This is a genomic window from Brenneria sp. g21c3, from assembly GCF_040240345.1.
Classification (GTDB): domain Bacteria; phylum Pseudomonadota; class Gammaproteobacteria; order Enterobacterales; family Enterobacteriaceae; genus Brenneria.
The window spans coordinates 1-57,671 of sequence record NZ_JBEIAB010000025.1 but is presented as its reverse complement, the minus strand read 5'-3'; the positions used below and the strand labels follow the sequence as shown (position 1 = coordinate 57,671).

The following is a 57,671-nucleotide window of genomic DNA, read 5'->3' as shown; positions in this document are numbered from 1 at the left end:
ACAAGCCGCCGCTGCCGTTCACCAAAGGGCTGCGCCTGGGCAATATGCCGCAGATCCGTACCGTGGTGGACGAAGAGCTGGAAAGCGTGTGGACGGGTAAGAAAACCCCGCAGCAGGCGCTGGACAGCGCCGTTGCGCGCGGCAACGCCCTGCTGCGTCGCTTCGAGCAGTCAACGAAATAACCCTGTCGGCAATGCGCCGTATCGGGCCGCAGGGAAGCGGCCCGTCCCCTGGCGCAAGTATTAATGAGTTCGCGCATGACATCATCCCGTCCCGTTTTTAACCGTAGCTGGTTGCCCTATGTGCTGGTGCTGCCTCAGCTACTGATTACCGCGATTTTTTTCCTCTGGCCGGCAGGTCAGGCGCTGTGGTATTCGGTGCAAAGTCTCGATCCGTTCGGGCTATCCAGCGAATTCGTCGGTATGGAAAATTTCAGACAACTGCTGGATAACCCCTACTATCTCGACTCCTTTTACACCACGCTGACCTTCAGTTTTCTGGTGGCGGGATTCGGCCTGCTGATCTCCCTGTTTCTGGCGGCGCTGGTGGACTATGTTATTCGCGCCAGCCGTCTGTATCAGACGCTGATTATTCTGCCCTACGCCGTCGCGCCGGCGGTGGCGGCGGTGCTGTGGATGTTTCTATTCAACCCCGGTCTGGGGCTGATCACCCACTTTCTCGGCCTGCTGGGGTACTCATGGAACCACGCGCAAAACAGCGGCCAGGCGATGTTTCTGGTGGTGCTGGCGTCGGTCTGGAAACAGATTAGCTATAACTTCCTGTTTTTTCTGGCGGCGTTGCAGTCCATCCCCCGCTCGCTGATCGAAGCGGCGGCGATTGACGGCGCCGGCCCGGTGCGCCGCTTCTTCAATTTGGTGCTGCCGCTGATCTCGCCGGTAAGCTTTTTCCTGCTGGTCATCAATCTGGTGTACGCGTTCTTCGATACCTTCCCCATCATCGACGCCGCCACCGCCGGCGGCCCGGTTCAGTCCACCACCACGCTTATCTACAAAATTTACCGCGAAGGCTTTGCCGGGCTGGATCTCTCCAGCTCCGCCGCCCAGTCGGTGGTGCTGATGCTGCTGGTTATCGGGTTGACGGTGATTCAGTTCCGCTTTGTCGAACGGAGGGTGAACTACCAATGATTGAGAACCGACGCGGACTGGATATCTTCAGCCACCTGATGCTGATTGTCGGCATCGCCGCGGTGCTGTTCCCGCTGTACGTCGGGTTCGTCGCCGCCACGCTGGACGATCAACAGGTATTTCAGGCGCCGATGACGCTGATCCCCGGCGCGCACCTGTGGGAAAATCTGCGCCATATCTGGCTGCACGGCGCCGGCAACAGCGTCACGCCCTTCTGGCTGATGCTGCTGAACAGCTTTGTGATGGCGCTGGCGATTACCGTAGGCAAAATCACGGTGTCGATATTGTCCGCCTACGCCATCGTCTATTTCCGCTTTCCGCTGCGCGGCCTGTTTTTCTGGATGATCTTCCTGACGCTGATGCTGCCGGTGGAGGTGCGTATCTTCCCCACGGTGGAGGTGATCGCCCGGCTGGAGATGATGGACAGCTACGCCGGGCTGACGCTGCCGCTGATGGCGTCTGCCACGGCGACGTTTCTGTTCCGGCAGTTTTTTATGACGCTGCCGCATGAGCTGCTGGAGGCGGCGCGCATCGACGGCGCCGGTCCGCTGCGCTTCTTTTTCGATATCGTGCTGCCGCTGTCGAAAACCAATCTGGCGGCGCTGTTCGTCATCACCTTTATCTACGGCTGGAACCAGTATCTGTGGCCGCTGCTGATTATCACCGATGCCAATCTCGGCACCGCGGTGGCCGGGATCAAAAGCATGATCGCCTCCGGCGACGGGGCGACGCAGTGGAATCAGGTGATGGCGGCGATGCTGCTGACCATGCTGCCGCCCCTGCTGGTGGTGCTGCTGATGCAGCGCTGGTTCGTGCGCGGTCTGGTCGACAGTGAAAAATAGCGGCGTTGCAAAACCCACGGGACGTTTTTTATGGCATGTTTAAAACTTCAGGCCGTCAGTAAATCCTACGACGGCAAAACCCAGGTGATCCGCCCCATCGATCTCGATGTCGCCGACGGCGAGTTTGTGGTGATGGTCGGGCCGTCCGGCTGCGGCAAATCCACCCTGCTGCGCATGGTCGCCGGGCTGGAACAAGCCACCGGCGGCGATATTTATATCGATAACCAACGGGTGACCGATCTGGAGCCCAAAGATCGCGGCATTGCGATGGTGTTCCAGAACTACGCGCTGTATCCCCATATGAGCGTATATGACAATATGGCCTACGGGCTGAAAATCCGCGGCTTCGGTAAAACGCAAATTCGCCAGCGGGTGGACGAAGCGGCGCGCATCCTTGAGCTGGCGCCGCTGCTGGCGCGCAAACCGCGCGAGTTATCGGGCGGGCAGCGTCAGCGGGTGGCGATGGGACGCGCCATCGTACGCGAGCCCGCGGTCTTTCTCTTTGACGAACCGCTGTCAAACCTGGACGCCAAACTGCGGGTACAGATGCGGCTGGAATTGCAGCAGTTGCATCGGCGCCTGAACACCACCAGCCTTTACGTCACGCACGATCAGGTAGAGGCGATGACGCTGGCGCAGCGCGTCATCGTGATGAATAAAGGCGTGGCCGAACAGATTGGCGCGCCGGCGGAGATTTATCGTCGCCCGGCATCGCTGTTTGTCGCCAGTTTTATCGGCTCGCCCGCCATGAACCTGTGGTCGGGCAGGATCAGCGCCGACGGCTGTCGCTTTGAGCTAGACGGCGATGCGGCTCTGCCGCTGACGACCGCCAAACCGCAATGGCGCGGACGCGAGTTGACGCTGGGGGTCAGGCCGGAGCATATTCAACTGGCGGCAAGCGAGGCCGGCGGCATTCCGCTGCGGGTTTCGACGCTGGAGCTGCTGGGCGCGGACAATCTGGCGCACGGACAATGGGGGACGCAAAAGGTGATCGTTCGTCTCTCCTACGAGCATTGCCCGGCGGCGGGCTCAACGCTCCGACTGCATCTGCCGGAGTCATCATGGCATTGGTTTGATTCGCAAAGCGGATTACGGGTGGAATAATGGTAACGCAATGGCCTTATCCGTCAATCGTCGCCCATCGCGGCGGCGGTTCTCTGGCGCCGGAAAATACGCTGGCGGCGATTGATGTCGGCGCCGGGTTTGGTCACAGGATGATCGAGTTCGACGCCAAACTGTCGCAGGACGGGCAGATCTTTTTACTGCATGACGACACACTGGAACGCACCAGCAACGGCTGGGGGATCGCCGGCGACCAGCCATGGGATAAACTGGTCACGCTGGACGCCGGCAGTTGGTACGGCGACAAATTTGCCGGCGAACGGCTGCCGCTGTTGGCGGAAGTCGCCAAGCGCTGTAAACAGTACGGCATGGCGGCCAATATTGAAATTAAACCCACCACGGGCCGCGAGCAGGAAACCGGACGTCTGGTCGCCCTGGCGGCGCGCCGGTTATGGCAGGATCACCCCATTGCGCCGTTGCTGTCTTCCTTTTCGCCGACGTCGCTGGAAGCGGCCCGCCAAGCGGCGCCCGAACTGCCGCGCGGCCTGCTGCTGGATGAATGGAATGACGACTGGCAATCGCTGGCGCAGCGCTTAGGGTGCGTTTCCCTCCACCTTAACCATCAGTTGCTGACGGCGGAGCGGGCGGCGTTATTGCAGGCCGCCGGGCTGAAAATCCTGGTTTATACCGTCAATCAGCCGGCGCGGGCGAAAACGCTGCTCGATTGGGGCGTTGACTGCATCTGTACCGACCGGATAGATTTAATCGGACCAGATTTTGCTGCCGGCTGAAATCTGTCTGCTGTTATATGGATCTCAAGGTGCCGGTTGATTAAGGAAGTGGTGCGATGCTCGCATTTATTGTTTCCCTCTGGCACCAGATTTCCCTCTCTTTACCGCTGTTTGTTTTGATCGCCCTCGGTTACGCGCTGATCCGTTATGGAAAATGGCCGACCACCGTTACCGATGGCATGAGCCGCTTTGTCTTTTCGGTGGCGCTGCCCGCCATGTTATTCCGCCTGATGAGCGATTTTTCCAAACGTCCTGTCGTCGACGCCCGGCTATTGATCGCTTTTTTCGGCAGTTGTCTGGTGGTCTTCATTCTGGGCCGCATTGTGTCGCGCAAAATTTTTCATCTGGATGGCGTTTCCGGATCCATTTTTGCGCTGAGCGGTATCTTTTCCAATACCGTCCTGCTCGGCCTGCCGCTCGCCACGCTGATGCTGGGGGAAGAAGCGATACCTTCCGTCGCGCTGGTGGTGGTGTTTAACGGGCTGATCCTCTGGACGCTGGTGACGGTCTCGGTGGAGTGGGCGCGCAACGGCGCGCCTTCGCTCCGGGGTTTTACCAAAACCGCGCTGGGCGTGCTGAAAAATCCGCTGATCATCGGCATTCTTTCCGGCACGGCGTTCAGCCTGACCGGCCTGACTCTGCCGTCTTACGTCGACCAGCCGCTGAGCATGCTGGGACAGATTGCCATGCCGCTATCGCTGATCGCGCTGGGAATGGGGCTGGCGGAATACCAGATCCGCGACGGCTGGCGAATCAGCAGCGCCATTTGCGCCATCAAACTGCTGGTGCAGCCGTTGGTGATCTGGGGCATCGCGGCGGCGATCGGTCTGCCGGAAATGGAAACGCGGGCGGTGGTGTTGCTGGGGTCGATGGCGGTCGGCGTGAACGTGTATCTGATGTCGCGTCAGTTCAACGTACTGGGCGGCCCGGTCGCCTCCAGTCTGCTGATGTCGACGGTGCTGGCCGCATTGACCACTCCGCTGATCCTGACCCTGATGGGCGTACGCTTATAGCGGCGCGAACAGGGACGTCAGCACGCCCGTTACTGCGGCAGCGCCTTTTGCTGCGCGCGTTGTTTTTCCTGCTGTAACTGCTGTTTTTGCTGTTGCTGTAGCTGGCTATTGCGCTGCTGTAATTGCTGGTTCAGCTGTTGCTTCTGCAATTGTTGATTTTGCTGCATACGTTGTTGCAACTGCTTCTGACTATTGATGCCGTTTTCATACTGCTGCTGTTGCGCCGATGGCGCCTTCACGGCGTCGGCCAGCGTGACCAGCGGCAGCGATAATAAGGCAAGCGATAATCCCGTCAGTTTGATTGCGTGTTTCATTCGGTCCTCCACGGCGCGGAATGCGCCAAACCGTCTATCTATTCGGCGCCGCCTGCATTCCCGCGAATGTCATCGCCGCCGTTAAGAAGTGTAATCGCTGTCAGCGGAAACGTCGTGCAGAGTTATCTGCATTGCGTCTCCGTCAGGCTTTGGGTCACCCGCCGGGAATGTTATATACTGCGGCGGAATTTTTCTTTGCGATTGAAGTTACCTCATGTTTCATATTGCGCTCTATGAGCCACAAATAGCCCCGAACACCGGCAATATTATCCGTCTGGCCGCCAATAACGGCTGCACGCTGCATCTGATTGAACCGCTGGGCTTTGATTTTGAAGAGAAGAAGCTGCGCCGGGCCGGGCTGGATTATCACGATCTCGCCAACGTCAACCGCCATAAAAATTATCAGGATTTTCTGGCCGCGGTCGCCGGACAACGGATTTTCGCCTGTACCACCAAAGGCAGCCGCCCTTACGATCGGCCGGACTATCAGCCTGGCGATGTGCTGCTGTTCGGTTCGGAAACCGCGGGTCTGCCGAATGAAATCCGCGACGGCTTTGCGCCGGATTTCCGCATCCGTATTCCCATGCAGCCGGAGTGCCGCAGCCTCAACCTGTCCAACGCCGTCGCCATCATCAGCTATGAAGCCTGGCGGCAGAACGGCTTTGGGGGACGAACCTGATATTGCCGCCGGCGGCTAAGGTTTTTTCCGCAGGGGATTAACCAGAAAAACGACTTCGCCCCGATAGTAGGGGGAGGCCGCCAGACGCTGCTGCCAGACGCTGTCCCACTTGCCGTGCTGCACCAGTCCCAGCCGAAAAGGGATCGTCAGCTTTTTCAACGCCGGCAGATAGTCGGCGTAGTTGGTCACCGTGGCGCGCCCCTGATAGGTTTGGATCACCAGTTCATCAATGCTGCCGCGCAGCCGGTTCAGCTCGGCTACGTCTCCGGTTTTTGACCAGTCGAGCAATCCGGTAATGCTGAGACGGCAGTCATCCGGCAGCCTGGCGCGCAATTGCTGTAAAAAAACCGCATACTCCGCCAGTTGACGGCTTTCGGCGTCAAAATCCAGCTGAATTCCCCTGACCCGATTACCGTGCCGACGCCAGCTCTCCTGTAGCTTCAGCATGCGTCTGAGGTGCTCATCAGACAACGACAGCGTCGTCAGCCGGTAAGACAGCCACAGATGGGGAACGCGCAGTTTGCTGGCGGGGATCCCCTGACGTAGGAAGACCACCCGCCCCTGACGACGGGCGATCTCGCCCTGATGCAAATAGAGCGTCTGGGCGTGATGCAGCGCCGGCTGCGGCTTAACCGCCGCCCATAGCCAGAAAGCCTGATATTGCGCGGCATTGACGCTCTCGGCCTGCGCCGCGCCGCTCCATAACGGCCAGGCCAGAAGTATTATCCGGGTTACCAGTAATATTTGAGCTTGTTTGCCCACAGGCTGCCTTTAAACTCGGTTTTCAACTGGGTGAACCAGGCCTTGCGCGTGGCTTTACTGATATCCTGTTCGCCGCAGTCGTTAAAACCGCTGGGCGCATAGCAGTACACCGCACGATAAAGCGCATAGCTTTTATCTTCCGGCGGCGCGGCAGGGTCGGCGATAACCCGCAGATAGCCATCCAACCGGTTATATTCCGGCCCCTTGAACTGCGTCGGCGCGTTGATTAACTCATCCAGCATATTGCTCTCTCCCCAGTCAAAGCCGACGATATCGCCGGTTCGCAGGAAGAATTCGCCGAGGCAGTTAATGGCCCGCGCGTCGTTCGGCCGCTGATTCAGCGTGCTCACCACGCTTTGCAGCGCCGGACACTGGTAGCCGGCTTCGGTATCGCCGCCGTCCCAGTCGAAAACGGCCAGACTATCGAGGCTCCAGTCCATGTTTTCCGCATTCTCCAACGGCGGAATGTCTTTTCTGCGCACGCTATCTTGCAGATAAGCGGCATAGTCCGCATGCGTCAGCGATTTGGTCAGCAGCGTATGCAGGGCAATGGCCCGTTCTTCGTGAGTCTGCTGCGGGCCCGTTTGCTGACGAAGCAGATCGGCGTCGGCGCTGACTTTCAATACCGCGGAACGAAAGCGCAGGTTTTTAACCGGGCTATCGGCGGTGAATATTTTTTCCGGATGACCGGCTTTCGCCAGCGTTTCAGCCAATGCCAGTTGCAGGTACTGTTGCTGGGTATAGCCGGTTTCCAGGCTTAACAGGCGACGCCAGTGCATTTCCGCCTCATCCCAGCGCGCCAGATGTTCAAGCGCCTGACCGCGCAACACTTGCAGACTAAAACGCGTGGTATCGGTCAGATCCCGCTCGTGCGTCGGCTCAACGCCATTCACCACCGCCGCATAATCTTTCTGCCGATAAAACTGCCAGGCGGTCTGTAGATAGTGAAATTCGTTTTGCATTCCCGCCCGCTCAAACAAGGCTTGCTGAGTCGCCAGCTCTTCGGCGGACAATGCCGGGAAACGCCCCCCGCCGTCGCGCGTCGCGCGCAGCCGTTTAAGATCCTGCACCAGCGCCAACAGCGGACTATCCGGCGCGGCGGTAAAGGTTTCCCGCTCCAGCAGCTTGTCGTCGATTTCATCGCTTAATGCCTGTAGATCGCCGGCATTGTCGGTTCGATCCAGCACCTGTTGATAAATTTTGGGTAACGCGTTCAGATCGCCGAGGATCCAATATGCCCGTCGATAAAGGCCCTGCGCGGACTCGGCGTAGAGGCCCCGCGGATACTGTTTCAGATAGTCGTCAATACGCTGAATGGCGGACGAGGCCCAGTTTTTGTCGGCTTTGGCGGCATCGAACATATTGTATTCGTCCAGCGCGGATTGCATCGCGGCGTTAATCGCCACACGAATCAGCATGTAGCCTGATGTTTCGGCGACCCACGCTTGCCCGGCCTGCGTCAGCGCCTGAAAACCATTGTTCGCCAGCCTGAATTCCCCCTGATAAAAAGCCTGCGTATCGATCAGATAGCGCTTGAGCTCGCCGGCATGTCCTTCATCCGGCAGGCGGTCAAGCTCGCTCGATAACGAAGACGGCGAGTAATCCGGGGACAGAATAATTAAACGCGCCAGCGCAAGCGATGTGCGCTGAACATCGGTTAGCGTCTGGTCGGCCAGCAGCACATCAAAAAAATCCTCGACCGTCGAGAGGTCGTTGGAGATTTGCCGTCCTTCGCCATCGTTAGCAGTCAGCGTCGCGAATTTTTCCTGTACCGCCGGCGATAACTGCAAGCGCCGGGCTTTCTCCAAGAGCGTGCCGGCTACGGCTTGCGTCGAGCCATCGTCCGTCGACGGCTCCGGCCCCTCCGTCGCCGCCAGCCCCATGACGCGATAGGCGGTAAACGGATCGATGCGCGAGCGCGTCTGGTCGGGAAGCGGCTGCGGCACAGGCAGGGCAATGTGTTTGCGACTGCTCTGGAGCAGCATCAAATTGGTTCGGGTATCGTTATCAGGCAAAAGGTAAGGAAAGGCCGGCATTCCGCATTCAGCATCGGAAAAACCACAAATACCGTCGGTGGAACTGAAAGCGTGGCAGCTAAAGAAGGTGGTCAGCAGACCCGCCAGCAAAGTTAATCCTTTCATGTACATATTCCTGTAGGCATGAATTTCTAAGCCGTATTGATGTCGCCGATTGGCTATGGTTTCACTATCACCCTGAATATCACTCTGTTCCAACGCCAATACATGGGATCAGAAAGATGCAGCGGGGGCCGCTATGCCGCCCCCGGAGAGGATAAAGCCGAAAAGAATGACGTTAATGTCGTTTATCTTTGATGTAATGGTAACCAGATAACCAGGCGTAATCCACCCAGCGGGCTATCTTCCGCTTTCACCCAGCCTTTATGCTGCGAAATCGCCGTTTCCACGATGGCCAGCCCTAACCCGGTGCCGCCCGATGCCCGATCGCGGGCTTCATCCGTACGGTAAAACGGCCGGAAAATTTGCTCCCGGTCTTCCGGGCTAACGCCAGGGCCGTCATCATCCACTTTGATGGTAATGCCCTGATTATCAACGGAGAAAGCGACTTCAATGTGATGGTGGGAATAGCGCAGCGCGTTGCGGACGATATTTTCCAGCGCGCTATCAAGCGCGGAGGGGTTGCCATATAGCGTCCAAGGCCCCGGCGGATAAGGCACTTCCAGCGTTTTACCCATTTGCTCGGCTTCAAAACGAGCGTCATCCAATACGTCGTTCCACAGTTCATCGGCACGGATAAATTCACGGGTAAGCTCATTCTTATGCTGGGTGCGCGACAGAACCAACAGGTCGTTGATCATGCTGTCCAGCCGCTGCGTTTCAGTCTCAATGCGGTTTAGCTCATTGCCTTCGCCCTGACGCCTGCGCAGCAATGCGGTCGCCAGTTGCAGGCGGGTGAGCGGGGTTCGCAGCTCGTGGGAAATATCGGATAACAGCCGCTGTTGCGCCGTGACCATCCGCTCCAACGCGCTGACCATCTGGTTAAAACTGACCCCGGTCGCCAGAAACTCCTGCGGTCCGGCTTCCAGCTCAGGATGTTGACGCAGGCTGCCTCGCGCCACTTCGTCCGCCGCGTTTTTCAGCTTACGGGCCGGTTTAGCCAAACTCCAGGCCAGCCATAACAACAGCGGCGAACTGATCAACATCGTGAAGACCAACAGCAATAAAGGTCTATCAAACAGCAGGTTAATAAAATCCGACTGCAAACTGCTGGCCGGACGGATCAGGTAAAGCTGGTAATTATCTTCACCATCGCGGATAGAAAACGGCCCCAGCAATTCAACACGGCCGTATTTTTTCTTTTGCGGGTGGTCGGCATTATCGGACAGGCCGATAAAATTACGCACAATTTGCGTTTCATTTTTCTGCGCGCCGAGCACCCGCCCTTCGCTGGTCACCAACAGAAGACGCTGCCCCGGCGGCGCCCATTTTTCAATCACCCAGAATAACCGCAACCACCAGCGTAAATCATTGGCCGGGGTCGCCGCCAGATCGGCCTCAATATGTTGCTCCAGCATAATCCCTTGCCGCTGCTCGCTTTCCAGCAGCGCCGTCAACTGGCGGGAATCCAGCTTGGGCACCATCAGTACCAGCATGAGAACCAGCGCCAGCGTCAGCCAGAAAATCGCGAAAATACGCGCGGTCAAGCTATTGATCATGCAGCGGACACCATCAGGTAACCTCGCCCGCGCAGCGTTTTAAACCACGGCAAACCGTCTTTTCGCTCGGGTAATTTACGACGCAGGTTAGAGATATGCATATCAATGGCGCGGTCAAAAGGCGTCAGCCGTTTTCCCAGCACTTCCTGGCTCAGGTGCTCGCGCGACACAACCTGGCCCAGCCGCTGCGCCAGCAGATACAGCAGCGTAAATTCGGTGCCGGTCAGATCCAGCACGGTTTCATCGAAACTGGCCTCCTGCCGGCCGGGATTAAGCCGCAATCCGTCGACTTCCAGCGTCGGCGCGCCGTTATCACCGGACTGTTGCTGATCCGTCCAATTCGATCGCCGCAAAATGGCTCGAATGCGCGCCACCAGTTCACGGTCGTTAAACGGCTTCGGCAAATAATCATCCGCGCCCAATTCCAGACCGAGAACGCGATCCAGTTCGCTGCCGCGCGCCGTTAACATGATCACCGGGGTCTGATGCTGCTGGCGCAATTCCTTCAACGTATCAATGCCGTTTTTCTTCGGCATCATGACATCCAACAATAGCAGGTCAACGCTGCCGTCCAATATGCTTAACGCTTGTTCGCCATCGTAGGCGACAACGACGTTAAATCCTTCCATTTCGAGCAATTCTTTCAATAAAGACGTTAGCTCTCTATCGTCATCAACCAACAGGATCTTGTTCATGGTTTTTCTACCTCCAAGGGCAAAATACGTCATAGATTACCGCTATTCCATGACTTTACGTAGTTTTACATCCTCTGACGCATGTTTGCAGCAAGACGATTAGACTCATCTCCATTGATTCACAAAACAGCACACCAGACCAGGGAGTCATTGATGCCGCAAGTCACAACGTTATCTCTTGCTTCACTGCTGATGCTGGGTTCTTTCACTGCATTTGCAGCAGGGATTGAAGGTGTGTCTGTAAGTGGATGGCATCACAACGACTCTGCCACGAAACCCTTTTCCGGTCAGCATGGGATGTTCGACGGTGTGAAGTTAAGCGAGCAACAACGGCAGCAAATGCGCGATTTAATGTATCAGGGCCGTCAGGATGCGCCAGAGTTTAATGCTGAAGATGTTGAAGCCATGCATAAGTTGATTATCGCGAACCAGTTTGACGAAGCGGCCGTCCGCACGCAGATAACCAAGATGATGCAAGTGCAGATTGAGCGGCAGGTTCAAATGAGCCGGGTACGCAACCAGATGTATAACCTGCTGACGACTGAGCAGAAAAACATTTTGGCGCAAAAACATCAGCAGCGCATGAAAGAGATGCAGCAACAGATGTCAATGTTTAATCAGATGTCTGCGCCTAGCCGGACATCGCCGGGTAACCCTGAGTAGTGTGAGTAGTCCGAGTAATACCCTGTAGTAGATACACCCTGTTTTCCTTGCCATAGACACCATCCCTGTCTTTTGCCCTCCATGATGGAGGGCTTTTTTTTGGCGGTTTTTCAGATACCCCATTAAAAAACCGAGAGTAAGCGATGGCAAGCGGTCAAGAAACGGCCGTTTTAGGCCGGTGTGGATAGCCGCTTTTGGGATAGCGGCTCAAAGAGGATTAATAAGGTCGCGGGTTGAGAATCCTAACTCCTTGGAGATTGCCTCGGCCGTTGCTTTTAACGGTTTAAGCAGCGTCTCCTCACCAATCTGCTGCAATTTGACAGTAGAAAGAGAAATAGAAATGGAATAGCCGACACGCTGATGAATATCAAACACCGGAACCGCAATACAGGACACGCCCAGCTCGTTTTCTTCCCGGTCCATCGCCATGCCTGACGCACGAATCTGCTCAAGTTCCTTATACATCGCCTGAAGATCGGTAATCGTATTGCGCGTCAGCGGTTTGATTTCATCCTGATGACTTAGCCAATAGTCGGCAATGTAATCAGGCTGACCATAAGCCATAAAAATTTTGCCCATTGCCGAACAGTACAACGACATATGCTGACCAATATAAGCGCGGGTGCGCAGCATACCGGTGGTCGGTTCCAGTTTGTAAATCATGATGGCGTGATCGTTTTCCCGACTGGAAAAATTGACGGTTTCACCGGTGGTAAGATTCAATGCCTCCAGATGCGGCGCGGCGACATGAATAATATTGAGAGAGGAAAGCGCCTTTTGGCCAACGGCGATAAATTTGGTGGTTAAACGGTAGCTACCCGCTGCGGGCGCCGGCGTCACATAGCCGCAAGATTGCAGCCCCTGCAATAACCGATGCACGGTACTTTTATTTAACTGCGCCAGTTCTGAAAGGTGGGCCAACGGGCAGCCGTTCGGATAATTACTGAGGATCTCAATGAGCTGGAGTCCACGAAAAAGGCTTTGGCTTCCAGCAGGTTTCTCTTTGGCAAGTTCCGTATCTTTCATTATTTTATCCCCCCGTTATTGAACGGTCATCGCGAAAGGTTAACCTAAAGTGAGGTTCAGCGATAAGCAATACTCGCACGAACGTGATGCCTTGATTTTTCTCTGCTATCTCTTTTACGCCGTATCCATGAACCGCTCCAACCTGAGAAAAAATGCGCTCGGTAATATAGCAAAGACAGGTATATCTCGCCCCGCCCCCCGCTGTCATTCTCCTTTAAAACATCCGTGACTCGGCGTACATGGATTTGTGTCCTCTATCACACTAATGAAAGTATTTTAACAACACATTGATATTACTATTTTTTTTAAAACACAGTGTCTTTGACTTGTAAAAAAATGGCCTGTATTATTTTTTTTGAAATCAGATATCACATAGTGAAATATAGAGAACAAAAAAAATACAGCACAGGGAACGTGCTTCAGGAGAATCCGATGAAAGTCACCTTTGAACAGTTAAGACAAGAATTTGAACGCGTGTTGATAGCACGTGGTATCGCGGCAGAAACGGCATTCGCCTGCGCAACAATGTTTGCCCAGACGACGGAGTCCGGTGTTTATTCCCACGGCGTGAACCGCTTCCCGCGGTTTATCCAGCAGTTGGAAAATGGCGATATTATCCCGGACGCCAAAGCGACAAGGGTACAGGCGCTGGGAGCGATAGAACAGTGGGACGCCCATCGCGCCATCGGTAACTTGACGGCAAAACAAATGATGGACCGCGCCATTGAGCTCGCGGACCAACACGGCATCGGCTTGGTTGCGTTGCGTAACGCCAATCACTGGATGCGCGGCGGCAGCTACGGCTGGCAGGCGGCGGAAAAAGGCTACATCGGCATCTGCTGGACAAATTCCATCGCGGTGATGCCGCCGTGGGGAGCCAAAGAGTGCCGCATCGGTACCAACCCCTTAATCGTGGCGATTCCAGGCAACCCCATCACGATGGTGGACATGTCCATGTCGATGTTTTCTTACGGTATGCTGGAAGTGAATCGTCTGGCCGGGAGAGCGTTACCCGTCGACGGGGGTTTTGATGACGACGGCAACCTGACCAGAGAACCGGGCATCATAGAAAAAAACCGCCGCATTTTACCCATGGGTTACTGGAAAGGTTCCGGCTTATCCATTGTGCTGGACATGATCGCCACCCTGCTGTCTGACGGCGCTTCAGTCGCCGAAGTCACTGAGGACAACACGGATGAATACGGTATTTCTCAAATCTTCATTGCCATTGAAGTAGATAAGCTGATTGACGGCGATAGCCGGGATGCCAAATTGCAACGTATTGTCGATTATGTGAAAAGCGCCGAACGCGCCGATCCCGATGTCGCCATCCGACTGCCCGGCCATGAATTCACGCAACTGCTGGCAGATAATCGTCGCAACGGCATCACGGTTGACGACAGCGTTTGGCAAAGAATTCGCTCACTTTAACAGAGAGGAACGCTCTGATGATCAGCGGACACATTACTCATAGCAATCCATGCGCGCTACCGCAGGCGATCCAGCGCGGTATTGAATTCCTGCGGACCACCGATTTTAGCCTGCTACCGACCGGCGTAGTGGAAATTGATGGTCGTAAGATTTACGCGCAAATTCTGGATCTGGAAACACAGGCGAAAGAAAATAATCATCCTGAGGTTCATCGTCGTTATATTGACATTCAGTTTCTGGCCAGTGGTGAAGAGATTATTGGTTTTGCTTCCGATACAGGTAACAACATTATTGCTGAATCATTATTAGAGGAGCGGGATATTATTTTCTATCATGATATGGAAAATGAATCACCGTTAATCATGACCCCCGGTAGCTATGCAATATTTTTCCCACAGGATGTGCATCGACCGGCCTGTATTTATCATCAGGCATCAAAGATAAGAAAAATTGTAGTGAAAGTTGCATTAACGGAAATCAATTAATTTATCTGAATGCCCATTCCTGCCGGTCTGCTTAACCCAGACGGCTTAAAAAGGGAACAGGCTATAAATTCCATATCGGTAATAAGGTATTGCCGAAAGAAAAATGGAGTAAAACATGTCTGACAAAGAAATCGCCTTTATTGTCGGCGCCTATCCGTGTGCGCCCAGTTTCCACCAGAAAGATGAAGCGATGGAAATAGAGTTCTGGCGTAAATTATCCGATATGCCGCATATCCGCGGCATTGAACAACCCTGCCTGACCGATCTGCATCCCTATGGTGATGATTTTCTATTTAAACATGTGCCGCAAAAATGGGAGATAGTCGTAACCGGGGTGATGGAAACGATGCGCCGCCGCGGTCAAAACCCCGCATTTGGTCTGGCATCGGAAGATGAAGAGCAGCGTCAGGCCAGCCTGGCTTACTATCGCCATGTGCTGAATAAAATCAATCGCACCAACGATCGCTTCGGCAAGAAAAAAGTGATCGCCCTTGAGCTACAGGCGGCGCCGTTGGCGAAATCAACCGATGTCGTCGCAGCGGCAGCCAGCTTCCAGCGCTCACTACAGGAACTGCTGAGCTGGGACTGGCCTTGTGAAATCATCATCGAGCACTGCGATGCAATGAATGGCATCCAGCCGCGCAAAGGTTTTCTGCCGTTGCGCGAAGAAATACTGATTTTAACCAGCATTAATGCGCAGGCCAAAACCCGCGCGGGAATAGCCGTCAACTGGGCGCGCTCGGCGATAGAAACGCAGAATACCGCTACGCCGCTCGAACATGTACAACAAAGTCGGAAGGCGGGCTTGCTCAAAGCGCTGATGTTCTCCGGCACCACGCGCAACGGTCCTTATGGCGAATGGCAGGATCTACATGCGCCATTTGCGCCCTTTCCGCATGCAAAAGCCGCTTGTCCGGCGTCTTTAATGACCGTTGAGGCCGCCGGGGAATTATTCCGACAGGCGCCGTTATCCAGCTTAAGTTTCGCAGGCATAAAACTACTGGAGATCGATCCTGACGCCGATGTGCAACACCGTATCGCCATTATCGAAGACGGCATTAATGCATTATTAAAAAGCCAGCCTGATGAATAAGAACAAAAAAGACGACAATAATTAACAAACGCTATTTCTATAAAATTTTTTATTAATCTTCTGACATCAGTTTCACAGAGTGCCCTTTCTGTCTTGCAGAAAGAAAAATTCTTCACGTTATCGTGAAAGATATTTTAATAATAATGATTAAGGCATGACGTAAAATGAACATAAACTCAAGTACCCTACAAACGACTATTCCTAATCAGCGTTGGCTGAGAATTATCCCGCCAATCCTGATCACATGTATTATCTCTTATATGGACCGCGTTAATATCGCGTTCGCCATGCCGGGCGGTATGGATGCTGAACTGGGCATTACCGCATCCATGGCAGGTCTGGCGGGCGGTATTTTCTTCATTGGTTATTTATTCCTGCAAGTTCCCGGCGGGAAAATCGCCGTACACGGCAGCGGCAAGAAATTTATCGGCTGGTCGCTGGTGGCCTGGGCGGTTATTTCCATCCTGACCGGCCTGGTAACAAATCAATATCAGCTATTGGCGTTACGCTTTGCGCTTGGCGTGGCCGAAGGCGGGATGTTGCCTGTGGTGCTGACCATGATCAGCAACTGGTTTCCCGATGAGGAACGGGGACGGGCCAATGCCATCGTCATTATGTTCGTTCCAATCGCCGGGATGATAACGGCCCCGCTGTCCGGCTGGATTATCTCCGTGCTGGACTGGCGCTGGCTGTTTATCATTGAAGGGTTGTTATCGGCTTTTGTGCTGATTTTATGGATGTACGCCGTCAGCGATCGCCCTCAGGAAGCGCGTTGGATATCCGACGCGGAAAAAAACTGGCTGATCGCCACGCTGGAGAGAGAACAACTCGCTATTGCCGAAAAGGCCGTGAAAAACGCGTCGCTCTCCGCGGTCTTGTCCGATCGCACCATATGGCAACTCATCACGCTCAACTTTTTCTATCAAACCGGCATTTATGGCTACACCCTGTGGCTGCCCACCATTCTGAAAGAACTCACCAATACCGGCATGGAAAAGGTAGGGATGCTGGCCATCCTGCCTTTCGTCGGCGCCATGCTGGGCATGTACATCGTTTCGCTGCTATCTGACCGGACAGGCAAGCGCAAGCTGTTCGTTTTCCTGCCGTTATTCGGTTTTGCTCTTTGCATGTTCCTGTCCGTCACGCTGAAACAGCATATTTGGTGGTCTTATGCCGCCCTGGTGGGTTGCGGCGTCTTCCTGCAAGCCGCCGCCGGGGTATTCTGGACGATTCCCGCCAAACTGTTCAGCGCTGAAATGGCGGGCGGCGCCCGTGGCGTGATCAACGCGCTCGGTAATCTGGGCGGATTCTGCGGCCCTTACGCCGTCGGCCTGCTGATCACCCATTACAACAAAGATGCGGGCGTTTATTGCCTGTCTATTTCGCTGGCTATCGCCGCCATCCTGGCGCTGCTTCTGCCGGGGAAATGCGACCAACAGCCGGTATCCCGTCCTCAACTACAAACGAAACGAACCACATTCTAAGTGATTAATAGCGTGGCCGCGGCGTGTGCGGCCACCAGCGAAGGTGACAAAAATGGAATATTGGTTAGGTATCGACTGTGGCGGCACTTACCTAAAGGCCGGGCTCTATGACAGCCAGGGGCGGGAACAAGGCATTAGCCGCCAGCCACTGCCGGTTATCAGCGATCATCCCGGCTGGGCCGAACGCGATATGGGCCAGTTATGGACCGCCTGCGCGGAAACGATCGCCGCCGCGTTACAACGGTGTCGGGTCAAAGGCCGTCAAATCAAAGCGATCGGCATTTCCGCTCAGGGCAAAGGACTATTTTTGTTGGATAAACAGCACAGGCCATTAGGCCGTGGCATCTTATCCTCAGACCGCCGGGCGATGGATATCGTCCACCACTGGCAGCAAGACCGTATACCGCAACAGCTTTATCCTCTCACGCGGCAAACCTTGTGGACTGGGCATCCCGTCACGCTACTTCGCTGGATTAAACAGCATCAGCCAGAACGCTATCGGCAGATTGGCTCCGTCATGATGGCGCATGATTATTTACGCTTTTGCCTTACCGGCCAACGGGGCTGCGAAGAAACCAATATTTCCGAATCCAATCTTTATCACATGGATAAAGGCGCCTATGAACCGAAGCTGGCGGCTCTGCTTGGCATTAGCGATATCATTCCCGCCCTGCCGCCTATCGTCGGCTCCGCACAAATATGTGGGGAAGTCACCCCGCAGGTGGCCGCGCTCACCGGTCTGACGGCAGGAACGCCGGTCGTCGGCGGATTGTTTGACGTGGTTTCCACTGCGCTATGCGCCGGCTTACATGATGAATCAACATTAAACGCCGTGATGGGAACCTGGGCGGTGACCAGCGGCATTGCCACCGAAATACGCGCGCATGAACCCCATCCTTATGTTTACGGGCGCTATGCCGAAGCCGGGCGCTACATCGTTCACGAGGCCAGCCCGACCTCATCGGCCAATCTGGAATGGCTAACCCGCCAGTGGGGAATGACGGATTTCAACGAGATTAACCATGCCGTCGCCAGCCTGCCCAAAGCGGATAGCGAGGTGATGTTTCTACCGTTTCTTTACGGTAGTAACGCCGGTCTGGAGATGACCGCCGGGTTTTATGGCTTGCAGTCGCTCCACCGCCGGGAGCATTTGCTACAGGCCGTTTATGAAGGCGTTATTTTCAGCCATATGACGCACCTGAAACGCATGCGTGAACGTTTTCAACAGGTTGATACGCTGCGCGTCACGGGTGGCCCCGCCCATTCACGGGTATGGATGCAAATTCTGGCCGACGTCAGCGGGTTACCGGTTGAATTGCCCCAGGTAGAAGAAACCGGTTGTCTGGGCGCGGCGCTGGCGGCCCTGGTCGGCAGCGGCGTTTACGCCAGCTTTACCGAGGCGCAACGTCAGTTGCAACCCGCATCGCAAACCATTGCGCCGGATCCCGGCGCGCAGGCCGCTTACCAAAGAAAGTTATCTCATTATCAGTATCTCATTGAAGCGTTACAGGGGTATCACGCCCGGTGCGCCTCCCTTACCCCCGCAAGGAGTGATCAATCATGAGCCGACCATTGCTACAACTGGCACTGGATCATACGGATCTGGACGCCGCGTTATTGACCGTGGCAAAACTCAAAAAGCATGTCGATATTATCGAGGCGGGCACCATTCTCTGTGTCTCGGAGGGGCTGACTGCCGTTCGTAAGCTACGGGAACAGTGTCCGGAGCACATTATCGTCGCCGACTTAAAAGTCGCCGATGCGGGTGAAACGTTGGCAAAACAGGCATTTTCCGCCGGCGCAAACTGGATGACCGTGATATGCGCCGCCCCTATCGCCACCGTCGCCAGAGCGCAGGATGTCGCCTCACAATACGGCGGCGAGATCCAGATCGAGCTGTTCGGACGCTGGACGCTGGATGATGCGCAAGCATGGAGCAATCTGGGCGTAAAACAGGCGATTTATCACCGGGGACGCGATGCGCAGGCGAGTGGTCAGAACTGGAGTCAGGATGACCTGAAAACCATGGCCGCCCTGACGGAACTGGGGATCAAATTATCCATCACCGGCGGTATCACCCCTGCCGACCTGCCGTTATTTAAGGACATTTCCGTCCAGTCGTTTATTGCCGGGCGCGCGCTTGCCGACGCCGAAAATCCGGCCGCCGTCGCCAGCGCATTCCACCAGCAAATAGATGCTATCTGGGGTAAACGCGCATGAGACATCACCCGCTTGGTATTTATGAAAAAGCCCTGCCTAAATCACTAAGCTGGCCGGAACGACTGGCGCTGGCCAAAAGCTGTGGTTTCGACTTTGTTGAAATGTCTGTTGATGAAACGGATGAACGCCTCTCCCGGTTAGCCTGGAGCACGACGCAGCGGGCATCGTTGGTGGCGGCGATTCTGGAAAGCGGCGTCACCATTCCTTCCATGTGCCTGTCCGCCCATCGCCGATTCCCCTTTGGCAGCCATGACGAGGCTATCCGCGAGCGTGCGCGCGAGATCATGCTACAGGCGATTCAGTTGGCTCGCGATCTCGGCATCCGCACGATTCAACTGGCAGGTTACGACGTCTACTATGAAGAGCAGGATAGCGGCACACGTCAGCGCTTTGCCGATGGGCTGGCGTGGGCGGTCGACAAAGCCGCCGCCGCACAGGTTATGCTGGCGGTCGAAATCATGGATACGGCCTTCATGAATTCCATCACCAAATGGAAAGAATGGGATCGCCAGCTTTCCTCCCCCTGGTTTAGCGTCTATCCGGATATCGGCAATCTAAGCGCCTGGGGCAATGACATTCCGCAAGAATTAGCGCTGGGGATCGATCGAATTGCCGCCATCCATCTAAAAGACACATATCCGGTAACCGCCACATCCAAAGGCCAGTTTCGCGACGTACCCTTTGGGCAAGGCTGCGTTGACTTTGTCGGCCTCTTCCGGAATTTAAAAAATCTGAATTATCGCGGCGCATTCCTGATTGAAATGTGGACAGAGAAAGCCGGCGAACCCGTGCTGGAAATCATCAACGCCCGTAAATGGATTGAAGACCGTATGCGGGAAGGAGGATTGCTATGTTAGAACAACTGAAACAACAGGTATTAGACGCCAATCTGGCCTTGCCCAAACACCATCTGGTAACTTTCACCTGGGGCAATGTCAGCGCGATTGACCGTCAGCAGGGTCTGGTGGTGATCAAACCCTCCGGCGTCGAATATGATGACATGAATCTTGATGATATGGTTGTTGTCGAACTGACCAGCGGAGCGGTGATCGAAGGAAATAAAAAACCGTCTTCCGATACCGCAACTCACTTAGCGCTTTATCAACGTTTTGACGGCATTGGCGGCATCGTGCATACCCACTCGCGGCATGCCACCATCTGGTCGCAGGCCGGACTTGATCTTCCCGCCTGGGGAACAACGCACGCCGACTATTTTTACGGCTCGATTCCCTGCACACGGCTGATGACCGATCGGGAGATTGCCGGACGGTATGAACAGGCTACGGGCGAGGTCATTATCGAAACCTTTGTCAATCGCGATATCGATCCTCTTCAGGTGCCGGCGGTGCTGGTCAATTCCCATGGGCCTTTTGCCTGGGGTAAAAGCGCCGCCGACGCCGTACACAATGCGGTGGTGCTGGAAGAATGCGCCTATATGGGGATTTTCGCGCGCCAGCTTATGCCGGGGCTTCGTGACATGCAGACTTCGCTGCTGGATAAACACTACTTACGCAAACACGGCGCTCACGCCTATTACGGACAAAATTAATTAACCTGACGGTTTCTCCAATCCCCACACAGTGCAAGCAGCGGCCAAGTAGCCGCTGCTGTTTTCTATCAAACGCTTAGCGCGGCGTTTTTCCCGGCGATACGGCCGAAGACGATGCAGTCGGTCATGGCGACGCTGCCGAGCCTGACCGCGCCATGCACGCCGCCGACGGTTTCGCCGGCGGCATACAGATGGGGGATCGGTTTCAGATCGAAGCCGATGACCTGAGCATCCTTGTTGATCGCCAGACCGCCCATGGTGTGGTGTACCCGCGGCCACAAGCGCGCCGCGTAAAACGGCGGCGTGACGTTCGGCACCGCATCCTTGAAAATCATGCAGCCGAGATCGGGGTCGTTTTGCTGGCTGACGAATCCGTTCCAGCGGTTAACCTGCTCGACGAACGCCGCGACCGGCATATCGTACGCTTTCGCCACCTCTTCCAGCGTGTTGTACGCTTTTAACGATCCGTTCTTTAATGCGCCCGCCAGTTGTCCGGGATCAACCATATTGTCGGTATTGCGCTTATCCGCCACGATAACGGCAGGATGCCCCAGTTGAATAATCGCATCGGCGCGCTCTTTCCGGTTACCCGTTTCTTTAAAAAAGCGTTTCCCGTTGGCGGGATCAACCATCAGACCATAGCCGACGATGCGCTCGACAAACTGCGGGACATAGCCGAATCCCTGCTCATCGGGGCTGGTCCACGGCCCCAATTGGATCCAGTCCATCTGGGTATCCAGCGCGCCAATCATACAGGCCGCCATAATCGCCTCGCCGGTCGCGCCCGGATGGTTGGTCGAAGTGAACGCCTCGGTCAGTCTGGGATCGTACATCTGGCGCAACGCCACGCCCTGGGCAAAGCCGCCGGACGCCAGCACCACGCCCTTGGTGGCGCGAATGTAGGCGACATCGCCGGAGGCTTCATCCGGGAACCGGTAGCGCCGCCTGACCTCCGCGCCGACCACGCCGCCGTCCCGATCGACAATCAGCCGCAGAAGCTTGGTTCTCAGCTCGATAACCGCCCCCAGCTCCTTGGCTTTCTGCTGCTGTTTCATGATTAAACCGGAACCGGAGCGCTGCACCAGTTGATGCGCCCGCTTCACGGAGTGGCCGCCGTGATAGTTGACGACGTTAAACTCCGCGCCGATACTCTGCGCCCATTCCAGCGCTTCCACCGAATGGTCGGCCACCGTTCTGGCAAGCTCCGGGTAATTGAGCCAGCTACCCGCTTTCATCATGTCCTGATACATCAATTCGGGCGAATCCTGGATGCCCTGCTCTTTTTGCATTTTGGAGCCGGCAGCGGAAAGATCGCCGCCGTTCAGTACCGAATTCCCGCCCAATAGCGGCATTTTATCTATCACCAGCACGCTTGCCTGACCGTTGCGCGCCTCAATGGCGGCCGCCAGACCGGCGAATCCGGTACCGACAACCAGAACATCCACCGTGGTATCCCACTTCTCCGGTATAGGCGCAGGGACAGGCGCCGCCTGCGCTGACCGGGAAAGCGCCATTCCCCCCAGCGCACCGATAACGATGCCGGTTGATTGCAGAAAACGACGACGACTCTTCTGATCATGCGTTGGTTTGTTGCTCATTGGATTGTCTCCATGTCCAGAAACCATAAATCACAATAAAAAGCGGAAGGTACTCGGGGTAGTGCTAATAATGAGGCAGGTGATGAATGCAAGACTAAGCACCTGTTTGTATTCCAACACAAAATATAAGGGTTAAACGTGAATCCACTCGCACTGTGGTTATTACCCAGCGCGGCGCGAGAATGATCGGCGGCGAGGCTTGCGGAATGAAAGGCGGAAGGGGAGCGCCTTTACTGGATTCGGCGATGACTTAAACGCCACGTCAGCAGCAGGCCGCAAAGCCCTAGCAGCGCGGCCGCCAGATAGATGGAGGCGATGCCGGTATACGTCATCAGCACGCCGGCGGCCGGCCCGACCACCCCCAGCGACAGATCGAGGAAAATGGTATAGGTCGCCAGCGCGCTTCCCTGATTCTGCGGAGCGACCACCTTAACCGCCACCACGCCGAGCGCCGGGAAAACCAGCGAGAAACCGGCGCCGGCCAGCAGCGCGCCCAGCTCCGCCATCAGCGGTTGCGTCGCCCCCCACACCAGCAATAGCCCGGTGATTTCCACCACAAAACAGGCCAATGCCACGCGCAGGCCGCCAAACCGGTTAATGCTGTTTGGAAATAGCAGACGCGCGCCGACAAAGGCGCAGCTAAAAATCGTCAGCGTCAGCGCCGCGCCCTGCCAGTTTCTGTCGGCATAGAACAGCGTGATAAAGGTTGCGATCACGCCAAATCCCGCCGACGCAAGCGCGAGAATGACGCCATAGAGCCAGACTTTTCCCAGCACTTCTTTAAACGGAATTTTTTTGCCCGGCGTCACCTTCACAGCCGGGCGTCGCAAGGCGAAGGCGATAGCGATGGCCGCAACCAGGATGATGAAAACCGACAACAGTTCCAGACCGCCAATGTGGTTGATCCACACGCCCAGAGGCGCGCCGATCGCCATCGCGCCATAGGTGGCGATGCCGTTCCATGAGATGACCCGCCCGATATGACGCGATCCCACGATGCCCGCGCCCCACAGGGTTGAGCCGGTGCCGGCAAAACTTTGTCCGGCGCCAAGAATCAGGCGGCCGACGCACAACAACAGTAAGGCGAGAGCGGGAGAAGCCTCATTCCAGGCAGCCAGAAGATAAAACACACCGCTTAGCAACGTACCGGCCAGCCCCAGCAAGACCACGTTTTTGGGGCCTTTCTCATCCGCATAACGCCCGGCATGAGGCCGGCTCAGCAAAGTGGAAAAATATTGCAGGCTAATCACCAACCCCGCCCAGAAAGCGCTATAGCCCATCGAATCATGGACATAGCCGGGTAGCACCGCTATCGGCAAGCCAATGGTCAGATAACTGGCGAAGTTGAAGATAACCACGGACACAATACGCAAATTCAGACGTAATGCGCCAACGACGGGCTCGGGCGGGGGCGAAACAGGCATGAAAACGTTTACTCGCTTAATGGTCGCGTAAGGCAAAAACATCAGCCACAGCGCGGATTGCAGCCTTGAAGTATAAACAAGCGCCTGCCGGCTTTCACGCTCAAATAATGCTAAATCATAACGGGCGTCATTATTAACCCGTGTATTCAAAAAGATGCGGCTGAGTAATAAACCAGAGAAATCGTAACGATCTCATCTTGTTGGTTATAATTAAGTGAGCCACGCACCCTAACACCCAAGCACAGGAGAAGTTCAATGCCAGTACCGGCAGACAAAGAGCATCACTCTCGGCCGGCCCCCGCAGAAAAAACAGAGGGCAACGCATCGCCACAGTCCCGAACGCTTTTAACCCGCGGCAAAGGTTGGGCAAAACGCATTCAGGCCATTCCCAGCGTGGCGCATATGATCCGTGCGGGAGAGCGTTTTAACGATCGGATGGGCAATCAGTTTGGCGCCGCGATCACCTATTTTTCCTTTTTGTCGCTGATACCTATCTTAATGGTGTCCTTTGCCGCCGTCGGTTTTGTGTTGGCTTCAAACCCGGATCTGCTGACGGAATTGATTAACCGCATCGTCAACAGCATCAGCGATCCCAACCTGGCGAATACGTTGAAAAATACGGTGAATACCGCTATTCAGCAACGTACGACGGTCGGGATCACCGGGTTGCTCATCGCCCTGTATTCCGGCGTCAGCTGGATGGGAAATCTACGCGAGGCGATCCGCGCGCAGTCGCGCGATGTCTGGGAACGCAACCCGCAGGACGAAGAGAAAATTTACTTTAAATACACCCGCGATTTCCTGTCTCTGACCGGGCTGATGGTGGCGCTGGTGATTACGCTGTTCCTCACTTCCGTTGCCGGCACCGCGCAAAATATGATCGTCAGAGCATTGGGACTGGAAGGCATTGAATGGCTGCGCCCGGCGCTGACCCTGATCGCCTTGTCGATCTCAATTTTCGCCAACTACTTATTATTTCTCTGGATATTTTTCGTACTGCCGCGCCACAAACCGAAGCGTAAGGCGTTATTCCGCGGCACGCTGCTGGCCGCCATCGGTTTTGAAGCGATCAAATTCGCCATGACCTTCTCACTGCCTAAACTGGCGAGTTCCCCCTCCGGCGCCGCTTTCGGTTCCGTTATCGGACTGATGGCGTTTTTCTATTTTTTCGCTCGGCTGACGCTATTTTGCGCCGCCTGGATCGCCACGGCGAATTATAAAGGCGATACTTCAACAGACCGCAACGAACAGCAAGAGAGCGTGCGGCAATAAAGTTCAGACCTTGCCGACATCAATATCAGGAGCCGCTATGCCGTACGTAAACATTAAAATCACCCGTGAAGGCGCCACCGCCGAACAAAAGCAAGCTCTTATCGCCGGTGTAACGCAGTTGCTGGCCGATACGCTGGGGAAAAACCCCGCCACCACCGTTGTGGTGATCGAGGAAGTGGACACCGATAACTGGGGGATAGGCGGGAAAAGCGTCACACATCTCCGAGGCCAACAATAACCCTCCTCGTCCGCGTCATCACGGGCAAAAAGGATCGGAACGCTTTCATTTTCCGATCCTCATCATAAAAAATAAAACATCATTTCAATACTATTGACTCGTCGTCCCGATACGTTGAGACTGGACGTCATTCCGCATTGACAGACTTCTTACTTTTTCAAACAGGCCAGCGTTGATGACAACTAACAACATTGCCGTAATCGGCGAATGCATGATCGAACTGTCGCAAAAAGGTACGGATCTTAGCCGTGGATTCGGCGGCGATACCCTGAATACCGCCGTGTATATCGCGCGTCAGACGCAGCCCGACGCATTAGGCGTGCATTACGTCACCGCACTCGGCACCGATAGCTTTAGTGAAGAGATGATCGCCGCATGGCGGCAAGAAGGGGTACAAACCGATCTGATCCAGCGTCTGGAAGATAAGCTGCCCGGATTATATGTCATTGAAACCGACGACCGCGGCGAGCGCACATTCTACTACTGGCGCAACGACGCCGCCGCCCGCTACTGGCTCAATAGCGCCGATGCGGAAAAAATTTGCCGTCGCTTGGCGCAGTTTGATTATCTCTATCTGAGCGGCATCAGCCTGGCGATCCTCGATGACGACAGCCGCCAGCGTTTATTCGCTTTATTGCGCGACTGTCGCGCCAACGGCGGTAAAGTCATTTTCGATAATAATTATCGTCCGCGGCTATGGCAAAGCCAGGCAGAAACGCAAACAGCCTATCGCGACATTTTGTCCTGCACCGATATCGCCTTCCTGACTTTGGATGATGAAGATATGTTGTGGGGAAGCCAACCGGTGGCTGAAGTGCTTGAACGGACCCACGGCTTCGGCGTCACCGAGATTGTCATTAAGCGCGGCGCGGACGCCTGCCTGATTTCAGCGCAGGGACAGGCGTTGGTCGAGGTTCCTGCCGTGAAGCTGCCGAAAGAGAAAGTGGTCGACACTACTGCGGCGGGCGATTCTTTCAGCGCGGGTTATCTGGCCGTGCGCCTGAACGGCGGCAGCGCGCAAGAAGCGGCCCGGCGCGGACACCTGACCGCCAGTACGGTTATTCAATATCGCGGCGCTATTATTCCACGCAACGCGATGCCCGTTTAAGCGCGAATACAACATCAATCAATAAAGGCAGGTCGTGGTTTACGCGCCTGCTTTTTTATATTCTCGTACCTGTCGTAGTAAATAAAACAATTAACATAACGCATTAAATAAACCATTACTTTTTATCGCCGGATAATTATTTAAAAACAAATTAATAATCACATTAATTATTATCCTTTTACTTCAAAAAAAAATAAAAAGTTGAATATATTAATCAGATAGACATAATACGGGATTATTAATTCAATGTGGGAAATCAGATATGGATATCAATGTTGCGGCACAGCGGATCGTAACCGTTATTGTCGCGCCGGAAACCCTTTCCGGTTTTATGGATGGCGCAATATCGGTTCCCAGAGACGTATTTACCGCCATGTATAGCTTGATGGATACCGATACCCGTTACCAACGCGGTGAAGACCGGTTCAGACTGTATATGGCAATCCGTAACGGGTTGCTCGCCAGAGACAAGTTTATTGACGCCATGCAAATCATTATTGATAACTTCTGCCGATATATTCCTGAAGGCAAGCAAAATGGCTTATATAGCCATACATTAGGGTCGTTTGCAGGGCGACAAGTCGCTGCCTCAACAATAACACGGATAATATCAAACACGATTTTTAATTCCTCTAATACAACGGCAATTTACAAGATTGTAAGATCCATTGGCATACAAATTTTCCTGATTTATGGTGTGCTTGAACGTTGTATCTATAAATCACGCGAATTACAAGAAACCCACAGCCAGCTCTATTACCGGTTGCGACATCCCAACGATCTGGATCTTTTGTATGTTTTTATCGAAGATTATACCGCACCTTTCCTTGACGCACTGAAAGTTCGTCAAAATCATGGCGAAGAGGATTTTCTACATATCATTAATATTGTTGACAAAGAGTTACAGTATAGAGGGTATTAACAGATGATGACCTTTATTCTAAAATGGGTAGCCAGAATCATAGAGGAAATATATTGTGGAATATTTTCTCTTCTATTAATTATTAGTCCTATGCTGCCATTCGGATGGAAAACTATCGTCATCATAGATATTATCGGATTGATGATATTTATTCTTATTCATAAATTCATAATTCGCCATGTAGATAACGATTAAGCGAGAATATTTATGGTTACACTCATTCTAAACACGGATAAATAAAATTATATATAGCGAATTTTTTTACTTTGCTATTTTTTATTTCCTATTTCCCATCAACATGGGAAATAATATTAATTATAGATGTAATAAGATTGATAGTTTTTTACTTTATCATGAAGTCAACAAGTCGATCTATAGGCCAAAATCAAAAGGAGGTATTTAAATGGCGATTCCAGCGTATCTATCTTTGGTTGATAGTAAAGGCGTAAAAATAACCGGCGCATCTCAGGTTGTCGGTCGGGAAGGCGATATTGAAGTGTTAAGTTTTACTCATAATATTACCTTACCCGCGATGGGCTCATCTGGGAAATTATCAGGTTCACGCATTCATAAAGAAATCAGCCTTGAAAAAGAGTTCGACCAATCTTCACCTTATCTTTACCGCTCGCTGGCGACAGGATCAACGCTTAAAAAAGCGTTGATAAAATGGTACCGAATTAATCATACGGGCAGCGAGATTGAATATTTTAATATTCTATTGGAAAATGTGAAAATCACAGCCATTACCCCCAATATGTATAATATTAAAGACCCTGATCGTGCTATGTATAACCATATAGAAAGTCTTTCTTTACGCTATGAAGCGATTACCTGGTGTTATCTTGAAGGCAATATTAAATTCAAAGATAGTTGGTCATCTGATTTATTTCTTTGATTGCGGTTTATTGAACGATCCGGGCCACGACCTGGCAGAGATCATATCGGCCGCTGACGCGGCCTAATATTATCAGATATTGAAAATACAAAAACCGAAAATAATATATTTTATCGTTGAACCGGTTTTCATGAAAATGTGATTTTTTAAAGCAAATCTATTGTCCGATGATGATGTGGCGAACACCATCATTAACATGGTAAGGTGATCATGATTAAATTTCTAAAGAAATGGTTAAAATCTCAGGCTAAATATTTTTTCTGGACCTATGTTCCGATACTTCTAACGTTGATATTTGGGATTATCATGGTTAATTATTTTCGCGAAATTGCTATGCTTGCCACTGGATTGTTCTATTTTGGAATGTTGGTTCTAGTTTTTTTCCTCAGCAATTAATTAGTTATAAAAAGTACTCTATCTGTGTTCACTCCGATTCATCGTTGGTCAACAAGGGAATACATTTATTAATATGGTGAGATGATCATGATTGATTTCTTAAAGAAATGGTTTAAAACTCAGATATCATATTTTTTGGGGGTACGTCCCGCTAATCGTTGTCGTTGCTTTCGGTGTTCTTATCGCACATGACGTCCCTGATATTGCTGTACAGGCAACGGGAATATTTTTTGTCCTGGTGCTAATTTTTGTATTTTGGTTTAACCATACGCATTGATTTTAATGGGAAAACTCAATTATTTTTACTTTATAAAAGGAAATTTTGTATATGTCTACCCCGGCTCATCTTTGGTTAACAAACGAAAATGTATCGTATTCTTGAAGCTGGTGTGGAGAGTGAATACTTTAATATTCTCCTTGATAACGTAAAGATAACAACGATTTCACCTTCTTTGCTTCCTAATGGAATGTCCAGCACCCATCTGGAAAATATAGAGTTACGTTATGAAGCCATCACCTGGAAACACACCGAAGGCAATATCTTATACAGAGATGCGTGGAATGAGCGCATAACGGCTTAATATCGAAGTCGCTGATCGCGTCATGTATAACCAAATAGAAAGTCTTTCCTTACATTATGAAGCGATCTGGCAGATATCATATCGGCCGCTGACGCGGCCTCACCTGACTCATTACTGCGCGGCGGGCGCCGCCGCTTCATTTTGCGCTTCGGCCTCTTCCGCCGGCGCCATAATCCGGCTATAGGCTTCCTGAAGCTCCTTCATATGCGCTTCCGGTTCGCCCTGCTGCTGTATCAGCATCAGGGCGGCGTCCTGTGAAAGCCACAGGTGCAACTCCTGATTCAGCGTAGCCAGCGTCAGTTCAGACAACGAAGCCTGCCGCAACTTTTGATATTGCTCCGGGGCAATATCCACCACGCCATTTTGCTGCGACCGCAGGCGCTGATCCATCAACACATCCGTACTGGTGCGCGCATAGGTGGCGAACAGCTTGCCCAGCTCATCGGTTTTGCGCGCAATCAGCGCATCAAACTCCTGCTGAGTCAGCCCGTTATCCCTCAGCGCCGCCAGTTCCTGAGCCAAGAACGTCATCGCCGGCATTACGCCGTCGATACCGGGAACATCGATATGAATGGCGCACTGCGCGCGCGTATAGAAGACATTACAGTTAAAACGGAGGTTATCGCTCTTCTGCGAACTTTTCTTTAACGCCTGTTGCACATGCCAGAACAGGGCTTCCCTCGCCAGGTCGCGTCGCCAGTAACGCACCAACGCCCGGTCGTCCCGAATCGGGTGCCAGGGGGTATCCCAGATCAGCGATAGCGTATCCTGCTGAACGGTGGTGTCTATCAGGCTGACGGGTTGAAGCGGCAATGGGCTTAACGTCGGCACCGGCACCGGCTCTCCGCGTTTACCCTGCAACGGCGAGAACGCCTTACCGATCTGATCGACGATATAGCGTTGATCGACATGGCCGACGATATAGAGCGTCATGGCGTCCGGCGTGTACCAGGTTTTATAAAATTGCTGCAACGGCTCGCTGCTTAACGGCGCCGTCACCGCCTGACCCGGATCGTGAGCCAACAGCGGCGATCCCTTCAGGCGATAGCGCCAGCGCGGATCCTGCGGATTGGCCGGAAAAGTGACCACCGGGTTGGGCGCGTTTAACGCCGCGTCGATGCGCCGATCGTCGATAGTCAACTGACCAGCCGCTTTCGACAGCCAACTGAGCGCGTCTTTCAACAGCTCAGGCCGATTATTCGGCAAACTCAGATTATAAAAGGTGACGTCATATGACGTGACGGCCGGCGGCAGAGAACGCGCGTCCTTCTCCGTCGGCTGCCATAAAGAAGATAATTGCGTTGCCGAAAAACCATCCCCCGGCGTTAACGCCAGGCGGGGAATAAAATGGGCGAATCCTGATTGCTGCGTGTTTTCCGTCAGCGAGCCGGTATTCACCATCAGACGTAACTCGACCCTATCACCCGGACGTTGCGGGGTAGTCAGTAACTGCCAGGTAAAACCATTATCAAGTTTCCCCTGCTGCCAGGCAGGATCGGGTTGTAGTGTTTCAGCCTGCACGTTGCCGCCGACAACCGTCAGCAACATTCCACCAACTAAAAGTCCTATTTTGGTGCCCTGCATGTGAACCCCTACTAAAATAACCAGCCAACATTAATGTGGTTGTCGTTGTTAATCACAGTGGCCTTGCGCTTGCCACCAAACACTCTCATGAATGCATCTCGGAAAATGGAGAGGCGAAGTGTACCACCCCCTTTGACCACGCGCTTTCATCTATGTCACTTCAACAGGCTAAATAATATTCAAAAAAGGAAAATATTGAGATTTAACCGAATCCGGCATGACGCCCATGAGGCGGACTTGGTCGTCAGGCAAGGACGACGTTGGGGGAGAAATAGCGGCGAAACGCACGGATTTTTATCGCGGTTCAATATGCCTCGCGGCGAGGCGGATAAGTGCCGACGCACCGGTATAGTCCGAGTTTGACGACGATTATTTACATTTTCTCCTTAATTTTTCCACGATTCGTTAAACATTAACGGATAAAGTAATTTACGGCGCACATGCCGCCATAATACGGATTCAAGTCTTAACGCCAATGGGTTAAACATTGGGATGGTCAGGAAAACAGCCTTCCTGCGGAAGCAAGCATTCCTGCCGCTGCTTCGGGTGGTGGGTACATCGCGTAGAAAACCCTGCTGAGGAGTTGCATTTCGATGGCGAATTTTTTTATCGATCGCCCCATTTTTGCCTGGGTATTGGCAATTATACTCAGCTTGTGCGGTACGCTGGCGATCGTTTCACTGCCCGTCGAGCAGTACCCCGACCTCGCGCCGCCCAGCGTGCGCATTAGCGCCAACTATCCCGGCGCTTCCGCCCAAACCATTGAGAATACCGTCACGCAGATTATCGAGCAGAGCATGACCGGGCTGGATAATTTGATGTATATGGCTTCCGACAGCAGTAATACCGGCCAGTCAAGGATAACGCTCACCTTTGAAGCGGGAACCAATCCGAACGAAGCCCGCCAGCAGGTGCAGAACCAGTTGCAATCCGCCCAGCGAAAACTGCCGCAGGCGGTGCAGCAGCAAGGGGTGACGGTCAGTAAAACCGGCGAAAGCAATATCCTGATGATCGCCTTTGTTTCCACCGACGGCAGCATGGAAAGGCAGGATATTTCGGACTATGTCGCCAGCAATATTCAGGAGCCGCTCAGCCGCATCAACGGCGTCGGCGAAGTGGACGCCTATGGCTCGCAGTATGCGATGCGTATCTGGCTCGACCCCTTGAAGCTGGCCGATTACTCGCTCACCACCGAGGATGTGGTGGCGGCCATCGAGTCGCAGAATAGCCAGATTTCCGTCGGTCAGGTGGGCGGCACGCCGTCGGTGGATAACCAGACGCTGAACGCCGCCATCAATGCCCAGTCACTGTTGCAGACCCCGCAGCAGTTTCGCGATATCACCCTGCGCGTCAACCGCGACGGTTCCGCGGTGACGCTGGGCGACGTCGCGCAAGTAGAGCTTGGCGCGGAAAGGTATGACATCCTCAGCCGCTATAACGGCCAGGCGGCGTCCGGCCTGGGGATAAAACTGGCCGCCGGCGCCAACGAACTGGAGACGGATAAACGGGTGCGCGCCCGGATCGCGGAGCTGGCGCCCTACTTTCCCCGCGGTCTGGAAGCCAAAATCGCCTTTGAAACCTCGCCTTTCGTCAAGGCTTCCATCATTGACGTGGTGAAAACCCTGTTTGAAGCGATACTGCTGGTTTTCCTGGTGATGTATCTGTTTTTACAGAATTTTCGCGCCACCCTGATCCCCACCATCGCCGTGCCGGTGGTGCTGCTGGGTACCTTTGCGGTGCTTTACGCCTGCGGATTCAGCCTCAATACCCTGACCATGTTCGCGATGGTGCTGGCCATCGGCCTGCTGGTGGACGACGCCATTGTGGTGGTGGAAAACGTCGAGCGCGTGATGAGCGAGGAAGGACTTTCCCCGCGCGAAGCGACGCGCAAGTCGATGGGGCAGGTTCAGGGCGCGCTGGTGGGGATCGCGCTGGTGCTGTCGGCGGTTTTTGTCCCGATGGCCTTTTTCGGCGGAACGACCGGGGCGATCTACCGTCAATTCTCCATTACCATCGTTTCATCGATGATCCTGTCGGTGCTGGTGGCGATGATCCTTACCCCGGCGCTGTGCGCCACCCTGCTCAAGCCCGTCGCCAAAGGTCATCATCACGGCCGCAAAGGCTTTTTCGGCTGGTTTAACCGCGTTTTCAACCGCGGTACGCTGCGCTATGAACGGGGCGTGGCGAAAATCCTGCGCCGAAGCGGCCGCTGGATGCTGCTTTATCTTGGCGTCATCGGCATTATGGCGTTGCTGTTTATCCGGCTGCCGACGTCATTTCTGCCGCAGGAAGATCGGGGCGTCTTTATGACGCAGGTGCAGTTGCCGCCCGGTTCGACGCAGCAGCAGACATTAAAAGTGGTGCAACAGATCGAGCAATATTACCTCAGCGAAGAAAAAGAGAATGTCACATCGGTATTCGCCACCGTCGGCGCCGGCCCCGGCGGCAACGGACAGAACGTCGCCCGCCTGTTTGTGCGCCTGAAAGACTGGGACGCGCGCACCAGAGCGCAAGACACCTCCTTCGCCATAATCGAACGCGCCACCCGAGCCTTCCGCGATATCAAAGAGGCCCGGGTTATCGCCAACAGCCCGCCGGTCATCACCGGCCTGGGCAATGCGGCCGGCTTTACCATGGAGTTGCAGGATCACGCCGGGCTGGGCCACGACGCGCTGATGCAGGCGCGCGACCGACTGCTGGCCATGACCGACGATGACCCGCGTCTGACCCGGGTGCGCCACAACGGTCTGGATGATAACGCGCAGTTGAGGATTGATATCGACCAGCGCAAGGCGCAGGCGCTGGGCGTCGCTATCGACGACATCAACAACGTGTTGCAAACCGGCTGGGGGTCGACCTACGTTAATGATTTCATCGATCGCGGCCGGGTGAAAAAAGTGTATGTTCAGGCGGCGGCCAAATACCGCATGCAGCCGGACGATATCAGCAAATGGTATGTGCGCAACGGCGACGGCGGAATGGTGCCGTTTACCGCCTTTGCGCAAACCGCGTGGGAAAGCGGTTCGCCGCGCCTGGAGCGTTACAACGGCTATTCCTCGCTGGAAATCGTCGGCGAGGCCGCGCCCGGCGTCAGCACCGGGACGGCCATGGAGATCATGGAAGCGCTGGTGGAAAAATTACCGCCGGGCGTCGGCCTGGAGTGGTCGGGCATGTCCTATCAGGAAAAGCTGACGGGCGAGCAGGCGCCGGCGCTGTACGCCATCTCGCTGCTGGTGGTGTTTCTGTGTCTGGCGGCGTTGTATGAAAGCTGGAGCGTGCCTTTTTCCGTGATGCTGGTGGTGCCGCTCGGCGTGCTGGGCGCGCTGCTCGCCACCCTGGGCCGGGGACTGGAGAACGACGTCTATTTCCAGGTAGGGTTGTTGACGGTTATCGGCCTGGCGGCGAAGAACGCCATCCTGATCGTCGAGTTCGCCAATGAGATGAACCAGCGCGGGCGCGATCTGGTCGAGGCGACGCTGGAGGCATCGCGCCAGCGCCTGCGGCCGATACTGATGACCTCGCTGGCGTTTATTTTCGGCGTGCTGCCGATGGCCACCAGCAACGGCGCAGGCTCCGCCAGCCAGCATGCGGTGGGAACAGGCGTGATTGGCGGCATGCTGTCCGCGACGATTCTGGCGATCTTTTTCGTCCCGCTGTTCTTTGTGGTGGTGCGCAGACGTTTCCCGCTGCAAGAGAAAGAAAAATAACCGGTTAATCAGGTTAAAAATACGCATACAAAACATTAGCGATTTATATATAAGCAATGAATATAAGTAATAAGAAAGCATAATAGAAAACAAACGGCCGTCGCGATTAAAGTAACCGATTACTGTCTGAAGAAACGGATTCAGGGTATCGGGATGACGGCATTACTGGATATACGCGGGTTGAGCGTTCATTTCCCCGGACATGTGGCGGTGGATAATCTTGACCTCCGCATCGCAAAGGGAGAAATGCTGGCGCTGGTGGGCGAGTCAGGTTGCGGCAAATCCACGACGGCGCTGAGTATTATGCGACTGCTGCCGGCCCAGACAAAAATCAGCGGCGCCGTTACCCTCGGCGGCAAAGACCTATTGCGTTTGGGAGAGCGGCAGTTGGCCGGTGTGCGCGGCAACGATGTCTCCATGATTTTTCAGGAGCCGATGACGTCGCTGAACCCGGTGATGTCCATCGGGCGTCAGGTTGAAGAGGCGTTGACCCTGCATCTGCCGCTGAGCCGCACACAGGCGCGCGCCCGCGCGCTTGAACTACTGGCGCAGGTCAAACTGCCCGATCCCGAAAGCCGCTTTGACGATTACCCTCACCATCTCTCCGGCGGCCAACGCCAGCGGGTGATGATCGCGATGGCGATTGCCTGCCAGCCCGATCTGCTGATTGCCGACGAACCGACCACGGCGCTGGATGTCACCATTCAGTCGCAGATACTGGCCCTGCTCGACGAACTGCGGCGCGAGCTGAACATGGCCGTGCTGCTGATCACCCACGATCTGGGCGTGGTTTCCCAGTGGGCCGACCGCGTGGCGGTCATGCATAACGGCCGCAAGCTGGAAGAAGGCCCCGCCGATCGGATATTGCTTCATCCGCAACATACCTATACGCAGGGACTGCTGCACGCCTCGCTGCATCTGGAGCAGGACGCGCACTATCGCCGGTCGCGGCTGGCGGAGATCCGTTACAGCGACGCACAGGGATTCACGCTGTTTCAGCCCCCGGCGCGTACCGAGGCGGCCCCGACGGCGGCCGCGGCGCAGCCCTTGCTGACGGTCGGCAACCTGACGGTGGCCTATGAATCCGCACAGGACGACATTACCGCGGTAGACGATGTTTCCTTTCGGCTCCATGCCGGGGAAACCCTCGGGCTGGTGGGCGAGTCGGGCTGCGGCAAATCCACGCTGTCGCGCGCCATTATGCGGCTGGAGCAGGCGCAGAGCGGCCGGGTCGTGTTTGACGGGCAGGATCTGCTGACGCTGTCGCGTCGCCAGTTGCTGCCCTGGCGCAAGCGTATCCAGATGGTCTTTCAGGATCCCTACGGTTCGCTCAATCCGCGCCAGAGCATCGACGAAATCTTAGGCTATGCGCTGGCGATCCACGGCGTCAAAGACCGCCGAGAACGTGAGCGGCGCATTGTGCGAATTCTTGACGACGTGGGCTTGCCGCAGGCCGCGCGCCAGCGCTACCCGCACGAATTCTCCGGCGGACAACGTCAGCGCATCGGCATCGCCCGGGCGCTGGTATTGCGTCCGCAACTGCTTATCTGCGACGAACCGGTTTCCGCGCTGGATGTTTCCGTGCAGGCGCAAATCATCAATCTGCTGGTGGACTTAAAGGCCGAACTGGGGCTGACCTATCTGTTTATCTCGCACGATTTAGCGGTCGTGCGCTATATCGCCGACCGCGTTCTGGTGATGAACGGCGGGCGCATTGTGGAAGAAGGCGACCATGAACGCATCTGGCGCCATCCCCAACATCCCTATACCCGCACGCTGCTGGATGCCGTGCCGGGACGAAAAAACCGCGGCCGGCAGCCGTCCGCCGCGCCGACACGCGTTTCCGCGCTAAGTTGAGCGGTCTTACCTCGATTTTATTGACAGGCACAGGGGCAACACATAATGAATAAACGTCCATCAGACAGCAATATCGACGCACTGGTCGAATACGAACTTAACCGCCGCAAATTTCTGGGCATCTCCGGCGCGATTCTGGCATCGGGCGTATTCGGCGGCATCTGGCCGAGCGAGAGCGCGGCGGAAACCGGCAGCCTGCCGAATACCGTGGCGGGCGCGGCGCGCGGCGGCACGCTGGAGGCGGTAGTGCATCCCGAGCCGCCGACGCTGGCGTTCTTTATCAACACCTCGACGCCCGGCCGTACCGTCGTCAGCAAGATCTTCGACGGACTGTTCGACTACGCGCCGGACCTGTCGCCGCGGCCGCAACTGGCGGAAAAGGTGGCGGTATCGGACGACGGGCTGACCGTCACGCTGTTTCTGCGCCGCAACGTGCTGTGGCACGACGGCCAGCCGTTCAGCGCCGCCGATGTGAAATTCTCGGCGGAAAATGTCTGGCGCCAATACTCGCCGTTCGCCCGCCGGGTGTTCCAGTATCTGTCCGGCGTGGAAACGCCCGATGACCATACCGTGATCCTGACGCTTTCCAAACCCACGCCGGTGGTGCTCAACGCGCTGGATGTGGTGGCGACTCCCATCCTGCCGCGTCATCTGTACGAAGGCACGGATATTCCCAACAACCCTTACAACAATAAACCCGTCGGCACCGGGCCGTTCGTGTTCCGCGAATGGCAGCGCGGCAGCCACATCGCGCTGGAACGCTTCGATAAATACTGGCAGCCTGAACGCCCGTTCCTGGATAAGCTGCTGTTCAAAATCATCCCCGATGTTTCCGGACGCGCCACCGCGTTTGAAACCGGCGAAATCCAGTACGGCGAGCGTAATCCCGTGACTTTCGCCGACGCCGCCCGTCTGGCGAAGCTGCCTACGCTGACGCTGGATACCGACGGTTATAATGGTTTCGCCACCTCATTCTGGCTGTTGCCCAACCTGCGCGACCCCATTCTGAGCAACCTGAAGGTGCGTCAGGCCATCGCCCACGCCGTCAACAAGGATCTGCTGGTCAGAACCGTGTGGGGAGGCTACGCCAAACCGGCGACCGGGCCGGTCTCCTCACAGCTCAGCACCTTTTATACCGCCGATACCCAGCAGTATCCGTTCGATATCAAAAAGGCGCAGGCGCTGCTGGATGAAGCGGGCTACCCGAAAAAAGCGGACGGCTGGCGCTTTAAGCTGAACCACGATTTCATCCCGTTCGGCGATGACTATCGCCGCACCGGCGAGTTCGTCCGTCAGGCGCTGCGCGCCATCGGCATTGACGTCACGCTGCGCGCGCTGGACCTGGCCACCTGGACGAAAAACATTTTCAAAGACTACGACTACCAGCTCGCCAGCTCCTGGGGCGTGAACTGGACGGATCCGCAACTGGGCGTCGAACAACTCTACTGGTCGAAAGCGGAAAGCAAGGGTACGCCCTGGACCAACGCTTCAGGCTACGCCAGCCCGGAAGCCGATCGTATTATCGAGGCGGCGCAGATCGAGGTCGATCCGCAAAAACGGCTGGCGCTCTATCACGATCTACAGCGCATTGTGCAACGCGATCTTCCCCAGATTAACCTTTTTGAATTCAAATGGTTCGGCATATGGGCGCGCAATCTGCGCAACGTGACGGATACGTTCAACCACAGTCAGAACAATTTCGCGCACGTATGGCTGGATAAAAAAGGCGCCTGAGCGAGGGGCGTAACCTAATGACGGCACGTATTTTTTTCCGCCTGCTGCAACTGGTCGGGGTGGTGGTCGGCATCGCCACCCTGAACTTCTTTCTGCTCAAGGCATTGCCCGGCGATCTGGTGGATGTCATCGCCAGCGAAAGCGGCAGCGCCACGCCGGAATATATTCAGCAGTTGCGCGAACTCTACGGCCTGGATCGTCCTACCGCCGCGCAGTTGGTCGCATATTTATCGCAACTGGCGCAGGGCGATCTGGGCTTTTCGTTTCGCTTCGGCGAGCCGGTATTGGATTTGATCGTCGATCGACTGCCGGCCACGCTGCTGCTGGTGGGAAGCGCCCTGCTGCTGTCGGTGGCGGGCGGCGTACTGCTCGGCGTCGCATCGGCGCGCCGTCCCCACGGCGTCGCGGACTCGGCGATCTCCATGCTCTCCACCATCGGTTACTCCGCGCCGATGTTCTGGGTGGCGCTGATGTTGATCGTGCTGTTCGCCGTCAAGCTGGAATGGCTGCCCGCCAGCGGTTGGCAGGATATCAATGCCGCCCACGTCGGGGCGGCCAGACTGTGGGATATTGCGGCGCACCTGGTGTTGCCGGTGCTGACCCTGACCATTTACTACATGGCGGTTTATGCCCGGCTGGCGCGCGCCTCGATGATTGAAACGCTGTCCGAAGATTTTATCCGTACCGCGCGGGCCAAAGGCGCGCGCGAAGGACGCGTGATTGTCGCCCATGCCTTGCGTCACGCGCTCATCCCGGTGATCACCATGCTGGGGCTGCAAAGCAGCGCCCTGCTGGGCGGCTCCATCGTCGTGGAAACGGTGTTCGCCTGGCCGGGGCTGGGACAACTGTCGTTCGAGGCGATCAGAAACCGGGATATTCCCATCTTGCTGGGCGTACTGTTGTTCAGCAGCGTACTGGTGGTGGTATCGAACCTGCTGGTGGATATGGCGCACGCCGGCTGCGACCCGCGGGTGCGCGAAGGTCGACGTAAAAAGAACAGAGATAACAAAAGAGGGGTGATATGAGCCGCTGGTTATTACAGCCGTCCGCGCTAATCGGCCTGATCGCGCTGGCGCTGGTTATCGCCGCGGCCTGCGCGGCGCCGTGGTTGTTCCCGGACGACCCGATGAACATGGTGGCGGAGCCTTATCTCTGGCCGGGACAGGACGCGCAGTTCCCGCTGGGAACCGACCTGATGGGCCGCGATCTGCTGGCGGGCCTGCTGCACGGCGCGCGCGTCTCGCTGCTGGTGGGCGTGGCGTCGACCCTGATCGCGCTGGTTATCGGCATCGTCGTCGGCGTGCTCGCCGGATTTTATCGCGGCTGGGTGGACAAAGTGCTGACGGGCGTCACCACGCTGTTTCAAACCATTCCGGCTTTTTTGCTGGCGATCATTCTGGTGGCCGTGTTGCAGCCCTCGATCGGCACCATCATCTTTGCGCTCGGCATTACCTCCTGGACCAGCATCGCCCGTCTGGTGCGCACGGAGTTTTTATCCCTGCGCCAACGGGAGTTCGTGCGCGCCAGCATTTCGCTCGGCGCGAGCGATATGCATCTTATTTTTCGTGAAATCCTGCCGAACGCCTGGACGCCGGTGGTGGTTTCCACCGCATTGCTGATCGCCAACGCCATTCTTTCCGAAGCCGGGCTATCTTTCCTCGGGCTGGGCGATCCGAATGTCGTGAGCTGGGGCTCGATGATCGGCACCGGGCGGGATGCGCTGAGAACCGGCTGGTATATGACGGCCATTCCGGGCGTGGCCATTATGCTGACGGTCATGGCGCTGAATTTATTGAGCGATGCGCTGCATACCGCGCTGAATCCGCGCTTGCGCCGTCGGCGTTCGCTGTTTTCCGTGCTGTAGAGACCGATGCGAAAACGTTGAAAAAACCATCCCCGCCGTAAGGCGGGGATGGGCCAGACTGTTGACAAACGTCTCTGCCGAATCGGAACGGTGAGAATGGAATAGAAGAGTAAAGCGTCCGCGCCAGGGACAAAGGCGTAGGGAACGCCTTTGAACGTCGCTTGCGACGGCCCTGCAAGGGGGAATCTCAGGGATGAGATTCCTATTCGCGCGGTTCGAGCTTACAGGGATGTACTCGCAGCGTCTTTACGATCTATCCATTCTCACCGCTCGACGCACTTTGTCATCAACCTCAACCATCCCCGCCGTAAGGCGGGGATGGTCAGAACAAGCGGGAGGAAGGGTCAGGACAGCGTCGTCGACTCCGCCGGTTTATCGCCGTTCTTGCCGGTATCGCCTTTATCGCCGGAAAGCACCGCATTCATCTTCTTGGAATCCAGTTCATGGCAATACTTCGCGACGACGATCGTCGCCACGCCGTTGCCAATCAGATTGGTCAGCGCGCGGGCTTCCGACATAAAGCGGTCGATACCCAGAATTAACGCCAGACCCGCGACCGGCAGATGGCCTACCGCGGAAAGGGTGGCGGCCAGCACGATAAATCCGCTTCCCGTCACCCCCGCCGCCCCTTTGGACGACAGCAGCAACACCACCAGCAGCGTAATCTGATGCCAGATATCCATATGGCTGTTAGTGGCCTGGGCGATAAATACCGCGGCCATCGTCAGATAGATCGAGGTGCCGTCCAGATTGAACGAGTAGCCGGTGGGAATAACCAGCCCGACGACCGATTTCTTACAGCCGACCTTCTCCATCTTCTCCAGCATCCGCGGCAACACGGATTCGGAAGAGGATGTCCCCAGCACAATCAGCAACTCTTCTTTGATATAGCGGATAAATTTGAAAATGCTGAATCCCGTAGCCCTGGCGATACTGCCCAGAACCAGGAAGACGAACAGCAGACAGGTGATATAGAAACAGATAATCAACTGACCCAACTGCACCAGCGTACCCAGCCCGTATTTGCCGATGGTGAACGCCATGGCGCCAAACGCGCCCAGAGGCGCCAGACGCATGATCATGTTGATGATGCCGAAAATGACGCGGGAGAAACTTTCGATCACATCAAAGATCATCTTGCCCTTTTCACCCAGCCGATGCAGCGCAAAGCCGAACATCACCGCAAACAACAAGACCTGCAAAATATTTCCGCTGGCGAATGCCCCGACCGCGCTGGAAGGGATCACATCCATCAGGAACGGAATCAGGCCCTGCTGCGAGGCCTGCTGGGTATACACCGCCACGGCGGAGGCATCCAGCGCGGCGGGGTCGACATTCATACCCACGCCCGGTTTTACCAGGTTTACAATCACCAGCCCGATGATCAGGGCGATGGTACTGACGATTTCAAAATACAGCAGGGCGACCGCACCGGTTTTCCCCACTGATTTCATGCTTTCCATGCCGGCAATACCGGTCACCACCGTACAAAAGATAACCGGCGCAATGATCATTTTAATTAATTTAACAAATCCATCGCCCAAAGGCTTCATCTGCTCGCCAAGCTCCGGATAGAAATGGCCGAGTAATATCCCTATCGTGATAGCAGTAAGCACCTGAAAATAAAGCGTTTTAAAAATAGATGTTTTCATACTTATGTCCTATGGCAGGGAAACACAGGTAGATAATAGAGTACGCGAGGGAATACCACCTGTGATTGCGCCGGAAAGTAACACCGCAATAACTGTCTGGAAATGTTTTCTAACTTTAGTTTGTGAACGAATGGTTAAAAATAAGAGAGGAATCGCTTCAGCAGACATGAATATTAAACATTAGCGCAATTTAGTTGCAACAAAGAACCACATTACGCAACAAGAAACGGTGAAAAAATCGCCGAAAAAGGTCATCAGCGCGAGGGCGGAAGCCCGACACTGATAACCGTAAAATAATGATCAGGCTATTAATTTATAAAAACGTGAACGCCATTCTTCTTCTCATGGCGGGCCAGTTGCATAGCGAAACGCGCCTGTGACAGCAGAAGCGCTGCGCTGTTGGTTTCTTTGACGCCGGGGGCATCCAGATTGATAATACCGGCGCTGGCGGCCGGCGGCGAGGCCGGGTCATTGGCCGCCATAAACGGCGCGTTTATTTGAGCAATCACGTCCTGCGCCCAGATCTGCGCCGGTTCTCCTCTCACCCACGGGCTGCCCAATAGCGCGAACTCATCGTCGTCCAGACAGGCCAGCAAAATACGCGCATCCCCCCGTTCGGCCACCGCCGCCTTCAGTTGATTCACCAGGTTAAAGGCCGCATCAGCAGACGGATTGCCGGCGTTTGTCGGCGACGGATCAAGGCCGACCACCATCAGGCTCAGCGGTACGCTTTGCGCCAGTTGCCGTTGCAGATGAATCATAAAATCCGCTTTATCCGGCAAACCATAGCGCGCAGCGGCGGAAGCCAGAGATTGCGCCAGCAACTGCTGATTACGGTTATAGCTGCGAACCAGCATGCCAAGTTCATCATCCTTATGCCATTCCGGCTGCGTCAGTTGATGACGGGGGATCGCGTCCGCCGTCAGACTCTGTAATTCAGTAATGATCGCACGCAGCGGGTGTACCATTAGCCGGTTCATGCACCAGGTAATGGAGATGGACAAAATCAGCGCCAATAGCAGATAAGTCGCCAGCATGGTCGAGAAGGTACTGACGATAAACTGAAACATACGGTAAGAATCGGCCTGCAATACCAGGTGCGCCAATGGCGTCGAATGTTGCGTCTGCGGCGGGGAATATAACGGCACCGCGATGCGTATCGGCAGCTCAAAAGCCCTGGCAACCCACTGCGGCACCGCGCGTTCCGTCGGGAAATTGGCATGCAGCGTCTGGAATTCGCCGGGCAACACCACTTCAGCGCGACTCAGAAAGCCGACCGGCAACAAATTATTCAGAATATCTTCGGCCCGTTGCACTTCGCCTTGCAGTACGGCTTCCGTCAACGGCTGGCGCACGGAGTAAGCGACGATCTCCAGTTGCCTGGCATAATCGTCACGCCGTTGATTCACGAAGTGGAAAAGCTGTATCACTATAAAAAGACTGATGGTAACCAGCGCCACCGCGGACACGGCTGTCATCTGCTTAATAGTTAACGAACGTCTAAGCCGCAAGCACTTTCTCCGTCAATTCCGTATTGCTGCCGTATGTATAAAATCTGTCGCGAGCATACCCGCTATAAGATTGAAATACTTAAATTTTCGTCTTTCATCTCTGAGGTCTGATTATACCCGATGGATTTCGAGATGCAGGACGGCGGCGGCGGGGAGGCAAATTCGTCAGAAAGAATCTGCACGCCGCGCGCGGCGGCCCCTACGGGACAGTCCCCATGGAAGGGCCGGGTAATGTAGCCGAACGCACCTGCAACTTGAAAGATGACGAGTATATAACCCGGTGTAGTATAAGGCAGCTTACCTTTGCCCCAATGCTGTTTTCTTCTTGCCTGTTCGGGATTTCATCTTAATCCTAACCGGCTGACAACACCGAATCCGCCTCCGCACGTCATAAGAGGGATCCTATTATCAGCCCATCCAGGACAAAAAGTAATGAAGAAGGATGAAAGATTGATGAACGCGGCGGGGTCGGCAAGCGAGGCGACGGATCGGCGGGAGGGGGAGGAACAAGGGCGGAGGGATCGCCCCCGCCCGGACACGCATTCGTTACTGCGGATAAGGCACCCATTCCCCGCCGTTAAGACGAATATAGGGTTTACCCTGATACGGCATCACGATGGCGCTTTCATTTTCCGAAATCGCTTCCGATTGCGGTAAATCTTTTACCAACGCCTGCCAGTCGATCGTCGGCGCCGCAAAGACCTTGCCGTCCACCATGCGCGAGACCAACGCCGAAATAGCCAGGTAGCTGCTCTTCGATTCAATCGTCAACGGGCTGCCGGACGCCGGCGCCTGCATACCGAACAGCTTCACGCCGACCGGAATGTGCGTAATGCTGGGACTCGGTATATCGCGCAGACCCGACATCTGCATTTTATCGCCCGCCAACGCCGCGCCATGTTCGGGCACGACGACCACCATCACTTTCCGCCCTGACTTTTGCAGCGCATCGAAAAAGCTATCCAGCTGATCGAACAGGGTTTTCGCGCGCGGCTTAAAGTCGGCCGATTTATTGGTGCCGACAAAACGGTTGCCGTCATGCAGCGAAATCAGGTTGAAGAACGTCGCGCTGCGCCCGGCTCCCGATGTCTTACGATTTTCCAACCAGCGGTTAAGCAGTTCCAGATCGTTATAAATCGGATCGCCTTCGAATGAAGTCAATTGGTAACTGATGCCGGCCTGCGACATCATCGGCGATTGCAGATTGCCTTCATCATGTATCCCTTTCAGGTAGTTCCCCGATAAGTCGGACACGCCGGAGTGATCGAGCATCAGCTGCTTTTCAAAACCCAGATTGGCCAGATTATCAAACAGATAACATTGCCGATTGGCGGGCTGATACAAATCGTGGTGTGATGCCTGACCGCAGCTTGCCCGGAGCAACCGGATAGCCGCCGGTCCGCTGTACGCCGTCGCCGAGTTGAAATGACTGAACAGAATGTCGAACTTACTCCATAGCGGATGATTCATCAACTCGCTCGCTTCCATATCCGACCATGAAAGCGAACAGATATTAACAATCAACAAATCAAAAGGTTGCGAATCCGCCGGCAGTGAAGCCGGGAACGTCGTCGCTCTCTCTTTTTCCCGCGCATAGAACTGATTCAGATACGCGGTCAAATTATCATTCGTGGGCGGCAGATTGGCCGCGGGCGGCAATGGCGACGCCCCGTTAGCCGGGCCGGACGCGCCGCCGGAGACCCCCGCCGCCACATCCGGAACCAACGAAACCATCGGCCCGCTGAGATGAACCAGGTTTAACCATCCCAGGATGGCCACGGTAAACACCGTTATACGAATCCATTGAGAGAGAAACAGATAAGCCACCACCAGCACCAGCGCGGCGCCGAGCATCTGCCAGTTAATAAACCGGTTAATCAATTCCAGCAGATATAACGCATCGAAATCCATCAGGTTGCTTCCCTGATGGATAATCGTATTCACGCCGGGCAACCAGGTATCGTGATAAAACAAGCCGATCCCGATAGGAATGGCAATGATATGCCGCCAGCGGTGCAACCAGAGGGGAGGAAGCGGAATCAACAGAAATGCCAGGAAAATCAGGTTGAATAATGGGTGAAAATTAAGATAACCAAACCATAGCAAGGCGAATTTAAGCAGAAAATAGAGATTCCAGCCGCCAAGCCCACGCCAGTAACGCCACAGAGTTTGGTTTTGCGGCGTAGATTTTTTCTCGTTCATTTTATTTCTTAATATTTTTTGATGAAGAAGCGTCACGCATCCCAATGTCGCCAGCTTTCAGATAGCTCGGTGATAACAATCGGTTTTTCCAATACTGAAGCCAGCGGGGAATATAATGACGAGCAACGTAGCCAAGCGTAAAAAATATTACCGCGCTCAACAACACCAGTTGAACGATATCGCTCAGATTTAGCATATGTTTTCTCTTTAGCCGCCAGTGAATAAAGTTATAGCGGCAGGCTGACGCCGTACCGTGCCAACTTTCTGTTCAGGCTGATGCTGATGCGCATGAACATAATGGTTAATCAACGGTACGACTTCATCCTCCCGACATTCCGATAATGCTTTTATCTCAGCAAGAATTTGTAAATCCTGCGCCCATACCGCCCGACGGCTAAATATTTCATTTACCGGTAAAGAAAAAATGGATTTCAGCGCCGTATCCAATTCGTTTATACCGCAGGTGGAAAGAAACAGCAGCAAACGCCCCTGCGATAGCGTCACGACATCGCCGGAACGTCTTAAATTACAAATTGTTAACGCCTGAGCAACAAGCAACCCTGGAACCGGATACAGCGCGACCAACAGTCCTTTGCTTCCTTCCGGGATCAACGCGTTGCCCATAAGCTGTTGAACGGCGCGGGTAAACCGGTCTGTCGGCAGATAGCCTTTAATCTTCAGCGGCCGCATCACGGTCAGCAACGTCTCGATATCCGTGGGAACACGCCTGGTGAAATGCTGCCCCTGCACGCTTTCAAGACGGGTAAGAAAGCGGGAAAGCGACTCGGCATGCGCCACGATAAGATTGGCGCCGCACGCCAGCAACAGGCGCTCATCGCTGGATCGCAGCGCGGAACGCATTTCCCGCACCACAATTTTCAGCCTGTCGCCGCGCTGACTGCGCAAACGATGGATCTCTCTGGCCAGATCATCCACCTGATGGGCGTTGCGCAGCGAGAAAATCAGGGTCGCGGCGTGCGCCGACATGCCGCGTCGCGCCAGCGCGTCGTGGTCGGCAAACAGCCGCCAGCTTGCCGATAAGGCCGGCGCGCCTTCCAGCACGTCGGTCTGCGCCAGATATAACCCCTCATCATCCCCAAAAGGCGCCGGCGTCGGCGCTTCATCCTCCACGACCTGCCACCCTTCCGCCTCCGGCCGTAATATCTGCGTCTGGTTGGCCACCATCCCCAGTTCCGTACTCCACCAGGACACCCAATATTGCGCGCGATCCTGCTGCCGATGCAGGCTGGCTAAACCATACAGCGCGCGATGCTGGGAAATAAGCCTATTGCGCAGTTTACCGTCCGCGCCGCCATGGCTGAGAATAATCAGCGTGCATTCCCGCTGTTGCAGCCATGCGCCCGTATCCGTGACCCAGCGTTGTAGTCTTTCCTGCGAAAAATCTCCCCATAAACCGGCGGGCGCATAAAGGATTAATAAGCGTTTTTTCGGTTTTAACGCCCGCATCAAATCGTCCGTGAAACCCAATAGCGCCAATTTATTTTCCGGTAAAAAATAGTAAGAGAATTGTTTTAATTTTGTTGCAAATAATGAGGCGGGCAGCGACGCCTGATTTTCCGCGCAGCATATTAACGACACGCGGGCAACATCGTTCTGTGCGCCGATAAGTTGTTGGCAAAATAAGGACGCATCCAATTGACCTGCAATATTAACCCAATAAAAACCAGGCGATTGCAGTAATGACAATTCATTCCAAAGCTTTCTGACACCTAATGAAAATGACTGCGTCATATGATAATTTTCTTTTCCGAGAATGATTTTATGGTTTATCATCAATAATGATCTTGATATAGACTCTAACACTAATTATTGGAATCCAAACCCTTCGGCGATATAAATAGGAATATTCCATAATAATCTATTTATTATCTTAATTAAGATGAATGGCGGAAAAGCGGCATTACTGAAAATGTCTATGGGATTATTACTAACATTCGCAATTTGAGTGAACGTAAAATACGTCAGAAGTAGATTTAAACCTGTTCCGCGGCCGTGGCGGCAAGGCCATGCCCGAAAGCTCGCCGGATAATAACATCAATACATCAATGATTGAATATATAGGGGCGTAATTGTTATCCACCACAATTATTAATAATGAAATAAATCTATTTTGCAGAGAAATTGGGATGAATGATAAAAACGAGTATTTGCAAACGCGTGTCTACGCCGAGAGACAGGATGATCTGCGCGAGTTAAGACAGACCTTTTCGTTGCCGGAAATAAATTATATAGATATCGCTCGCCAAACCCGTCTAGCCCGGATGATGGAACGCTGGCCCTTGCTGGCGGAACAGAATGAATCGGCGGGGGGCCGCTGAATATGCCGATCATCGTATTACAAGGCATTCGCGGCGGCCTGGGAACAACATCCATCACGGCGGGATTGGCCTGGGCGTTACAGCAGTTAGGCGAAAGCGCGCTTGCCATCGATTTCTCCTCGAATAATCTGTTGCGCCTGCATTTTAATATGACGTTTGCGCAAGCACGCGGCTGGGCCCGCGCGACGACGGATGGCGACCGCTGGCAACAAGGCGCGATGCAATATGTCCCCCGGCTCGATTTCCTGCCGTTCGGCCAGCTCAATCAAACGGAGATAGATGCGTTGCAACAGCATTGCATTCACTCCCCGACGTACTGGCGGGATAATCTGGCGCAAATTATCGCGCACGGCAGGCACCGTTGGATCCTGATTGATGCGCCGGCGGACGACAGCCCGCTGACTCGTCAGGCGCTGGCCGCCGCGGACGCCGTTTTTCTGCTTCTCACGCCGGATACGAACTGCCACTCGCGATTACACCAGCAGGCGTTGCCGGCGCAGCGCTATTTTCTGGTCAACCAGTTTTCCGCCATCAGTCAGATACAACAGGATTTATATCAGCTGTGGCAACATACTTTGCCGCGTCTGCTGCCGCTGGTTATTCACCGCGACGAAGCGCTGGCGGAATCGCCGGCGGCCAAACAACCGCTGGGAGAATATCGCCCGGCAAGCGGCGCGGCGGAAGAAATCATCACGCTGGCAAACTGGTGTCTGATTCATCTGACGAAAAAAGAGGCGGTATGAACCCGATACTGCGCCTCTTTCTCATGCCGGCGGCCTATCAGGCGATACGGCAACGCGACCAGGACTACCGCCGGCAGGGTTCCTCCGCGCTGGCCGCTTATCTGACGACGTCGCTGATGATAATCGGCTGGAGTTTCCTGCGGCTGGAGTCCGCCAGTTGGCAACAGGTGCGAAAAGCTCGCCGCCACTGGTTCCCGCATATCTCATCCCGTCCCCCCCGCCCGGCCGATCCGCTGCGCTATCTGGTGCAGGGGCTGTGGCTGCTGATCGTCAGGAACGGGCAGACGCCGCGTAAACATCGTTTTTCCCGGCTGCGGCGCTGGCGGCAAGGCTATATCAACGGGCTGCAACGCCTGCCACGATATGTTATGCGTTCAACGGCCGACGCCGATAACGACGCGGAAAACCCATCCGACGCGCCCCAACGGGGAAAAGGCATGCAAAGGCTATGGCTTGCCGTACTCGCTCTGATAAGCGCCGCGCTGGCTTTGTTATGCATCACCCAGCCGTTCGAGCTTTTATCACAGTTTGTTTTTATGCTGCTGCTCTGGAGCATGGCGATGGTTTTCCGCCGCATACCGGGGCGGATGTCGACGCTGATGATGATCGCCCTGTCCCTCACCATTTCCTGCCGTTACTTGTGGTGGCGCTATACCGAGACGCTTAACTGGGACGATCCGTTCAGCCTGATCTGCGGTTTGTTGCTGCTGGCGGCGGAAACCTACTCCTGGGTGGTATTGGTGCTGGGCTACTTTCAGACCATCTGGCCGCTTAACCGCCAGCCGGTTCCCTTACCCGCCGAGATGCGGGCGTGGCCGACGGTGGATCTGTTCGTGCCGACCTACAACGAACCGCTGGAGATCGTGAAACCAACGGTCTACGCCGCGCTGGGCATGGACTGGCCGCAAGATAAACTGCATATCTACATCCTTGACGACGGCGGCCGTCCCGAGTTCAAGGCGTTCGCCGAAAGCGTCGGAGTCAAGTACATCGCCCGCGCCACGCATGAACACGCGAAAGCCGGCAACATCAATCACGCGCTGCAACAGGCGAAAGGCGAGTTTGTCGCCATCTTCGACTGCGACCATGTTCCCACGCGCTCCTTCCTGCAACTGACGATGGGGTGGTTCTTTCAGGATAACAAGCTGGCGATGCTGCAAACGCCCCACCATTTCTTCTCACCCGATCCTTTCGAGCGCAATCTCGGCCGTTTTCGCCGTACCCCCAACGAAGGCACGCTGTTCTACGGTTTGGTGCAGGACGGTAATGATATGTGGGACGCCGCGTTTTTCTGCGGCTCGTGCGCCATTCTGCGCCGCAAAGCGCTGGATGAAATCAACGGCATCGCCGTCGAAACCGTCACCGAAGACGCCCATACCTCATTGCGCCTTCACCGGCTCGGCTACACTTCCGCCTATATCCGCATTCCGCAGGCGGCCGGTTTGGCGACGGAAAGCCTGTCGGCGCATATCGGACAACGCATCCGCTGGGCCAGGGGGATGGCGCAGATTTTCCGGCTGGATAACCCGCTGTTCGGCAAAGGGCTGAAGCTGGGACAGCGGCTATGTTATGCCAACGCCATGCTGCACTTTCTGTCGGGCATTCCCCGCCTGATTTTCCTTACCGCGCCGTTGGCCTTTCTGTTGCTGCACGCCTACATTATTTTCGCCCCGGCGCTGGCCATCGCGTTATATGTTATCCCGCATATGGTACACGCCAGCCTGACCAACTCCCGTATTCAGGGACGTTTCCGCCACTCTTTCTGGAGCGAAATCTACGAAACCGTGCTGGCGTGGTACATCGCCAGACCCACGACCGTGGCGCTGCTTAACCCGCATAAGGGCGCATTCAACGTCACCGCCAAAGGGGGACTGGTCGAAAAACAACACGTCGACTGGGTGATTACCCGGCCTTACCTGATCCTGGTGTTATTGAATATCGCCGGGCTGGCGGTCGGAATATGCCGTCTGAACTACGGCGCGCCCGACGAGATCATCACCGTCATCGTCAGTTTGCTGTGGGTCGGCTACAACATGATGATTCTCGGCGGCGCCATGGCGGTCGCGGTGGAAACCAAACAGGTGCGTCAGTCGCACCGGGTTGAAATATCGATGCCCGCCGCGATTCTCTGCGCCGACGGCCACCTCTTTTCCTGCGTCATGAACGACTATTCCGGCGCCGGCGTGGGCGTAGAAATACGCGAGCCGGAACGGTTGCAGGCAGGCGATCATATTTCCCTGCTATTAAAACGCGGCCCGCAGGAGTACGCCTTCCCTTTTCAGGTGACCCGCGTCTTCGGCAATAAAATCGGTCTGCGGATGATGGACCTGACCACGCAACAACATATTGATTTTATTCAATGCACCTTTGCCCGGATAGATACCTGGGCGCAATGGCAAAACAAGGTTCCCGAAGACAAACCGCTCGAAAGCCTGCGCGACGTACTGACGCTGGGTTTCCGGGGTTACTTACGTATGGCCGATTATGCCCCGCCGGTTATTCGCCGCATCCTTGTTGCTTTTACCACCCTGATTACGTGGCTGCTGTCGTTCATTCCACGTTATGTAGGAAAAAGCCCGGCATAGGCATCCGGTAGCGATACCGGCCTATCCCCAAGGCCGTACGCCTATTCCCTCCCGCTACGGCGAGATTAGTTTTTAATATTGATGATGACATGATGACGAAAAAAATAACCTGGTTTACCGCATTCGCTTTAGGCGTCAGTTCGTTGTCTCAGGCCGCCGTTACGCCGCCCGCCGAGACCGTTTCCCAACCCGCGGCGGCCGTCGCGCCGACGCCGCAAGGAAAACCCGCGCCGGTACGCGACGTGAAGTTGCCGTTTGCCCAGATCGCGCCCGCGCCGGGTACGTTTTCCCTACGCGGCACCAGCCCGAACGGGCAAATCGAATTTGGCGTGCGCGGCGATGAAGTCGTCACGCAGGCCGCGCTCGATCTGGAATTCACGCCATCGCCGTCGCTGACGCCGATAGAATCCCACCTCAAGGTTTATCTTAACGATGAGCTGATGGGGGTGACCAGCATCACCAGGGATCAGTTAGGCAAACCCAGCCGTGTCCGCTTGCCGATCGATCCTCGTTATATCAGCGACTTCAACCGGGTGCGGTTGGAATTTATCGGCCATTATCCGAACGTTTGCGAAAGCCCGTCCAGTTCATCCCTGTGGCTGGACGTGAGCAAATCAAGCTCGCTGGATTTGCAGTTCCAGACATTGCCGCTGAAAAACGAGCTGTCTCCTTTCCCGGTGCCATTTTTTGATATCCGCGATAACCGGCCGCTGACGCTGCCGATGGTATTCAGCCAGCGGCCGGATCTGACGCAACAGCGGGCGGCCGCGATCCTGGCCTCCTGGTTCGGCAGCAAGGCGCAGTGGCGCGGGCAGTCATTCCCGGCCATGTTCAATCAATTGCCGGACCGCCATGCCGTCGTGTTCGCCACCAACGCGCAGCGCCCGGACTTCCTGCGCGATGCGCCGCCGGTCGCCGGACCGACGGTCTCCATCACCGACCATCCCGACGACCCTTATGTCAAGCTGCTGCTGGTGCAAGGCCGGGATGACGACGATCTGGTCACCGCGGTAAAAGGCCTGGTGCAGGGCAACATTCTGTTCCGTGGACAAAGCGTCACCGTGGATAAGGTTGAGCAACTGATGCCGAGGCAGCCTTACGATGCGCCGAACTGGGTACAAACCAACCGTCCGATGACCTTTGCCGAACTTCAGCAACATGAAGGTCAGTTCCAGACCAGCGGCACGGTACCCTACCCTATTTCGCTGAATCTGAACCTGCCGCCCGATCTGTTTATGATCCGCAGCCAGGGCATCGACATGAAGCTGAAATACCGTTATACCGCGCCGCAGCTTAAAGATGGTTCGCGTCTGAGCGTGCGCCTGAACAACCAGTTTGTTCAGGCATTCTCTCTGGTGCCGGAGCACGATCAGGATTCGCTGCTGCTGCGGTTGCCGTTGACGCAGGGGTTATGGGATTCAGATAAAAACCTGACGATCCCGGCGTTAACGCTGGGAACCACCAACCAGTTGCGCTTTGATTTCAGCTACACCACGCTGCTGGCCAGCGGCGCGGAGGGGCGCTGTGAAACCTATACGCCGGTCGTCAACCATGCGGTGATTGACGGCGGCTCAACCATCAACTTCTCCGGCTACCGCCACTTTATTTCCATGCCCGACCTGCGGGCCTTTACCAATGCAGGCTATCCTTTCAGCCGACTGGCCGATTTGTCGCAAACCGTGGTGCTCATCGATAAACTACCGACGCCCGCGCAGGTCGGCACGCTGCTGAACGCCTTAGGCAGCATCGGCGCGCATACCGGCTATCCGGCGTTGGCCATGCAATTGAGCGACGACTGGGCGCAGGCCGGCAAACAGGACAGGGATATTCTGTTGATCGGCGCTATCCCTCCGGAATTGCGCGATAACGAAAAAATCAACCTGTTGGCGGATGCCACCCTGAGCTGGATAAAACAACCGACCCGACAAAGCACGCTGCCGGATATCGATGCGCTGGACGACGACGCCAAAGCGGACACCAAAACCACCATCAGCGCCGAGGCGCCGATGTCCGCCATCATCGGGATGCAATCGCCCTATCACGATCAGCGCAGTATCGTCGCGCTGCTGGCGGACAGCCCGCAGGGCTATGCGCTGTTGAATAATGCGCTGATCGATGACGGCAAACGCGCCGCCGTGTTCGGCTCGGTGGCGGTGATTCGCGACTCCGGCGTAAACAGTTTACGCGTAGGCGATGTTTATTATGTCGGCCATCTGCCCTGGTGGGAGCGTATCTGGCACGCGCTGGCGACGCATCCGGTGCTGCTGGCGGTCATTGCCACGCTGACGGTTATCATTATTGCCTGGCTGTTGTGGCGCACGCTGAAGAGCATCAGCCGTCGCCGCCTGTCGCCTGACGAAAAAGACTGACGCCCATGAGGATACTGAAATACCTCATCGCCGGACCAGTAATGGCGCTGCTGTCTTTGTGTCCGGCCGTCATCCCGCTGGCGCACGGGGCGGAAGCGATTTCGCCGAAGCAGTTTCTGATAGAACAAATACGCATGGGGGAAGCCCGCTACAAAGACGATCTGGTGCGCCAGTCGCTTTATCGTCTGGCGCTGATCGACCCGGATAATCCGGAGATTCTGGCCGCGCGCATACGTCTGGCGCTGCGTCAGGGCGATCAATCGCTGGCGCGTCAACAGTTGGAAATGCTGAAAGCGCTGGCGCCGGACTCGCCTTTTTATCGTCAGGCTGAAATGAATCTGGCGCTGACGCAGCAGGACATGCGGCAAAAACTTCAGCAGGCCCGTTTGTTATCAACCGCGGGCCGCTATGCCGAAGCCAAAGTTCAGTATGACGAGCTGTGGCACGGCGAACCGCCTACGATTGAACTTGCCGTCGAATACTGGCGTCTGGTGTCGCGGCTGCCCAATCAGGAACCGATAGCCATTGCCCAACTGGCGGCGCTGGATCAACGCTATCCCGGCAATGTGTCGCTGCGCGTCATGCTGGCGCGACTGTTATTCAGTCAGCATCTTAACGAACAGGCTTACGCGATATTGCAGCAACTGGCCGCCGATCCTAACGGCGCCGGCTCGGCATCCTCGCTGTGGCTGGAAATTGTCGGCAGAATGGACGTCACGCCGCAAAGCGTCGAGGCGTTAGAGCGCTTCATCGCCGCGTTCGGCGCAAGCAATCAGGCCGAAACCGGACGCAAAATGCTCAATAAACAGCTGGCGATGCTGGCCGATCCGGCTTATCAGGCCCGGCTTCGCGGTCTGGATAAAATCAGCCGGGGCGATAGCGGCCCCGCCGTTATCAGCGAGCTAAACACCGCCCTGGCCGCATCGCCGAACGATCCGGAACTCATCGGCGCCATTGGCGTCGCCTACCTGCGCGCCGGCGAGCGGGAAAAAGCGTTAACCCAGTTTCAACTAGCGCTAAAGGCCGATATTAATCACCTTAACGCGGATAAATGGGCAAGGCTGATAAAAAGTACGCGTTACTGGCACCTGCTCGACGAAGGCGACAAGGCGTTAGCCGCCAACCATCTGATGCTGGCGCAACTCAAATATCAGCTGGCCCGGCAATTGGATAACGGCGACGCTTTCGCCCTTATCGGTTTAGGCGATGTCGCCGTCGCCGCCAAAAACGACGCGGCGGCCGAAACGGCCTATCAGCAGGCTTTGCGTCTCTCGCCCGACAACGCCGGCGCATTGCGCAGACTGGTCAACATTCATCTGCGCCAATCGCCGGAAAGCGCGCTGACCTATATCAACAGCCTGCCGCGCGACCGGCAAAATACGCTGCGCGCCACGCTCAACGGTTTGCAGCATGACATTCTGGCGCAGCAGGCGGACCAGCTTTCCGCACGGCAACAGTGGGAAGCGGCCGCCGAAAAATATCGTCAGGCGCAGCAGCTGGATGCCGACGATATCTGGATGGCCTACCGCTATGCGCTGACTCTGGGCCATCTTGGACAGGTTGAGCAAGCGGATGGCATGTTGCTGAGCACCGCTTCTCGTCCTCCCGCCAGCGCCGGGAAAACCTATGCGTACGCGCTTTATCTCTCCTCGACCGATCGCGACGCGCAGGCGCTGGCTTACCTTGATACGCTGCCCGCCGCGCAGTGGAGCGGCGACATGCATGAACTCGCGCAGCGCCTGACGCTACAGCAGGCGCTGGTTCAGGCGCAGGCGATGCGCGAGGCGGGCGATGAGCCTGGCGCGATAGCCTATCTGCGCCGGCAGCCGGCCAACCCGCGCATCGATCTTGAACTGGGAGACTGGGCGCTGGCGCGCGGCGACTACGATGACGCGCTGGCGGCCTATCAACAGGTCAGCGCGCGGGAGCCGCACAACCCTGACGCGCGTCTGGGCGAAGTTGAAGCCTTTATCGCGCAGGGAAGACGGGATGAAGCCCGCCAGCGTTTACTGCAATCCGCCGGGCAGACGGATAACACGCTCAACGTCCGACGTCGGATCGCCAACGCCTGGCTGGCGGTCGGCGACGACGACCGGGCGGCCGCGCTTTTTCAGCGGCTGGCGATCGACGCGCGCCAGGAAACGCCCGGACAAAATCAGGCGCTGGTTTACCGCGATACGGCGCGCTTTGAACGGCAGCGGTCACGGCCGGCGCAGGCGGAACAAAACTATCGCCAGGCGATGAAGGCCAGCGGCATCACGCCGGTTTTGCCGCCGGATAACGACGCCTACACCCGACTGACGCGCATTAATCCCACGGATGACTGGCTGAAACGCAGCATTCGCGCCGAAGCCGCCGACCTGTATCGACGGCAGGATATCAACGTCGCGCTCGGTCATGATTATGGCCGATCCAGCGGCACCGGCGGCATTTCCAACCTGAAAGCGCATGACACCCTGTTGCAGGTGGATCTGCCCTGGCATGACGGACGCGCGTTTTTCCGCACCGATACCGTACAGATGAACGCGGGAACCTTTTCGCTTGACCGTGACGGCGTCAATACTGCGAAATTCGGCGCCTGCGCCGATTTACGCTGCCCTGGACGACGCGCCCAGAAAACCACCGGCACCAGCGTCGCCGCAGGCTGGAAAAACGATCGCTGGCAGGCGGATATCGGCACTACGCCGATCGGCTTTGAGGTGGTCGATATCGTCGGCGGCCTCGGCTACAGCGACAAATGGCGGGATATCGGCTGGACCGCCACCGCATCGCGACGCCCCATCTCCAGCTCATTACTGGCGTTCGCCGGCGCCGAAGATCCGGCGACAGGCATCACCTGGGGCGGCGTACGGGCCAGCGGCGGCGCGCTGGGACTCAGCTACGACCGCGGAGAAAAACACGGCGTATGGAGCGACTTCAGCGCGCACCAAATCAGCGGGAAAAACGTCGCCGACAATCATCGCTTCCGCGCCATGACGGGCTATTACTACAAAATCGTCAATCAGGACGACCGCCGGGTCACCGTCGGCCTCAACGGCATGTGGATGCACTATCAGAAGGATTTGAGCGGCTACACGCTTGGTCAGGGCGGTTACTACAGCCCGCAACGCTACTCTTCGGCGGGCATACCGGTGAACTACCGTCAGCGCACGGAAAACTGGTCGTGGGAAGTCGGCGGTTCGGTGTCCTGGTCGCACTCATCCAGCAAAAACCAGCGACGCTATCCGCTGTCGGACTTACCCGGCATCGAACAGGGCGGCAGCAGCCACGGGGTGGGCTATACCGTACAGGCGGCCGTCGAACGCCGGCTTGACTCGCACTGGACGTTGGGGGCCGGCGTCGATATTCAACAGGCGAAAGATTACACCCCCAGCCACGGTATGATTTACCTGCGCTACTCCGCCTCCGGCTGGCAGGGCGATCTGGACAGCCCGCCGCAATCATTAACCCCCTACGCCGATTTCAAATAACGCAGTCCCGCTCGGCCGGGGTTTCCTGACATGGGGAACCCCGACTTGTCCGGGAAAGAGGTATGGAACAGCTCAATCGCCTGCCCGCGAGGAAGATGGACTGATCGCCAACGACTGGGGGCAGAAAGAACGGCAACGGACAGGGAATTATCCGCTTTATGCCGGGTATGATATGCAACAGTTGTTCACCTATACGGCGGGCGACAGTATTTCCGACAGCCAACTCTTCGCACGTAATCAGTGGGTTGAAGAAGCCAGTAAGATAACCGGCTGGTCGAAAGAATCCGTCGATTCGCTGGGAATTACAGTATCAATTGCCAGTACCTTCGCAGGGATGGGTAAGGCCAATGTGGGCAATCAATATCTGTCGACTAAACTAGAGGCGCCTACAGCCGGTTGGAAAAGTTATCTGGTTAATGAAAAGACTATAAAGGCTATTCAGCAGGCAGCGACATTTAAAAAACAGATAACTGAATTAAGAGCTGGTTTATCTTCGGATCCCAAACGTAGTGGCAATGTCGCTGTCGCACATATTAATATTCCTGGTATGCCGCTGGATTTGACCCTATATATCCAGACGTTTTTGCTCTCTTATGGTTGCGATAACTTCCTGCGTATATATTCCCGTGGTGAGCGATATCCCAGTGCACTATGCGGATGATGTTCGTTGTA

46 protein-coding genes and 1 pseudogene (1 of these 47 running past the window's edge) are annotated in these 57,671 nt (G+C 55.4%); 33 read left to right on the top strand and 14 right to left on the bottom strand.

Going from position 1 to position 57,671, the window contains the following annotated elements; all coding sequences use genetic code 11:
• From ugpB to ABRZ28_RS22565, 6 genes are all read left to right on the top strand, one after another.
• On the top strand, positions 1–182 hold the final stretch of the coding sequence (gene ugpB, locus ABRZ28_RS22590; protein ID WP_330521620.1) for a sn-glycerol-3-phosphate ABC transporter substrate-binding protein UgpB. The gene continues 1,120 nt to the left of window position 1, outside the view; 182 of the gene's 1,302 nt are visible here — the last part of the coding sequence; its start codon lies off the left edge, out of view; its stop codon occupies positions 180–182.
• A gap of 75 nt (positions 183–257) precedes the next feature.
• The gene (gene ugpA, locus ABRZ28_RS22585; RefSeq protein WP_319606464.1) at positions 258–1,145 is read left to right on the top strand and encodes a sn-glycerol-3-phosphate ABC transporter permease UgpA; all 888 of its coding nucleotides are present in this window, start codon (positions 258–260) and stop codon (positions 1,143–1,145) included.
• Complete coding sequence (gene ugpE / locus ABRZ28_RS22580; protein WP_330521619.1) at positions 1,142–1,987, top strand: sn-glycerol-3-phosphate ABC transporter permease UgpE; 846 nt, start codon at positions 1,142–1,144, stop codon at positions 1,985–1,987. The genes ugpA and ugpE overlap by 4 nt, the downstream gene beginning before the upstream one ends.
• 30 nt (positions 1,988–2,017) lie before the next feature.
• A complete protein-coding gene (locus ABRZ28_RS22575; protein ID WP_330521618.1) occupies positions 2,018–3,091 on the top strand; it encodes a sn-glycerol-3-phosphate import ATP-binding protein UgpC in 1,074 nt (357 codons plus the stop codon).
• Positions 3,091–3,840 carry a glycerophosphodiester phosphodiesterase gene (gene ugpQ, locus ABRZ28_RS22570; RefSeq protein WP_319606461.1) on the top strand — a complete coding sequence of 250 codons (750 nt, stop codon included), beginning with the start codon at positions 3,091–3,093 and terminating at the stop codon, positions 3,838–3,840. The genes ABRZ28_RS22575 and ugpQ overlap by 1 nt, the downstream gene beginning before the upstream one ends.
• A gap of 56 nt (positions 3,841–3,896) precedes the next feature.
• Positions 3,897–4,853, top strand: a complete 957-nt coding sequence (locus tag ABRZ28_RS22565) for an AEC family transporter (protein ID WP_330521616.1) — start codon at positions 3,897–3,899, stop codon at positions 4,851–4,853.
• A gap of 29 nt (positions 4,854–4,882) precedes the next feature.
• Here the strand turns inward: ABRZ28_RS22565 and ABRZ28_RS22560 are convergent, their stop codons facing one another.
• Entirely contained in the window at positions 4,883–5,167 is a 285-nt protein-coding gene (locus ABRZ28_RS22560; RefSeq protein ID WP_319606459.1) for a hypothetical protein, read from the bottom strand.
• Positions 5,168–5,381: 214 nt separating this feature from the next.
• Between ABRZ28_RS22560 and ABRZ28_RS22555 the strand changes: the two genes are divergently transcribed.
• Positions 5,382–5,846: a tRNA (cytidine(34)-2'-O)-methyltransferase gene (locus tag ABRZ28_RS22555; protein ID WP_319606458.1), complete on the top strand. Its 465-nt coding sequence runs from the start codon at positions 5,382–5,384 to the stop codon at positions 5,844–5,846.
• A gap of 15 nt (positions 5,847–5,861) precedes the next feature.
• On the opposite strand, the gene ABRZ28_RS22550 is transcribed toward ABRZ28_RS22555, so the two are convergent.
• From ABRZ28_RS22550 to cpxR, 4 genes are all read right to left on the bottom strand, one after another.
• Positions 5,862–6,608: a DUF3142 domain-containing protein gene (locus tag ABRZ28_RS22550; protein WP_319606457.1), complete on the bottom strand. Its 747-nt coding sequence runs from the start codon at positions 6,606–6,608 to the stop codon at positions 5,862–5,864.
• Complete coding sequence (locus ABRZ28_RS22545; RefSeq protein ID WP_330521615.1) at positions 6,578–8,749, bottom strand: PA5441 family protein; 2,172 nt, start codon at positions 8,747–8,749, stop codon at positions 6,578–6,580. Before ABRZ28_RS22545 ends, ABRZ28_RS22550 begins: the two co-directional genes overlap by 31 nt.
• A gap of 182 nt (positions 8,750–8,931) precedes the next feature.
• Positions 8,932–10,302, bottom strand: a complete 1,371-nt coding sequence (gene cpxA, locus ABRZ28_RS22540) for an envelope stress sensor histidine kinase CpxA (protein ID WP_319606455.1) — start codon at positions 10,300–10,302, stop codon at positions 8,932–8,934.
• Positions 10,299–10,997, bottom strand: a complete 699-nt coding sequence (gene cpxR, locus ABRZ28_RS22535; protein WP_319606454.1) for an envelope stress response regulator transcription factor CpxR — start codon at positions 10,995–10,997, stop codon at positions 10,299–10,301. The genes cpxA and cpxR overlap by 4 nt, the downstream gene beginning before the upstream one ends.
• Before the next feature lie 153 nt (positions 10,998–11,150).
• Here cpxR and cpxP point away from each other — a divergent pair, with 153 nt between their 5' ends.
• On the top strand, positions 11,151–11,660 hold the full coding sequence (gene cpxP / locus ABRZ28_RS22530) for a cell-envelope stress modulator CpxP (RefSeq protein ID WP_319606453.1): 510 nt from the start codon (positions 11,151–11,153) through the stop codon (positions 11,658–11,660).
• A 207-nt stretch (positions 11,661–11,867) separates the two neighbouring features.
• On the opposite strand, the gene ABRZ28_RS22525 is transcribed toward cpxP, so the two are convergent.
• A complete protein-coding gene (locus ABRZ28_RS22525; protein WP_330521614.1) occupies positions 11,868–12,686 on the bottom strand; it encodes an IclR family transcriptional regulator in 819 nt (272 codons plus the stop codon).
• A gap of 432 nt (positions 12,687–13,118) precedes the next feature.
• On the opposite strand from ABRZ28_RS22525, the gene yiaK reads away from it, so the two are divergent.
• The 8 genes from yiaK (at position 13,119) to araD (ending at position 20,948) form a co-directional block, all read left to right on the top strand.
• A complete protein-coding gene (gene yiaK, locus ABRZ28_RS22520) occupies positions 13,119–14,117 on the top strand; it encodes a 3-dehydro-L-gulonate 2-dehydrogenase (protein ID WP_319606450.1) in 999 nt (332 codons plus the stop codon).
• Between the two features lie 17 nt (positions 14,118–14,134).
• Positions 14,135–14,602, top strand: a complete 468-nt coding sequence (locus ABRZ28_RS22515) for a NanQ anomerase/TabA/YiaL family protein (protein ID WP_330521613.1) — start codon at positions 14,135–14,137, stop codon at positions 14,600–14,602.
• A 115-nt stretch (positions 14,603–14,717) separates the two neighbouring features.
• Complete coding sequence (locus ABRZ28_RS22510) at positions 14,718–15,695, top strand: DUF4862 family protein (RefSeq protein WP_330521612.1); 978 nt, start codon at positions 14,718–14,720, stop codon at positions 15,693–15,695.
• A 164-nt stretch (positions 15,696–15,859) separates the two neighbouring features.
• A complete protein-coding gene (locus ABRZ28_RS22505) occupies positions 15,860–17,179 on the top strand; it encodes an MFS transporter (protein WP_319606447.1) in 1,320 nt (439 codons plus the stop codon).
• A 52-nt stretch (positions 17,180–17,231) separates the two neighbouring features.
• Entirely contained in the window at positions 17,232–18,743 is a 1,512-nt protein-coding gene (locus ABRZ28_RS22500; RefSeq protein WP_319606446.1) for an FGGY-family carbohydrate kinase, read from the top strand.
• A complete protein-coding gene (gene ulaD, locus ABRZ28_RS22495; protein ID WP_330521611.1) occupies positions 18,740–19,399 on the top strand; it encodes a 3-keto-L-gulonate-6-phosphate decarboxylase UlaD in 660 nt (219 codons plus the stop codon). The genes ABRZ28_RS22500 and ulaD overlap by 4 nt, the downstream gene beginning before the upstream one ends.
• Positions 19,396–20,256, top strand: a complete 861-nt coding sequence (locus ABRZ28_RS22490; protein ID WP_319606444.1) for an L-ribulose-5-phosphate 3-epimerase — start codon at positions 19,396–19,398, stop codon at positions 20,254–20,256. The genes ulaD and ABRZ28_RS22490 overlap by 4 nt, the downstream gene beginning before the upstream one ends.
• On the top strand, positions 20,250–20,948 hold the full coding sequence (gene araD / locus ABRZ28_RS22485; RefSeq protein WP_330521610.1) for an L-ribulose-5-phosphate 4-epimerase: 699 nt from the start codon (positions 20,250–20,252) through the stop codon (positions 20,946–20,948). Before ABRZ28_RS22490 ends, araD begins: the two co-directional genes overlap by 7 nt.
• Positions 20,949–21,016: 68 nt before the next feature.
• Here the strand turns inward: araD and ABRZ28_RS22480 are convergent, their stop codons facing one another.
• Both ABRZ28_RS22480 and ABRZ28_RS22475 read right to left on the bottom strand, forming a co-directional pair.
• The gene (locus tag ABRZ28_RS22480) at positions 21,017–22,546 is read right to left on the bottom strand and encodes a flavocytochrome c (RefSeq protein WP_330521609.1); all 1,530 of its coding nucleotides are present in this window, start codon (positions 22,544–22,546) and stop codon (positions 21,017–21,019) included.
• Positions 22,547–22,776: 230 nt separating this feature from the next.
• Positions 22,777–23,970 (bottom strand): MFS transporter, encoded by a 1,194-nt coding sequence (locus ABRZ28_RS22475; RefSeq protein WP_330521608.1) that lies wholly within the window; start codon positions 23,968–23,970, stop codon positions 22,777–22,779.
• 255 nt (positions 23,971–24,225) lie between these two features.
• Here ABRZ28_RS22475 and yhjD point away from each other — a divergent pair, with 255 nt between their 5' ends.
• The 6 genes and pseudogenes from yhjD to ABRZ28_RS22445 form a co-directional block, all read left to right on the top strand.
• The gene (gene yhjD / locus ABRZ28_RS22470) at positions 24,226–25,242 is read left to right on the top strand and encodes an inner membrane protein YhjD (RefSeq protein WP_319606504.1); all 1,017 of its coding nucleotides are present in this window, start codon (positions 24,226–24,228) and stop codon (positions 25,240–25,242) included.
• A gap of 37 nt (positions 25,243–25,279) precedes the next feature.
• Positions 25,280–25,480 (top strand): 2-hydroxymuconate tautomerase family protein, encoded by a 201-nt coding sequence (locus ABRZ28_RS22465; RefSeq protein WP_319606505.1) that lies wholly within the window; start codon positions 25,280–25,282, stop codon positions 25,478–25,480.
• Between the two features lie 175 nt (positions 25,481–25,655).
• Positions 25,656–26,588, top strand: coding sequence for a 2-dehydro-3-deoxygluconokinase (gene kdgK, locus ABRZ28_RS22460; RefSeq protein WP_319606506.1), 933 nt, complete (start codon positions 25,656–25,658; stop codon positions 26,586–26,588).
• A gap of 262 nt (positions 26,589–26,850) precedes the next feature.
• Positions 26,851–27,510: an Ssp6 family T6SS pore-forming effector gene (locus ABRZ28_RS22455; RefSeq protein ID WP_330521607.1), complete on the top strand. Its 660-nt coding sequence runs from the start codon at positions 26,851–26,853 to the stop codon at positions 27,508–27,510.
• Between the two features lie 403 nt (positions 27,511–27,913).
• Positions 27,914–28,405: an Hcp family type VI secretion system effector gene (locus ABRZ28_RS22450; RefSeq protein ID WP_330521606.1), complete on the top strand. Its 492-nt coding sequence runs from the start codon at positions 27,914–27,916 to the stop codon at positions 28,403–28,405.
• 758 nt (positions 28,406–29,163) lie between these two features.
• Positions 29,164–29,382, top strand: a pseudogene (locus tag ABRZ28_RS22445) (type VI secretion system tube protein Hcp); the annotation flags it as partial.
• A 111-nt stretch (positions 29,383–29,493) separates the two neighbouring features.
• Here ABRZ28_RS22445 and ABRZ28_RS22440 read toward each other — a convergent pair.
• Positions 29,494–30,966 carry a M16 family metallopeptidase gene (locus tag ABRZ28_RS22440; protein ID WP_319605649.1) on the bottom strand — a complete coding sequence of 491 codons (1,473 nt, stop codon included), beginning with the start codon at positions 30,964–30,966 and terminating at the stop codon, positions 29,494–29,496.
• Positions 30,967–31,559: 593 nt separating this feature from the next.
• Between ABRZ28_RS22440 and acrD the strand changes: the two genes are divergently transcribed.
• The 5 genes from acrD to ABRZ28_RS22415 all read left to right on the top strand — a co-directional run bounded on the left by acrD (position 31,560) and on the right by ABRZ28_RS22415 (position 40,128).
• Positions 31,560–34,673 (top strand): multidrug efflux RND transporter permease AcrD, encoded by a 3,114-nt coding sequence (acrD, locus tag ABRZ28_RS22435; protein ID WP_330521604.1) that lies wholly within the window; start codon positions 31,560–31,562, stop codon positions 34,671–34,673.
• Between the two features lie 153 nt (positions 34,674–34,826).
• Positions 34,827–36,530: an ABC transporter ATP-binding protein gene (locus tag ABRZ28_RS22430; RefSeq protein WP_330521603.1), complete on the top strand. Its 1,704-nt coding sequence runs from the start codon at positions 34,827–34,829 to the stop codon at positions 36,528–36,530.
• A gap of 45 nt (positions 36,531–36,575) precedes the next feature.
• Positions 36,576–38,264 carry an ABC transporter substrate-binding protein gene (locus ABRZ28_RS22425; protein WP_330521602.1) on the top strand — a complete coding sequence of 563 codons (1,689 nt, stop codon included), beginning with the start codon at positions 36,576–36,578 and terminating at the stop codon, positions 38,262–38,264.
• A 17-nt stretch (positions 38,265–38,281) separates the two neighbouring features.
• Positions 38,282–39,289 carry an ABC transporter permease gene (locus tag ABRZ28_RS22420; protein WP_330521601.1) on the top strand — a complete coding sequence of 336 codons (1,008 nt, stop codon included), beginning with the start codon at positions 38,282–38,284 and terminating at the stop codon, positions 39,287–39,289.
• Complete coding sequence (locus ABRZ28_RS22415) at positions 39,286–40,128, top strand: ABC transporter permease (protein WP_319605644.1); 843 nt, start codon at positions 39,286–39,288, stop codon at positions 40,126–40,128. The genes ABRZ28_RS22420 and ABRZ28_RS22415 overlap by 4 nt, the downstream gene beginning before the upstream one ends.
• Before the next feature lie 344 nt (positions 40,129–40,472).
• On the opposite strand, the gene ABRZ28_RS22410 is transcribed toward ABRZ28_RS22415, so the two are convergent.
• The 5 genes from ABRZ28_RS22410 to bcsE form a co-directional block, all read right to left on the bottom strand.
• The gene (locus ABRZ28_RS22410) at positions 40,473–41,780 is read right to left on the bottom strand and encodes a dicarboxylate/amino acid:cation symporter (protein WP_319605643.1); all 1,308 of its coding nucleotides are present in this window, start codon (positions 41,778–41,780) and stop codon (positions 40,473–40,475) included.
• 308 nt (positions 41,781–42,088) lie between these two features.
• Positions 42,089–43,258: an adenylate/guanylate cyclase domain-containing protein gene (locus ABRZ28_RS22405; RefSeq protein ID WP_330521600.1), complete on the bottom strand. Its 1,170-nt coding sequence runs from the start codon at positions 43,256–43,258 to the stop codon at positions 42,089–42,091.
• 579 nt (positions 43,259–43,837) lie between these two features.
• Positions 43,838–45,493, bottom strand: a complete 1,656-nt coding sequence (gene bcsG / locus ABRZ28_RS22400; RefSeq protein ID WP_319605641.1) for a cellulose biosynthesis protein BcsG — start codon at positions 45,491–45,493, stop codon at positions 43,838–43,840.
• A gap of 1 nt (position 45,494) precedes the next feature.
• Complete coding sequence (gene bcsF / locus ABRZ28_RS22395) at positions 45,495–45,689, bottom strand: cellulose biosynthesis protein BcsF (RefSeq protein WP_319605640.1); 195 nt, start codon at positions 45,687–45,689, stop codon at positions 45,495–45,497.
• Between the two features lie 11 nt (positions 45,690–45,700).
• Complete coding sequence (gene bcsE / locus ABRZ28_RS22390; RefSeq protein ID WP_330521599.1) at positions 45,701–47,245, bottom strand: cellulose biosynthesis protein BcsE; 1,545 nt, start codon at positions 47,243–47,245, stop codon at positions 45,701–45,703.
• 338 nt (positions 47,246–47,583) lie between these two features.
• Here bcsE and bcsR point away from each other — a divergent pair, with 338 nt between their 5' ends.
• The 6 genes from bcsR to ABRZ28_RS22360 all read left to right on the top strand — a co-directional run bounded on the left by bcsR (position 47,584) and on the right by ABRZ28_RS22360 (position 57,660).
• Positions 47,584–47,832, top strand: a complete 249-nt coding sequence (gene bcsR, locus ABRZ28_RS22385; RefSeq protein ID WP_413556326.1) for a cellulose biosynthesis protein BcsR — start codon at positions 47,584–47,586, stop codon at positions 47,830–47,832.
• Positions 47,833–47,834: 2 nt separating this feature from the next.
• Complete coding sequence (gene bcsQ / locus ABRZ28_RS22380; protein ID WP_319605638.1) at positions 47,835–48,575, top strand: cellulose biosynthesis protein BcsQ; 741 nt, start codon at positions 47,835–47,837, stop codon at positions 48,573–48,575.
• Positions 48,572–51,160: a UDP-forming cellulose synthase catalytic subunit gene (gene bcsA / locus ABRZ28_RS22375; RefSeq protein WP_330521598.1), complete on the top strand. Its 2,589-nt coding sequence runs from the start codon at positions 48,572–48,574 to the stop codon at positions 51,158–51,160. The genes bcsQ and bcsA overlap by 4 nt, the downstream gene beginning before the upstream one ends.
• A gap of 92 nt (positions 51,161–51,252) precedes the next feature.
• Positions 51,253–53,529, top strand: a complete 2,277-nt coding sequence (bcsB, locus tag ABRZ28_RS22370; RefSeq protein WP_330521623.1) for a cellulose biosynthesis cyclic di-GMP-binding regulatory protein BcsB — start codon at positions 51,253–51,255, stop codon at positions 53,527–53,529.
• Positions 53,530–53,570: 41 nt separating this feature from the next.
• Entirely contained in the window at positions 53,571–56,999 is a 3,429-nt protein-coding gene (gene bcsC, locus ABRZ28_RS22365; protein WP_330521622.1) for a cellulose synthase complex outer membrane protein BcsC, read from the top strand.
• Between the two features lie 172 nt (positions 57,000–57,171).
• Positions 57,172–57,660 carry a hypothetical protein gene (locus ABRZ28_RS22360; RefSeq protein ID WP_330521597.1) on the top strand — a complete coding sequence of 163 codons (489 nt, stop codon included), beginning with the start codon at positions 57,172–57,174 and terminating at the stop codon, positions 57,658–57,660.
• Positions 57,661–57,671: the final 11 nt, after the last annotated feature.

Coding starts and splice junctions, on each gene's coding strand:
- yiaK (WP_319606450.1), top strand. CDS start 13,119: ATGAAAGTCACCTTTGAACAGTTAAGACAAGAATTTGAACGCGTGTTG.
- ugpA (WP_319606464.1), top strand. CDS start 258: ATGACATCATCCCGTCCCGTTTTTAACCGTAGCTGGTTGCCCTATGTG.
- ABRZ28_RS22490 (WP_319606444.1), top strand. CDS start 19,396: ATGAGACATCACCCGCTTGGTATTTATGAAAAAGCCCTGCCTAAATCA.
- ABRZ28_RS22405 (WP_330521600.1), bottom strand. CDS start 43,258: ATGACAGCCGTGTCCGCGGTGGCGCTGGTTACCATCAGTCTTTTTATA.
- yhjD (WP_319606504.1), top strand. CDS start 24,226: ATGCCAGTACCGGCAGACAAAGAGCATCACTCTCGGCCGGCCCCCGCA.
- ABRZ28_RS22465 (WP_319606505.1), top strand. CDS start 25,280: ATGCCGTACGTAAACATTAAAATCACCCGTGAAGGCGCCACCGCCGAA.
- bcsQ (WP_319605638.1), top strand. CDS start 47,835: ATGCCGATCATCGTATTACAAGGCATTCGCGGCGGCCTGGGAACAACA.
- ABRZ28_RS22455 (WP_330521607.1), top strand. CDS start 26,851: ATGGATATCAATGTTGCGGCACAGCGGATCGTAACCGTTATTGTCGCG.
- ABRZ28_RS22420 (WP_330521601.1), top strand. CDS start 38,282: ATGACGGCACGTATTTTTTTCCGCCTGCTGCAACTGGTCGGGGTGGTG.
- ulaD (WP_330521611.1), top strand. CDS start 18,740: ATGAGCCGACCATTGCTACAACTGGCACTGGATCATACGGATCTGGAC.
- cpxR (WP_319606454.1), bottom strand. CDS start 10,997: ATGAACAAGATCCTGTTGGTTGATGACGATAGAGAGCTAACGTCTTTA.
- bcsF (WP_319605640.1), bottom strand. CDS start 45,689: ATGCTAAATCTGAGCGATATCGTTCAACTGGTGTTGTTGAGCGCGGTA.
- ABRZ28_RS22475 (WP_330521608.1), bottom strand. CDS start 23,970: ATGCCTGTTTCGCCCCCGCCCGAGCCCGTCGTTGGCGCATTACGTCTG.
- ABRZ28_RS22480 (WP_330521609.1), bottom strand. CDS start 22,546: ATGAGCAACAAACCAACGCATGATCAGAAGAGTCGTCGTCGTTTTCTG.
- bcsB (WP_330521623.1), top strand. CDS start 51,253: ATGACGAAAAAAATAACCTGGTTTACCGCATTCGCTTTAGGCGTCAGT.
- ABRZ28_RS22515 (WP_330521613.1), top strand. CDS start 14,135: ATGATCAGCGGACACATTACTCATAGCAATCCATGCGCGCTACCGCAG.
- ABRZ28_RS22575 (WP_330521618.1), top strand. CDS start 2,018: ATGGCATGTTTAAAACTTCAGGCCGTCAGTAAATCCTACGACGGCAAA.
- ABRZ28_RS22525 (WP_330521614.1), bottom strand. CDS start 12,686: ATGAAAGATACGGAACTTGCCAAAGAGAAACCTGCTGGAAGCCAAAGC.
- ABRZ28_RS22510 (WP_330521612.1), top strand. CDS start 14,718: ATGTCTGACAAAGAAATCGCCTTTATTGTCGGCGCCTATCCGTGTGCG.
- ABRZ28_RS22450 (WP_330521606.1), top strand. CDS start 27,914: ATGGCGATTCCAGCGTATCTATCTTTGGTTGATAGTAAAGGCGTAAAA.
- cpxA (WP_319606455.1), bottom strand. CDS start 10,302: ATGATCAATAGCTTGACCGCGCGTATTTTCGCGATTTTCTGGCTGACG.
- ugpQ (WP_319606461.1), top strand. CDS start 3,091: ATGGTAACGCAATGGCCTTATCCGTCAATCGTCGCCCATCGCGGCGGC.
- bcsC (WP_330521622.1), top strand. CDS start 53,571: ATGGCGCTGCTGTCTTTGTGTCCGGCCGTCATCCCGCTGGCGCACGGG.
- ABRZ28_RS22560 (WP_319606459.1), bottom strand. CDS start 5,167: ATGAAACACGCAATCAAACTGACGGGATTATCGCTTGCCTTATTATCG.
- ugpE (WP_330521619.1), top strand. CDS start 1,142: ATGATTGAGAACCGACGCGGACTGGATATCTTCAGCCACCTGATGCTG.
- ABRZ28_RS22545 (WP_330521615.1), bottom strand. CDS start 8,749: ATGAAAGGATTAACTTTGCTGGCGGGTCTGCTGACCACCTTCTTTAGC.
- cpxP (WP_319606453.1), top strand. CDS start 11,151: ATGCCGCAAGTCACAACGTTATCTCTTGCTTCACTGCTGATGCTGGGT.
- ABRZ28_RS22500 (WP_319606446.1), top strand. CDS start 17,232: ATGGAATATTGGTTAGGTATCGACTGTGGCGGCACTTACCTAAAGGCC.
- ABRZ28_RS22440 (WP_319605649.1), bottom strand. CDS start 30,966: ATGCAGGGCACCAAAATAGGACTTTTAGTTGGTGGAATGTTGCTGACG.
- ABRZ28_RS22430 (WP_330521603.1), top strand. CDS start 34,827: ATGACGGCATTACTGGATATACGCGGGTTGAGCGTTCATTTCCCCGGA.
- ABRZ28_RS22555 (WP_319606458.1), top strand. CDS start 5,382: ATGTTTCATATTGCGCTCTATGAGCCACAAATAGCCCCGAACACCGGC.
- bcsE (WP_330521599.1), bottom strand. CDS start 47,245: ATGACGCAGTCATTTTCATTAGGTGTCAGAAAGCTTTGGAATGAATTG.
- ABRZ28_RS22565 (WP_330521616.1), top strand. CDS start 3,897: ATGCTCGCATTTATTGTTTCCCTCTGGCACCAGATTTCCCTCTCTTTA.
- ABRZ28_RS22425 (WP_330521602.1), top strand. CDS start 36,576: ATGAATAAACGTCCATCAGACAGCAATATCGACGCACTGGTCGAATAC.
- kdgK (WP_319606506.1), top strand. CDS start 25,656: ATGACAACTAACAACATTGCCGTAATCGGCGAATGCATGATCGAACTG.
- ABRZ28_RS22505 (WP_319606447.1), top strand. CDS start 15,860: ATGAACATAAACTCAAGTACCCTACAAACGACTATTCCTAATCAGCGT.
- ABRZ28_RS22415 (WP_319605644.1), top strand. CDS start 39,286: ATGAGCCGCTGGTTATTACAGCCGTCCGCGCTAATCGGCCTGATCGCG.
- acrD (WP_330521604.1), top strand. CDS start 31,560: ATGGCGAATTTTTTTATCGATCGCCCCATTTTTGCCTGGGTATTGGCA.
- araD (WP_330521610.1), top strand. CDS start 20,250: ATGTTAGAACAACTGAAACAACAGGTATTAGACGCCAATCTGGCCTTG.
- ABRZ28_RS22360 (WP_330521597.1), top strand. CDS start 57,172: ATGCAACAGTTGTTCACCTATACGGCGGGCGACAGTATTTCCGACAGC.
- bcsG (WP_319605641.1), bottom strand. CDS start 45,493: ATGAACGAGAAAAAATCTACGCCGCAAAACCAAACTCTGTGGCGTTAC.
- bcsA (WP_330521598.1), top strand. CDS start 48,572: ATGAACCCGATACTGCGCCTCTTTCTCATGCCGGCGGCCTATCAGGCG.
- ABRZ28_RS22410 (WP_319605643.1), bottom strand. CDS start 41,780: ATGAAAACATCTATTTTTAAAACGCTTTATTTTCAGGTGCTTACTGCT.